This window comes from Paenibacillus farraposensis, from assembly GCF_020736845.1.
GTDB classification, from domain to species: Bacteria; Bacillota; Bacilli; order Paenibacillales; family Paenibacillaceae; genus Paenibacillus; species Paenibacillus farraposensis.
Map to the genome: position 1 here is coordinate 115,343 of NZ_JAFFQR010000112.1, position 57,671 is coordinate 173,013.

The window sequence follows — 57,671 nt, forward strand, 5'->3', positions numbered from 1 at the left end:
TGCTCAGAATCAAACGGCTGAAGGTCTTCCATTTTTTCACCTAGGCCTACCAGTTTAACCGGCAAATTCAGTTCTTGACGGATTGCCACAACAATCCCGCCCTTTGCCGTACCATCCAACTTCGTCAATACCAGCCCGGTTACCCCGCTTTTCTCTCCAAACAGCTTGGCCTGGTTCAGTGCATTTTGTCCGGTCGTGGCATCAAGTACCAGCAGTACTTCATGAGGAGCGTCCGGAATTTCACGCTTGATAACACGGAAAATTTTGTTCAGTTCCTCCATCAGATTGCTTTTATTCTGAAGACGTCCTGCAGTATCACACAGCAAAACATCTACTTGACGCTGCTTGGCTGCCTGTACCGCATCATACATGACCGCAGCCGGATCGGAGCCGGATTGCTGCTTAATGACCTCTACACCTGCACGTTGGCCCCATACCTCCAGCTGTTCAATCGCCCCTGCACGGAATGTATCTCCGGCAGCAAGCATCACTTTTTTACCCTCTTGTTTAAAACGGTGAGCCAACTTGCCGATCGTTGTTGTTTTGCCGACACCATTAACCCCGACAAATAGAATGACTGTAATCCCGTTAGAGCTCATTTGGAGCTGATTGTTGTCATTCCCCCGCAGCAGTTCGGACAGCTTTTCCGACAATACAGGCTGAAGCTCGGATGCGTCCTCGATCTTGCGTTTTTTCACTTCTGCCCGCAGATCATCAATCAGGTTCATCACCGTATTGACACCTACATCCGCTCCGATCAGAATTTCTTCCAGCTCCTCATAAAACTCCTCGTCGATCTTTTTGCGGCGAATCATCAAATCCGTTACTTTTTCAACAAAGCCTTTTCTTGTTTTTTCCAACCCGTCCCTGAACTGTTTTGTAACGGATTCCGTTTTGCTCGCAATACTTTCCTTTAATTTTCTAAAGAAGCTCATAGATTCCCTCCGTTGATCTGAAAGTATGTTCTTTTTATATCAGGCAATTTCATATATCAAGCAATTTCAGCTTCATCATCATCCAGCTTGACAGAGACGAGTTTGGAAACCCCGCCTTCCTCCATCGTAACCCCATACAGCACGTCAGCTTCTTCCATTGTTCCCTTACGGTGTGTAACTACTATGAACTGTGTCTGCTCCGAAAACTCCCGCAAATACTGGGCAAAACGCACTACGTTGGCTTCATCTAATGCAGCCTCGACTTCATCCAGCACACAGAATGGAACAGGCTTCACATGTAAAATGGCAAACAGCAGCGCCATCGCCGTTAACGCCCGCTCACCACCTGACAGCAACTGCAAGTTCTGCAGTTTTTTGCCTGGCGGCTGAGCTACGATGTCAATTCCCGTCTCCAGCAAGCGTTCCGGGTCAAGCAGCACCAGATCAGCACGTCCGCCTCCGAACAGCTTGGAGAACACCGTACCGAATTCACGACGAATGGCATCGAACGTGAATTTGAAGCGTTTGGACATTTCATCATCCATCTCACGAATAACCTGATAGAGCGTGGTTTTAGCCTCCACCAAATCAGACTTTTGCTCATCGAGAAACGTATAACGTTCATGTACACGCTGGTATTCTTCAATAGCACCCAGGTTCACCTCACCCAGTTCGGAAATACCGCGTTTGAGCTTTTGCACCTCGGCCTGTGTGCCTTCAATATCTTCCGGTACCGGATAGCGCTGCTTGGCCAGCTCATAGCTGAGTTCGTAATCATCACTTAACTTTTTGAGAATGTTTCCCAGCTCTACATCAAGCCGGTTTACTCCAATTTCCGTTTGGCGCAGCTGCTCTTCTACCGATTTAAGCTGAATTCGCTGCTCTTTGGTCTCATTCTCGGCCATTTCCAGCTTTTTGGACAAGCTGCTGCGTGCAGCCCGCTTGAATTCCAGCTGCTGCGAGGCTTCTTCCTTTTTCAATCGGTATTGATTGAGATTTTCAATCTGCTTTACGCTTTCCTGCTCATTGGTCAGCAGATCAGCTTCGATGGAAGCAAGCAAGGTCTTGTTTTGTCTCGAATCCTTGCCGAGGGTATCATAGTCTCCACGCAATCTGCGCAGCTGCTCTTCCAATGAAAAGCGCTCCTGCTCCAGCTTGCCTTCCCTAACCTTAAGATTGGTAAGCTCTCCCTGCAGCTGTTCTTTGGCAGATTCGTTGGCTTTACGAGCAAATTGGGCAGCCTGGATAGCTTGATGGGTCTTTTTCTCTTCCTCTTCCAGTGCAGCCAGCTTTGCCAACGCTTCTTCACGTGCAGCTTCCAGCTCTTTTATCTCTTGGTCGAAGCCCTTTTTCTCCTGACCCGACGCAGCCACCTGCTCCTGCACATGACGCAGCTCATGCTCCAGCTGTTTGAGCTCCATGGCCATCTGCTGCTCTTCGCCACGCTTCACATCTCCAGCCTGGCGGAGCTCATCCAAACGAACCTGAGTCTCCTCCAATTGGCGTTTGGTATCCACCGCGCTCTGACGCAGCCTCGCAATTTGCTGTTCCGTATCCAAAATGTCTTGGTCCAGCTGATCCAACTGGCGTTTACGTCCCAGCAGATTGGCATTTTTCTTAAACTGGCTTCCACCAGTCATGGAGCCGCCTGCATTGACGACGTCGCCTTCCAGCGTCACGACACGATATCGGTATTGGCAGCGGGCCGCAATACGATTCGCATCCTCCAGTGTGCGGGCAATCACCACATTTCCCAGGAGACTCCCTACAATTCCGGCATAGCGATCATCATACTGAACGAGGTCCGCACCGATTCCGACAAAGCCCTCGGCACTTTCCGCAATTTGACGCTCTCCGGTACCAAGCTGACGGGGACGAATGACATCCATAGGCAAAAATGTAGCTCTACCCAATTGGCGCTGCTTCAAAAAGCTGATCGCCTGTCTGGATACCGCTTCATTTTCCATGACGATATGCTGTACCGAAGCACCCAAAGCAGTTTCCATTGCCTGCTCCAAATGCTCAGGCACCCGAATCAGCTCCGCCACCGCTCCGTGCACACCGTGCAGGGTCTGTTTCCGTGCAGCCTTTAAAACTTCCTTGACCCCGAGCATAAAGCCGTCAAAGTCATCCTGCATCTCCTTCATCGTATCTCGCCGTGAAATTTGAGCCTCGCGCTTTTGCTCCCATTTACGAATGGTGCCTTGGCTTTCTTCCGCCAGCTTTTGCAGTGCATGATACTTTTCACTTCCCTGTATATATCCATTGCGTAGGCTGCTAATTTCCTGTCCCAGCTTTTGAATGGCGACTTCCAGTCCCTTTTTGCGCTGTTCCAGCTCAGCTTTTTGTGCTTCCCATTTCCCGGATTCATCACTTACACGTGTCACGCGCCGCTCCAGCGCTTCCTTCTGCTGGTCAGTATAACGGATTTCGTTGCGCGCCTGTGCCATCTGATTCATGAGCTCCAGCAGGTTGCCTTTAAGACTTTCCTCCTGCTCCTGACTGATCCCGTCTGTAACACCGATCAGCTTGGCCTCTTCATCAGATAGCCGCGCACGCAGCTCTTCAAGCTCTACGATTAACACAGACAGCTTTTCATTCAGCTGATCCAGTTCATCTTTGCGCTCAGAATGCCTTGTTTCACTCGTGCTGAGTGATAATATCAGTTGTTCCCGGTTAGCCTCCAGATTGCGTGTGCGCTCTTTCAGCAATTCAACGTAGCCTTCGCTCTTTTCTGTATTTTCACTGTACTGCAGCAAATCATTCTGCAAGTGCTCGACTTGCTCCTCTAGCTGGCGGAGCTCATTGCGATCGCTTTCCAGCATCGCATCATGACGAGATACCACTGTAGAGAGCTGAAGCTGCTCTTGCTGCAGTAGAGCCAGCTTGGAGGTTGCATCGGTCCACGAAGTGTGAATCTGTTCGATTTGATGGACGTACATCGATATCTCTTTTGCTTTCAGTTCTCCACGCAGCTCTTTGTAATGAATCGCTTTCTCGGATTGCTCCTTAAGCGGTCCGATTTGATCCTCCAGCTCACTCACCAAATCATGAATACGCAGCAAATTCTGTTCCGTTTCGTCGAGCTTTCGAACCGCCTCTTTTTTGCGCGATTTATATTTTACGATACCTGATGCTTCCTCAAAAATACCTCGGCGATCCTCGGAGCGGGTACTCAAAATCTCTTCAATACGCCCCTGTCCGATAATCGAATAAGCTTCTTTACCAATACCTGTATCCATAAACAGCTCGGTAATATCCCGGAGTCTGCATGATTGTCGGTTAATGAAATATTCACTATCACCACTTCGGTGGACACGGCGAGTTACCGTGACCTCACCAAAATCCAGAGGCAGCGCCTGATCTTCATTATCCAGCGTAAGCGATACTTCACCATAATTGACGGCCTTGCGAGCGTCGCTGCCAGCAAAAATAATATCCTCCATTTTGCCGCCACGCAGTGATTTGGCGCTCTGTTCGCCCAGCACCCAGCGAATACCGTCGGAAATATTGCTTTTTCCGCTTCCGTTGGGGCCAACGACAGCTGTAATGCCGCGGACAAATTCCATTTCCGTTTTATCTGCAAACGATTTGAAGCCCGCCAGCTCAATGCGCTTTAAAAACATGCTCAATCTCACCTCTAACATTTCAAATATGCTTGTACAACACCGTTTATCTGATAGACATGAATTATCCCTATTGTAGCATAAGAATCCCTTGGATAAAGCGCGGCACCTACGTTCAACGCCACAGTAACCAAACCACGAAAAAAGAGCAAAACGCAGTCCATTCGCCCTTGCGGACCGGGACTCCCCCGCGGACTGCCCTTTGCTCTTACTTTGTGTCCCCTGCTCGCGCAAGCCCGTCCGGGCCGCTCAGGTACCGATTACGATTCCTCCAGCTTCAAACGGTTTAAAGCTACCGCCGCCGCTTGCTGCTCAGCTTCTTTTTTGGAGCGTCCTGTCCCTGCCCCCAGCCGTTCGCTGTCCATATATACCTCGGCTACAAACTCGCGCTCATGGGCAGGTCCGCGCTCCTCCACAATCCTGTACTCAAGCATCCCCATGTTGTGATGCTGCGTTAATTCCTGAAGCTCTGTTTTGAAATCGCTCATCTGGAGCTTACCGTTTAACACAATTTGAGGAAAAATATAACGTTCCAGAAACGACCGGACGGCCTCCAGGCCCTGATCCAAATAAAGCGCGCCTACGAACGCTTCGAATACGTCAGCGAGCAAAGCTGGACGAGTGCGCCCACCCGTCAGCTCTTCACCTTTTCCAAGCAGTACATATTGCCCGAACTCAAGCCCGACAGCAAACTTCACCAGAGAAGGCTCGCAGACAATAGCTGCACGCAGCTTGGTCAGTTCGCCTTCGGGCCGGTTAGGGTACTGATTGTACAAATGCTCGGATACAGTCAGCTCCAGAACAGCGTCACCTAAAAATTCAAGCCGCTCATTGTCTGCATGCTGGCTAAACCGATGTTCGTTTACGTAGGAAGCGTGCGTAAAGGCCTGCTTCAGAAGCTGCCGGTTGTTGAATTGAATATGAAGTTTCTGCTGTAATTGCTTCAAATCTCCACTCAACGGACTGACCCCTTACGCTTCATATTTTTTTAGAATAATCGTAGCATTGTGACCGCCAAAACCAAAGGAATTGGACATGACCACATTCAGTTCCGCTTTTCTTGGCTGGTTAGGCACATAATCAAGATCGCATTCCGGATCCTGGTTGTCCAGATTGATCGTCGGCGGAATCGTCTGATGCTGAAGAGCAAGACTACAGATTACGGCTTCAACGCCGCCTGCTGCACCCAACAGGTGCCCTGTCATCGATTTGGTTGAGCTGATTGCTACCTTATAAGCATGCTCTCCAAGCGTTTTCTTGACTGCTTCTGTCTCCGATTTATCACCGACTGGAGTTGATGTACCGTGTGCATTGATATAATCAATTTCTTCAGGATTCAATCCGGCATCGCGGATTGCCATTCTGATACAGCGCGCCGCACCCTCCGGATCAGGCTCTGTCATATGATGGGCATCGCCTGACAAACCGTAGCCAATCACTTCGCCGTAAATGCGGGCACCACGCTTCAGAGCATGATCCAGCGATTCCAGGATCAGAACACCAGAGCCTTCACCCATCACGAATCCGTCTCTATCCGTATCAAAAGGACGACTTGCCTTCTCTGGCTCATCGTTACGTGTGGACATCGCCCGCATAGAGCAGAATCCAGCCATGCCGATCGGACGAATCGTTGCCTCAGCTCCGCCGCAGATCATGACGTCAGCATCACCACGCTGAATTATACGAAAGGAATCACCAATGGCATGGCTGCCTGTAGCACAAGCCGTTACTGGCGATGCATTAGGTCCTTTGGCACCGAGTGTAATGGACACTTGACCAGAGCCCATATTGGCAATCATCATCGGGATAAAGAAAGGGCTTACGCGTTTAGGTCCCTTTTCAATTAATGTATGATGCTGATCCTCCCAAGTACCCAATCCGCCAATACCGGAGCCTACAGATACGCCAACACGATCAGCTTCCGCATTTTCTCCGATAACAATTCCGCTGTCTTTAAGCGCCATTTTACTGGCTGCAACCGCAAACTGTACAAAACGGTCCATTTTGCGTGCATCCTTACGGTCAATATAATCCTCTGGATTAAAATCCTTAACAGAAGCGGCTATTTTCGTAGGGTATTCAGTGGTATCAAAAGATTCGATTGCACTGACGCCAGACTTCCCAGCCATCAGATTATCCCACAGTGTGTTCAAATCCTGTCCTAGCGAAGTGATTACACCCATTCCTGTTATAACAACCCGTTGTTTCAAGATAATCACCTCAATGTCTACTGCAATTGTATTTTTAAGCCGCACGCTCTTGTGCGAAAAAATAATATAGAATCAACTAAAGTTAGTAATGCCACATAATCTTTAGCCTTTGAACAAGTGACGCTGAGTCAAGCTCAAAAGAACGCGACAATTCCGTCTTTAGTTCAATCTGTATAATTAGGAGAAAGTCCCGCCTGTGACAGAACGGGACTTTTGCTGACATGAATTAGGTATGAGATTGTATGTAATTTACAACTTCACCTACAGTTGTAATTTTCTCTGCATCTTCATCAGAGATTTCCATATCAAACTCATCTTCCAATTCCATAACCAATTCAACTACATCGAGAGAATCAGCGCCTAAATCATCTTTAAAAGATGCTTCAAGTGTAACTTCGGCTTCGTCGGCTCCCAAACGGTCAACGACAATGCGTTTTACGCGCTCCAATACATCGGACATCCGGCTCACCTCCTCCTTTGGTATTATACGAAAATTACAATTAAAATGCCATAGAAGAGAGTGATCATTCATTTACTCTTCATCACGGCATGCGGATTGGCCACACGTCGCTACATGTACATGCCGCCATCCACATGCAAAGTCTGGCCCGTCATGTATGAGGAAGCGTCCGAGGCCAAGAAAAGCACCACGTTCGCAATTTCCTCAGGCCGTCCGAGACGGGCCAGCGGAATACCGCCAAGCATGCTATCACGCAAATCGTCAGACAGGACCTGCGTCATGTCCGTATCGATGAATCCGGGTGCTACACAGTTGACTGTAATGCCTCTTGAAGCAAGCTCTTTTGCAGAGGATTTGGTCAGACCTATCACTCCGGCTTTAGCAGCTACATAGTTTGCTTGACCTGCATTGCCAAGGACACCGACAACGGAAGAGATATTGATGATCCGACCGAAACGCTGCTTCATCATAGGACGTGTTACGGCCTTGAGGCAATTAAACACGCCTTTCAGATTCGTTTCGATCACCTGATCGAATTCTTCTTCCTTCATACGCATGATTAAATTATCTCTTGTTATTCCAGCATTATTCACCAGGATATCAATCTTTCCCCAAGCGTCAGCAACATCCTTGATTAACCGATCCGCCTCATCAGCACGACCGACATTAGCCTGAACCGTAATAGCCTCCACGCCCTTGGCCCGAATCTGCTCTGCTACCTCAGCCGCAGCCGCTTCGTTGCCAGCATAATTTACCGCCACATTAGCGCCTGCTTCGGCCAGCGCCAACGCGATACTACGGCCAATTCCGCGCGATGCTCCAGTAACCAGCGCCGTTTTTCCACTTAATGGCTTAGACATCATAGTACCTCCTTGCAAGTATGATAGGCAACTACTGTTGCTTTTAGCGGGCCTCCAGGGCCTCTGTTACGGAAGCAAACGATTCCAGGCTGTTTATATTATACAGCTTAACCGTTTTGTCGATTTTTTTAACCAATCCGGTTAAAACACTTCCAGGTCCGAACTCAATAAAGGTGTCAACTCCCTGTTCCAGCAGCCATGCCACACTGTCTTCCCATAGCACCGGGGAATAGACCTGATCCACCAGCAGCTGGCGAATTTCGCTACCCTCATGCACAGGTTTTGCCGTTACATTCGCCACAACCGGAACTTGAGCTTCCAAGAAGGTCACAGCCTCCAGCTTGCCGGAGAGCTTGGTTGCCGCTTCTTTCATCAATGAGGAGTGAAACGGACCGCTGACCTCCAAAGTAATAGCCCGCTTGCCGCCTGCTTCCTTCACGCGTTCAGCCACCGCAGCTACGCCTTCCTTCGTGCCGGATACAACGATTTGTCCGGGGCAGTTGATATTGGCCAGTTCAACCAGATGACCAGCCTCCGTAATATCACGGCATAATGCTGCCAGCGCTTCACGGTCAGCTCCCAGCACAGCAGCCATTCCGCCTTGTCCATCAGGTATGTCCTGCTCCATGAACTCGCCACGTGCACGTACAATCTCAACCGCGTCCCCGAATGCGAGAACACCGGAAGCCACCAGCGCACTGTATTCCCCAAGGCTGTGCCCAGCCACATAATCAGGGCGGATTCCTGTCTCCTTGAACGCTTCATGCAGCGCAATGCTCGCCGTTAGCAGCGCAGGCTGCGTATTTGAAGTCTGCTTCAAGGCCGTGTCCGGTCCTTCAAAAATCAATGTACTTAGCGCGAAACCCAACCGCTCATCCGCTTGACGGAATATCTCTTTTGCAGCTGGAATCGCTTCATAAGCGTCTTTAGCCATACCTACAGCTTGTGAGCCTTGCCCGGGAAAGATAAATACCGTTTTACCCATCTTGTATACACCTCTTTTGTATCCAATGCTTATTCTGTAAAATACCAGAAATTCGGTATTCTATCAAATCCGCCGATTTTTTTACCAGACAAGAACCGACGCGCCCCAGGTCAATCCGCCGCCAAAGCCCACCATCAGTACCCGGTCGCCTTCCTTCATACGACCTTCTTCTGCCGCTTCCACCAGAGCAAGAGGGATTGACGCTGCAGACGTATTTGCATATTTATTAACATTAATGACTACCTTTTCTTCCGGCAAATCCAGACGCTGCATCGCCGATTGGATAATGCGAATATTGGCTTGATGCGGAACGAACAGATCAATGTCATCCTTGGTCAATCCTGCTTTTTCCAGCACATCCACCGTTGCTGTTCCCATCACACGGACCGCAAACTTGAACACTTCGCGTCCGTTCATGTAAATATAATGCTGTCTATTTTCCACTGTTTCCGCACTCGCAGGCAAGCGCGAACCGCCAGCTTCCAGTTTGAGCAAGCTGCCTCCCGCACCTTCGGCACCAAGATCAAAGGATTGAAATCCTCTTCCTTCAGGTACTTCACCAATCACAACAGCTCCTGCACCATCTCCGAAAAGAACACAGGTATTGCGGTCGGTATAATCTGTAATTCGGGAAAGACAGTCAACTCCAATGATTAACGCATTATTATACATCCCTGTTTTAATGAAGCTCGTTGCCGTCGCCAGCCCGTATACAAAACCTGAGCATGCTGCAGACAAATCAAAAGCCGCCGCACCTTTTGCTCCCAACTTGTCCTGAAGAATACAGGCCGTTGACGGAAATGCCATATCCGGTGTAATTGTAGCTACAATAATCAGATCCAAATCCTCTGCCGTCATACCAGCAGACTTCAACGCCTTAATCGCCGCTTCGTAAGCCAAATCTGATGTAGCCTGCTCTGGGGCTGCAATATGGCGTTCCTGTATCCCTGTACGGCTGACGATCCATTCATCACTTGTCTCTACGATTGCTTCCAGATCTTTATTGGTCAGAATTTTCTCAGGAACATATTTCCCCGTTCCGATAACCCCAACCGGCCGTAATTTATTCATATCGTCACTCACTTCCTGCTAATTTCCTTAGATATACTTTCCACCAGCTGGTTTTGCAAAGCCGTACGCGCCTGTCTTACAGCATTTTTGATGGCAATGCCGTCAGACGAACCGTGGCTTTTCAAGACGAGCCCGCTCAGCCCCAGCAAGGGAGCTCCGCCATGCTCTTTGTAATCCAGCTTATCTTTCAGACCGCGAAGCTCCGGCATAATCAACGCCGCTGCCAGCTTGGTCTTAAGAGATTTGGTGAACTGTTCTTTCAGGAGGGAAAATATCGTTCCGGCCGTACCCTCCAGTGATTTTAGCATGATGTTTCCGGCAAATCCGTCGCACACCAGCACATCGCAATTTCCTGTTAATACATCTCTAGATTCAACATTCCCGACAAAATGAACAGGCAACTGCTCAATAAGCGGAAACGCCATTTTTGTCAATTCATTGCCTTTCCCGGCCTCGGTCCCGACATTCAGCAGACCTACCCTCGGAGAAGCCAGACCGTGAACTTTCTGACGATACAAGCTCCCCATCAATGCATACTGGGCAAGATGCTCGGGCTTGGCATCCATATTGGCTCCCAGATCCAGCGCCAGAATACCCTGATTATCAATCGTCGGTATCATCGGCGCAAGAGCCGGACGTTCAATACCTTCCATTCTCCCAACCACCAGCAACCCTGTGGTCATTAGAGCGCCTGTATTCCCTGCAGATATCATCGCATCCGCTTCGCCTTCTCTGACCATTCGACCGGCTACGACCATCGAGGCATCCTTTTTGCGCCGCACTGCCTTTACCGGCTCATCCTGCGCATCAATCATTTCGGATGCATGACGAATACCGAGATTCGCAGGCAGCGTTCTGCCGTTCAGAACCGATTCAATTCGTTCACGGTCACCAACCAGCGTAATGTCTGTATCCTTCCATTCCGCCGCCGCAGATAGCGCACCCTCTACCGTCGCCTCAGGAGCATGATCTCCCCCCATGGCATCAATGGCGATCCGCATGCTGACTTCCTCCTTCGCTATACTCTTCCTCCGTGGAGCGATAAATGACAAAGTTTCCTTGGAACACCATTTCCTCTCCTACGTAGGCAAACACCTCGACTTTGGCCTTCCCTTTTTGATTGGGATTTGAGCGTACATATGCCTTGGCAATACACTTTTCGCCCAAATGAACCGGACGGACAAAGCGAATATCCGCTGAGGCGGTCAATGCTATCTCATCATTAATCACGGCTACGGCCAATGAGTTGGCCTGAGCAAAGACGTAATGTCCCCGGGCAATGCCAGTTCGTGAAAAAACGTGTTCCTCTTTGATTTCGAAAATGGAAATCCCGCTTCGATCCAGTTGGAGATCAACTATATCCCCGATCACCTCATGCAAAGGCAAGGAACGAACCTGATCATAGGAGCGCTCAGCCATCAGTTTCAAACGCTCCCGCAACTCAGGGATTCCCAGCTCCATCCGGTCCAGCCGAATCGTCTGAATGCTTACCTTCAGCTGTCTCGTCAATTCCTGATCCGTCACGAACGGATTCTCATCAATTAATTGAGTCAGCCGCTGCTGTCTCTGTCTCTTCGGCAAACGTTCGATGTCGGTGACGCCTCCTTCCCTACAATAAACTTTCCTGCAAAAAACTGCCGTTCAGCCTACTCCTGGCTGCTTCACGTTCTAACGATGAAAGCTTTGAGCCGATTTGTCAACTTGTATGTATAAAGGAACCCCTTTAGCCCTTCTTTCTTAGAACCTGGTACTAAAACAGTATATAGCATGCTGACATAAAAAGAAAGCATGCAAATAAAAAAAGTGGTGCCTCACTGGAGTGAAGCACCACTTTCCCTGCGAGGATTCCAAAGAATCCGCTTATCGGAAATTATTGAGAGATGATCTCTCTAGCTTTGTACGTTCCGCAAACTTTGCACACATGGTGAGCAAGTTTCAATTCGCCGCATTCGGAGCATTTCACCATACCTGGTACTGCCAGTTTAAAGTGAGTACGACGTTTGTCGCGACGAGTTTTGGATGTTCTCCGTTGAGGTACTGCCATTATTCCCACCTCCTTAACCAGATCAACCCCGTATAACGGGTGTGACTTCTTATCTCATTCAAGACTGAGGATAACTTGCCGGAAGCAGTTACCTCACAGCCGGTGAATCAAGACCTGCAATATCCACACATGAGACTGTAGCTCTCCCATACCAACGGATGATGATTTTTTCAGAATTGAACCCAATTCTCATTTAAAAAAATCCTTAAGTCCTGCCAGACGCGGATCAATCTTATCTGTATCGCCATTATCACTGTCGTCAGAGCCGATGCTCCAGTTTTGCCCGGCTGCTGGTGTGATCCCCTGGCAGTCCTCGCTGCACACAGGCGCAAACGGCACATTCAATACAAACAGTTCTTTGCAATACGGTGCAATGTCAAAGGAATCCTCTGTCACTGCGATAAATTCGCCATCTTCATCTTCCTCTTCATTGCTTGAAAAGGTCTGCTTGAACCGTTCACGGAATTCGATCTTCAAATCCTCATGCATCGGATTCAGACAGCGGGAGCACAGCATGTCCAGCCCTGCGGCCAGCGTGCCTTCCACGCTCATCGAGCCTTGACCCAGACTAACGGCGACCAAATCAGTCTCCAGCGGGGAAACAGCCGTAACATCAGCACGGTCATCCACCAATTCACTCACATCAAGAGATTCACGGATAGACAACGGACCGTCACTTGCTGCTACTTTGCGAAAAAATAGTTGCATCACTATCACTCCAAACAAACAAAAATTATTATACCGACTGATCGAGTCGTTTGTCAACACCTTTCACTTTACACCCCAGCCAAATCCATTGGCCTTCCAATGGTACAGCAAGTTTTAGGCAGAAGCAAAATACACTGTATGAACCATGTAGTTGTAAGTATTCGTACCCGCTCCACTCTTCGTGTACAATAATGCGAGTATAAAGCTTTTGAGCTCAGGTCTCAACGCCCTTGTTCAATCCAATAATAAAAAGCAACGTAGCTCCCTGAAAAAAGTATTCGCTGCCGATCATGGCCCTTATTTTCAGAGCAGCTACTGGATCAGCTATAAAAAGGAGCGACATCCCGTCTTGAAAACACTTGGAGTTATTGTAGAGTATAATCCGCTGCATAACGGACATGTTCATCACTGGAAGGAGTCTCTGCGCATCACTGGAGCAGATCGTACGGTAGCCGTGATGAGCGGTCCTTTCCTCCAGCGGGGTGAACCCGCGATTACGGACAAATGGTCCCGCGCCGAAATGTCACTCGCCATGGGCGTGGACCTGGTTTTGGAGCTGCCTGTGGCCTATGCCGTCCAGCCGGCAGAATGGTTTGCCCACGGGGCGGTCGCCCTGCTCCGCGCCACGGGCGTCGTCGACGCGCTCTGCTTCGGCAGCGAGAGCGGAGACATCGCTCCGCTGCGCGCGCTAGCCCGCGTGCTGGCGGCAGAGCCGGCCGAGTTAAAGGCCGGCATCGCACAGCGCCTGCGCAGTGGCGCAAGCTATCCCTCCGCCTATGCGGGCGCCGCAGCCGCGCTTGTGGCCGAAGGAGCGGACGTCGCAGCGCTCGCCGCCCTTATGCAGCAGCCCAACAATACGCTCGGGCTGCATTACCTGATTGCGCTGGAACGGCTGGGCAGCTCCATTCAGCCCTTTACGGTAGTCCGCACCGGATCGGGCTACCATGAAGCTGCAGCCCCCGCGGACGGGGGCATCGCCAGCGCCACAGCCATCCGCCGTCTGCTGCAAGACGGCGGGCCGGAGGCCGCGTCGCCGTATGTACCTGCGGCGACGCTGGAAATTTTGCGGCGCGAGTGGCAAGCCGGGCGCGCGCCGCTGCAATGGGAAGCGTTCAGCCAGCCGCTGCTGAACGCCCTGATCGCGCGCAGCCCGCAGCAGCTGGCGGAGCTGCATGAGGTCACCGAAGGGCTGGAGCATCGGCTGCGGCAATCCCTGTACACGCTGCCCCAGCCCTCGGTCGAGGCATTGCTTGCCGCCGTCAAGACAAGGCGATATACCCGCACGAAGCTTCAGCGTATGTTCGCACATATTTTGCTGAATCATGCCAAAGCCGATATGACCCCGGCTGAGCTGGCAAAAGGGCCCGGTTATATCCGTGTGCTCGGCTTCAACGCGTTCGGACGCGAATTACTGGCGCGGATGAAGCAGACAGCAGCCCTTCCGGTCTGGGTTAAGCCAACCGCCGGATCACACCCCCATCTAGACTGGGATACGGCCGCTGCCGCCATACACGCAACCGGGATGCCGCGTCCTGCCATCCGCGAAATGTATGCCGATTACTTGCGGCCGCCTGTTATGGTTTGATGGGCAGCTTTTCCAGATAGCCCAGTGCATCGCCAAGTTTGCGAACCGGAACAACCTTCATCCGGGTTCCGATTTGATCTGCTTTGGCCTTGGCTTCTTTATAATTATCCACCGGGACGAAAAACAATTCTGCCCCCTGACGGTCAGCGGCGACAATTTTATACTTTGCACCACCGATCGCCCCCACCTGACCGTCCTTATCAATAGTACCCGTACCGGCGATCCGGTATCCCTTACTCAAGTCGCCTGGTGTCAACTGGTTATAAATTTCCAGCGTGAACATTAAGCCGGCCGAAGGTCCGCCAACATCTGTGGATGAAAAATGAATGGTTTGACGTCCATCCTTTGGCTCTACTTTTTGCACAGTGGCAATGCTGACGCCAAAGCCGGGGCGTTGTTTGCCCGTCTCGCTGTCCGTAATGGTCGTTAACGGAGCTTGCACCGTCAGCAGCTTGCCATTGCGCTTGAGCTTTACTTTGACTTTTGTCCCCGCCTGCTCATGCTCCAAAGCACGCCGAATCGAGTTATTATTGGCCAGCCTCGTACCGTTCAACTCCAAAATTTCATCTCCGGGCTCAAACACGCTATTTGTTCGGGGGACCTTAAACACATATACATAATCCGGTACAATCCGATACGGTACATGTGCGCGGGTGTAGGCAGCCTCCATGGCAGACGACTGGGAATCCCCCATATACCAGACCTGTTCTGCCGCATATTCGTCCTCACTTCTTCCGTGCAGACGATCCTCCTTGCGCTGAATCTCCGAATTGCTATCCAGCTTGGACAAGGCCAGCATGATGACATTGGCATAACGTGCCGCAACTGTCGTCATCATAAAGGTCCCCCGTTCATCGCGATCACCTTCACGGACCGTGACCATCGGCTTGATCTCGTTTGCCCCGCCTGGTCCATAGATTAGATAAGGGGTTGGCATGTAGACCAGCACATAAACCACGGCGGTCAGCATCAAGACATAACCGATTAAAAAAAGAGCACTTTTCCGGCTGATTCGCTTCATCATTTCTCCCCCTTGCACCCTGATTTTACTATTTTCCGCACATCAACTCTGCTTGCCTGTCTGTTCTCAAGCCTGTTGGAAAAGCATACATTGTTACGACAACGTATTGATAAGAGGTGAACCCTTTGATGCAAAAGGAAGCCCATACCACTCCCTATTGGACAACCCTGCTGCTTGGCCTTGGAGCCATCCTGCTCGTATTGGCTGTTGTCACCTCACCAGAAGAGGTGTTTCAAGCCTCTGTCCAAGGGCTTAAGCTATGGTGGACTATTATTTTCCCGGCTATGCTCCCTTTTTTAATGTTATCTGAAATGCTCGTCGCCTTTGGTCTCGTCCATGGGCTGGGTGTCCTGCTGGAGCCATTCATGCGCTACTGGTTCCGGCTGCCTGGACGAAGCGGCTGGGTGCTGGCTCTGGGCCTGACCGCCGGATTCCCGGCAGCTGCGGAGGCGGTTCGCCAATGGGCGCAGCGGGAGGACATGACCAGGCTTCAGCTTCGACGACTGACAGCCATCGCCCACTTCTGCAATCCAATCACCATCCTGCTCGTCATCGGAATAGGATTGCTGCACAATGCTGCGGCAGGCGGAATATTGCTTGCTGTTCACTGGATCTCCGGGCTGCTGGCAGGCTGGATCATTGCCAGACTGCCGGCAGCGTCAGAGGAACCGCAAAAACGGGAAACGCCGGCAGCCTTTCGGCGCACTTCTGTTTCCCGTACTTCCGCCACCCTGATTCAATCCCCATGGGATGCTACACGCTCTGCCAGAGAACGGGACGGCCGCAGTATCGGAAAACTGCTGGGCGAAACCGTGTCTCACGCTGTGCAGACGCTTATGGTAACAGGTGGCTTTATAATTTTCTTTTCCGTTCTGATTCGGCTAATATCCATTTATTCAGGCCAAGGAGCATATTCGTTTATATGGCCCGCCTGGATGGAAATCCATCTGGGCTCCTATGAAATCAGCCGTTTGCCGTACGATCTGCGCACACAAGTGGCGCTGATCAGCGCTGTGTTGGGCTGGGGCGGCTTATGCGGCTGGTTCCAAATTACCGCCGTCACCAGACCATCCGACAAAGGCATCACCTTCACCCTGGCGCGCGTGCTTCACGGGGTCATCGCCTTTGCGCTTACTTTGGCGGCGTGGACACCTCTTCATCGTATAGCCAGCAATACGATTCCGGCTTACATCAACGACAGTTCAGCTTCCTTTTTTGCAGAAAACGGATATGACTCAACCACACACTCTGTCATGACAGAAGGCACTACTCTTTTAACACAATTGGAGGGTGTGTCTATATATCCCTGGCAGCTGACCATCATGTCTGCCTCCCTGCTGGCTGCCATTGTGCTTGTACTGCTGGTTATTTCCTTTATGACTTCATGGTGGAGCCGCCGCGCTTCGCATTGACCTTGGAGCGCAGTGCGGCTTCGACCTCAGGGGCAACCAAATCTACGACCTCGCCCTCAAAATGGGCAATTTCCTTCACCATACTGGAGCTCAGGTATGAATAGACCGGATTGGTCATCATAAAGATCGTTTCCGCATCCGGGTTCAGCTTATGATTTGTAGAAGCCAATTGCAGTTCATATTCAAAATCTGTCACCGACCGTATCCCTCTAACAATGACCTGAGCTCCTTTTTGACGCACATAATTGGCTGTCAGATCGCGGAAGCTGTCGACCTCAATGTTGGGAATATCGCGGGTTACGGTTCGCAATAGCTCCATTCGCTCCTCAAGAGAGAACAGCGGATTTTTACTAATATTGTTAAGGACCGCGACAATCAGCAGATCAAATTGTTTGGCCGCTCTTTGAATAATATCCTGATGCCCCATCGTCACGGGATCAAAAGTCCCTGGATATACGGCAATACGTGGTTTAAGCTTAATCATGATGGTCCTCCCCGTCTGATTCGGTGATGCCGGATTCGATCATTCCGGCTTCTGTATACACTTCGGCGCCTGACAAAGCATCCGCAGTAAATTGATAGATGGATAACGCCGTTTCGCCATAGACTGTTTTTTTGACCTGCTCGAACGGCCCGAAGCTTTCCGGATAGGTATGGCCGGATTCATATTCCAGCACGATGACAGCACCTGAACGAAGCAAGTTCAATTCAGCCATACGGCTCATCAATTCATCTCCGTGTTTGAGACGATAGGGCGGGTCGAGAAAAACAGCATCAAAAAAAACGCCACGTTTGGCGAGCGCCTTGAGCGCTCTTCCGGCATCGTTGCGGAACACTTCAGCTTGTTCTGCCAAGCCGGTTTTTCGCAAATTTTCTTTAATGACATCAATGCTTTTCGATTCCATATCAATAAAAACAGCCTTGTCCATCCCCCGGCTAAGCGCCTCTATGCCCAGGCCACCGCTGCCAGCGAACAGATCAAGTGCGACTCCCCCATCAAAATAAGGACCTATCATGCTAAATAGCGCTTCCTTGACCTTATCCGTAGTCGGCCGCGTCCCTGTGCCGGGAACTGCCTTTAACGGCCTTCCTTTGGCACTACCCGATACCACTCTCACGCTGAAACTCACCTATTTTCTATATGTGTTCATAACCATATAAAGATTATGTCGTTATCGTACCACAAGCACCGCCGTTTGAAAAACGTAGGATAGGGCAGGTATAAAAAACCGTTACCTGGGCATCATTAGGATATCGGCATTCAACCAATGTCGTAGACAACCGCGGAGAAGACTTACGTTTCCCCATAAGCTCTTCGTCCGGTTTCTCCTCTCCCATTCGGGCGCTTCTCTCATGGAGCGCCTGATTTTTTTTGGACATCATTTTTTAGACATAAAAAAGAAGCTGCCAGGCAGCAGCTTTATGTATTATTTTTTTCTATTTTAGAGTGATACTCATTTAAGCAGTTCCTCAGGGGGATCACCCTGATAAAGAATGTAAAAGCCACAGAGGTCACCAGCTTATCCGATGCAGTCTCAAGTTATGGCTTAAGCCATACTTTCCTTGACGGAATCTCCCTGAGGACGCACAGGCTTCATACGGGAAACAAGTTTTTTCCCCAAAAGGATACCAGGCTGCTCAATCCACAAGTAGGTAAGCCAGGATAGCCCAGCCGTTAATAGCAGCGTCATCATGAACATCATGATGAGGTTGACGATTGGGGCAAAGGGGAAATTCATTTGAGTGATCAGACCAAGAACCAGCATATGCGTCAAATACATGCTGTAGCTGAGACGGCCGATCCATGACCATACCCGATTAAGCATCCATCCCGGCTGCCAGTAATACAAAGCATACGCTCCCAGCAGCAGCCCTCCCCCTATGAGGTAATCCGTCATACCTCCCCAAAGCGCAAATAGTACTGAAACAAGCAGTACTCCTCCACTGATCCGATCTATACTTTTCCAATGCTGCTCGTTCCTCCAGAGAAAAAACAATATTATACCGAGCGCAAAAACAGGCAATTGATTCGGGAACCATAAATAAAGATAATGCCCCCACAAGAAATGATCGCTAATCCATGAATATGTAGCAAACCCTTTGTTCAGCGCAAAGCTCAGCACAACTATAATCAAAACAAACCAGGCAGCATGCCGAACCGATCGAATCAGCTTACATAATACAGGAACCAACAGATAAAACATGCACTCCACAGCTATGGACCACTCCACACCGATAATACTGTTCATCCAGTACGGGTTGAGACCATTCAAAAACAGAATATGAGCTGCGATATTAGCAATCGTGACTGTATCCTGATCCCCCAACCAAAATCGGGGTCCTGTCCCGTTTACCATTAAATAAATCCCGAGCATAATGTAATACAAAGGAGCAATCCGAAAAAAACGGCGCAGCAGATAAGCCGAAGTTGTTTCTCTCCTGTCCTGCGAACGCCTGCTCAGAGACAGAAACAGCGTAAAAGCGCTGGCCAGATAAAATAAAGCAACTCCTTTAGCCCCCATATTTAAGCCCTTTTGTATCCATCCGCTTATTCCGTCCACGTGCTGGCTGACATGCACAAGCAAAACCCCGATAATGGCCAGTGCCCTTAGCGTATCAACAAATTGCAGCTTTTCATGTTCCATTTCCCCCAAAGCTTTGGGCATTGTATCCCTCCATAATTATTCTTTTCGATACATTTTGTATCTATAATACACAAAACGTATCATTAAAGTAAATATATCCGTATATAAAAAAACATCCTTCAGCCGCATGACATACGGCCAAAAGATGTTCATTTTGTTAAGCTATATCGGATGTAATGGAGCGTAGACCAATGACAGCCCACTTTATTTGTTTAAATGAAATGGAACCGTCGTGACGATAATGTCTTTGTAATTGATCAGATAAGCTCTCATCAGCAGACTGGTCTGGTTATGCAAAATATTTTCCCACCAGTGCTTGGTAATGAATTGCGGAATGAGGACGGTAATGTGATCCTCGTCTGCTTTTTTCCATTCCACCGTGTCGATAAACTTGCGAAGCGGATTAATGATGCTGCGGTAACGGGATTTGAGCACCACCAGACGTATACCTACATCCCACTCTTCCCATTTCTGCTCCATTTTGCGAATCGCTTCATCATCCATTCCAACATATACAGCAACGACATTATCTGATAACGTTTTGGCATAACTGATGGTGTTCATGACGACCCGTGTAATGCCTGCCACCGGGATAATAATCGTATTGCCTTTGATCATCGGCTTATCCTTGGTAATGTCAATACGCAGTTGTTCAGCCGTATTTTTATAATGCCTACTGATCTTCATGAAGAAATACATCACTACAGGCAAGAAGATGAATATGAACCACACCTGGCTAAACTTGGTAAAAATAAAGATAAGCGTAATCGACAGCGTGGTCAGCATCCCGATTGTGTTAATGACAAGTTTGACAACCCAGCCAGACGGTTTGAGCCGAATCCAGCGAATCATCATCCCAAGCTGTGAGAGCGTAAACGGGATAAATACCCCTACAGCATAGAGCGGAATCAGATTTTGTGTTTTCCCGCCAAATATAATGACCAGCAAGGCAGAGAAGATACTTAAAAACAGAATACCGTTGGAATATCCAAGTCGATCTCCGCGAACCATGAACATATGCGGCATGTATTTGTCCTTAGCCAGCATAAAAGCAAGTAATGGAAAGGCTGAATAGGCTGTATTCGCCGCCAAAAACAAGATGAGTGCCGTCACTCCCTGAATAATGTAATAGATTATTCCACGTCCGAAGGTGGCATTCGCAATTTGCGAGACGACCGTTTCATTCGGATTCGGACGAATGCCGTACCAATAAGCCAGCAAACTGATTCCGATAAACATACACCCGAGAATCAAGCCCATCATCATCAATGTGGTTGCCGCATTTTTGGCAGCAGGCTGGCGAAAATTCGGAATGGCATTCGAGACCGCTTCTACCCCGGTTAGCGCTGAACAACCCGAACTGAATGCCTTCAGCAAAAGGAACAGGCTGACGTTGGACACCGTAGCTCCAAATTGGGGGGCTGCAGCATGGGCCCCCCCTGTAATGTAATGAATAACACCGCTAATAATCAGAACAAAAATGGCAACAACAAATAAATAAATCGGTAAAGCCAGCACCGAGGCAGATTCCGTCACCCCGCGCAGGTTCATAATGGTCAAGAAGATAATCATGATCAGTGCAATTGAGATTCGATGATCGTGCAACGATGGGAACGCCGATGTAATGGCATCTGTACCCGCAGACGAGCTGACCGCAACGGTCAGAATGTAGTCGACCAACAGCGAGCCGCCTGCAATCAAACTCGGGGCTCTGCCCAAATTATCCTGAGCGACGATATAGGCGCCACCACCACCTGGATAGGAAAAAATAGTCTGGCGGTAAGACAGGATCAGAATAACCAGCAATCCCAATACCGCGATGGATATAGGTATGGAATACCATAAGGCAGCAAATCCCGCTGTGATCAAAACGAGCAAAATCTGCTCGGTCCCGTAAGCTACAGAGGACAATGCATCTGATGACAAAATAGCTAACGCCTTGAGCTTGTTTAGCTTCTCCTCTTCAAGAGCCGTCGACTTTCGCGGGCGGCCGATCAGTATTCTTTTGACTTTACTTAGCATTTCGTTTACTCCTTCTTAGATGGGGGTTTTGCACAAGAACTTTGGATCGCATGTTTATTATGTCACCTGCACATCAGATTAATGAAACAAATGAACTATTATTTTATACTCCCTCATCCTAAAAAAAACAATAAGGAATGTACCCTAAAGTGAGCATTCCCAAGTAAGAAAGAGCTTTTCAATAAAATACCCTTATGTATACAGTATTTTGAACTTTTCCGGGGTAATTCCTTCAGAACGGCGAAAAGTTGCCACAAAATGACTGGCATCCCGGAAGCCAACCCGTTCCGAAACTTCCTTGACCGTTAAATTAGGGTACTCTGTCATCATTTCCTTTGCCTTGCGGAGCCGAATCACAATCAGGTAAGCATAAGAGGTCACACCAAACGCCTGCTTGAACAGTGTATTTAAATGGCGAGCACTTACATTCATCATGACCGCCATATCTCCAAGCCCTATATCCGGACTGGCGTAATTTTGCTCCATAAACGCCAGAACAGGTGCCAAGCGCTCCACATTATGCGAAAGGGAAGGCATCGAGCTATATTGTCCATGTTTGCGCAATAGCGTCAAAAAGCGGTACAGATTGGCTGAAGCATCCAAGCCGGATAAATCCCGTTCACTAACGATGGAATGCAGCATATGCTCCCCAAAGGTGTGCAGCTCGCTATCCCGGTCCCAATGATACCCGCGCGTATGCTTCAATCCGAGAGCGGTCAATGCTCCAGCGGCGATGGGTCCGTCAAATGTGATGTATAACGTGCGCCATACTCTTGTCGCCCGTCTGTACATATGGGATTCGCCCGGCAGCAGCAGAACCCCGGACTGCTCGCCCAGAAGGAATGTTCCCTCTTTAAATGTAAATATTCCTTCACCGGACACCGTCTGAATCCAGTGAAAGCAGGGATATCCTTTCGGGCGGGACACATCCTCCTGCCTGCTGTTAAGTCCGATGCTTTCAATAAAAAGGGGTAAAGAATGCTCACGCGTAGTCAGGAAAAATCGCCAATGATGGGGAGTCAAAATCATAAAAAAACCTCCGGTGCATGCGTGTATGTACTTCCTCTATAGTTCCATATTGTTATATCCAAATTCATTTTATTATATATAAAAGAAGCTCTCTGTATTATAAGATAGGATTATTCTTATATATAGAGGTGATTCGCATGATAAGCGACAAACTTCCTAAAGTATTTTATGGTGGAGATTACAATCCCGAACAATGGGACAAGGCCACACATCAGGAGGATTTACGGATGTTCAGGCTGGCAGGGATTGATATCGCCACAATCAACGTATTTTCATGGGCCAAAATTCAGCCGGACGAAATCACATATCATTTTGAATGGCTGGATGAACTGATTAACAGCCTTTATGAAAACGGTATCTTCGTTTGCCTTGCTACCAGCACTGCGGCCCATCCCGCCTGGATGGCTAAGCGTTATCCGGACATTCTTCGGGTCGATGCAGACGGACGCAAGCGGAAATTCGGCGGGCGCCACAATTCCTGCCCGAACAGCCCCACCTATCGCAAATATGCCGAGCATATAGCTGACCGGCTGGCGGAACGATACAAGGATCATCCGGCGGTTCTCGTATGGCACGTGTCCAATGAATATGGCGGAGATTGCTATTGCGACAACTGCGCCTCCGCATTCCGGGTGTGGCTCAAGCAAAAATACGGTACGCTGGATGAACTAAACCGGGTGTGGAATACCTCCTTCTGGGGACACACCTTCTATGACTGGGATGAAATTGTGCCTCCAAACAATCTGAGCGAGCATTGGGGCGAAAATCACTCCACTTTTCAGGGGATATCCCTCGATTATGCGCGTTTCAATTCAGACGGTATGCTCGATTGCTATTTGCTGGAATATAACGCAATCAAAAAGCACATCCCCCATGCTGTGGTAACGACCAATCTGATGGGCTTTTTCAAGCAGCTGGACTACTTCAAATGGGCCAGGCACATGGATATTGTGTCTTGGGACAGCTATCCGCAGACCCATACTCCTGTAAGCTACACCGCAATGGCACACGATTTAATGCGCGGTCTAAAGGATGGGCAGCCCTTCATGCTGATGGAGCAAACACCGAGCCAGCAAAACTGGCAGGCGTATAATTCACTCAAACGGCCTGGCATCATGCGGTTATGGAGCTACCAAGCCGTAGCGCATGGCGCGGACACAGTCATGTTCTTCCAGCTTCGCCGCTCGATTGGTGCTTGTGAGAAATTTCACGGGGCCGTGATTGAGCATGTCGGACACGAAAACACCCGTGTATTTCGCGAGGTGGCACAGCTTGGCAAAGAGCTTGGCGCATTAGGCGACAGATTCCTTGACACAACCGTCGATGCCAAAGTAGCCATTTTATTTGATTGGGATAATTGGTGGGCACTGGAAAAATCAAGCGGCCCGTCTGTTGCATTGAATTATGTCGATCAGGTGCATAAGTATTATGCTACCCTTTTTCGGCGTAATGTACAGGTAGATCTGGTTTCCACAGCAACGAATTTCCAGAAATATGATCTCATTATCGCGCCTGTACTCTACATGGTCAAGCCGGGTGTTGCAAAAAAGCTGGAACAATTCACAGAGCGAGGCGGCACCTTTGTTACCACCTTTTTCAGCGGCATCGTCAATGAAAACGATCTGGTCACAACTGGAGGATATCCAGGTCATTTGCGTAATCTGCTCGGCATTTGGGTAGAAGAAATTGACGCACTTCTGCCAGAATCACATAATCGTATTATGATGAAAGAAAAAGTAGGCGCATTGGATGGGCAATATAAATGCGGCATGCTCTGCGATCTGCTGCACAGCGAAGATGCAGAGGTGCTGGCTGAATACGGGGATGATTTCTACCAGGGTATGCCTGTGCTGACGCGCAATCGTTGGGGTCAAGGTGAGGCGTGGTATGTCGCCTCAGACCCTGAGGAAGCCTTCATTGACGGCCTGCTCGGCTACATTTGTGAGGAAAAAGGGATTTCGTCTCTACTGCACGCTCCTGCGGGGGTGGAAGCAACTGTCCGGTCCAAAGACGGAAGATCGTATCTATTCATCCTGAATCATAACGCCCAGACACAGCCTATTCATCTGAATCACCATAAAGGAAATGAGCTGCTCAGCGGCCAATTCCTGGAGGGAGATATCTCCATCGAAGGCTACGGCATTCTTGTGCTGGAGCTATCATAGCAGCACATTACTGACTTATACAGTTCGACTGACTGTATGAGCGCAATCAAGTCGCTAGACAAATGTAATTTGTACAACAGCCTATTTTTACACAAAGATAGACTGCTGCCCAGGAATTGCAGGACAAATATCCATGCCTCCCCTAGATGAATGGAGTAGTATACAATAAACCATATGGAGGTGTTTGTATTGGGTCGTCCTCAACTGAAACAAAAAAAAGGCCGTAAAAAAAATGTTTTCATCCGTGCTGTGTTCGAGGATCATTTTCCGAAAAAAAAGGGCCGTCCGAAACGAAAATCCCTTAGGAAGGACATTATCGTCAAAAAGCAGCTGGTCCGTGTAAATATTACTCCTGACACATTGGAAAGGGCAGAGGACACGGTCAAACCTGGCTTCATACAACAATTCGGTTATATTTACAGCCTGAGACCTCAAACCGTTCCGATTGAAGCGGATGTCATGTTGGATACGAACGGTATACTTACGTCTGGAATTACTCATGTCCCCGGGACTGCACAGATTACTGTCGCCGACGCAGGGATCTATGAAGTTCACTTTTCTGTGTCAGGTATAGAACCTAACCAATTCGCCATCTACATTAATGGCGCTCTGGCAGAAGGAACTATATACGGCTCAGGAGCTGACACGCAGCAGAATACAGGGCAAGCCATCGTTTCTCTGGCCTGCGGTGATATGCTTACCCTGCGAAATCATAGTTCATCCACTATGGTTATCTTGCAAACATCAGCCGGAGGGGTTCAGGTCAACGTAAACGCTTCTGTCCTCATTAGAAAATTGATATAGTCTGGGGCCTTTGAAAGCCATAGCCTACAAATAAAATGGGTTTATCCCACTCCCGTTTGAGCAGGATAAACCCTGGATTGCGTAGACCGCCATCATCATGGCAATGAATGATTGTATATCGTCTTACGTTTTATAGCACTGATTTTACAGTGTCTTCAACTTGTTTCGGCATCCCTTTATAGGCACTTTCGTCAAGATGTCCGATACCTCCCAAGAGTAAATGACCAACGGATTCAATTCCAACAAAATCAAAAATTCCCGTATCGGAAGTGATTTTCAGCGTACAGATCGCGTACAACGACTTCATCGCCTTTTTCCTTCAAAACATTTACAACTGTTTTCAGTATGGGATGATTAAAGCTTTCAGCATTAGAGTGAGCGTAGACGATAAGGTGTTTCATTTCTTCCCTCCAAAGCTGCGCAAAGGCGACCTGCTGTTCTTCAGCGCACGCGGACTGGAGATCGGCCATGTCTATCTATGCAGGGAACAATAAATTGCTGCATACATTTCCCAAAGAACGCGGCGTTCATTTTGACACGTTTGACGATAAATGGCAGAAACGTTTCGTAACCGCGCAGGCTGTTTTAGGACGAACCGGATAGCCAATAACAGCAGGCTATTCCATGGCCCGTAATAGTCAGGCAGATCCCCCCATGGTGTTCCTTATCGTGCTACCCCGCCCCCCCTTACTGGCTGTCCAATCTCATTCATGGTACAAGAAAAGCCAAACGACACAGGAGATTGGTATCCCATTCCCTTCAAATATCATCATGCTAATGACCCTTGAATTGACCCTATGCTATAATGTGGAAAGTATGGAATGGTTACATGTACAGGAGGATTGGGAGCAGTATGATTGGGAAATTTTTGATTTTCTCTTTATTGTGGAGCTTGCTCGGCAACCCGTTACTGGCGCTGATCGTGCTGCTGATTGTGATCTATATATTGGATCACAGCTTTGTGGGTGTACTGCCCAGCGTTAGCAAGCCATGGAAAAGACGACGCAGCGCCGCACGACTGAGACAGCAAATTGCGCTAAATACCAATGATGTGACGGCCAAGTTTGATTTGGCTCGTATTTGGATCGAAGGCAAGAAATATCATCAGGCGCTGGAGGTTTTATTGGAAATTCAATCCCGTTATGAAGATTCCGCCGATTATTGGAATGCACGGGGAACGGCTGAAGTACACACAGGCCATCTGGAGGACGGAGAGCAGCATTTGCTGAAAGCACTGGACATTAACCCGCGGGTGCAATATGGCGAACCCTATTTGCATTTAGCCGCAGCCTTCAAGGAACGCGACGCAAACAAGGCACTGCACTATCTGCAGCAGTTTCAGGACATTCAGTCTTCTTCCAGTGAAGGCTATTATCTCGCAGGCTTGATGTACCGGACGCTGGGGCGCAAGGATGAGGCCATGGCAGCCTTTAACCAGTCGATTGCCGTCTATCGTTCGCTGCCCAAATACCGCAAACGAAGTGAGCGCAAGTGGGCTGTGCGCAGCTTTTTCCGTAAACGAATCAGCTAACCGGCTTATATTGAAATACGAATTACCGATTTTTTTACGACCTTTCTCTTCTTTTGAGAAAGGTCGTTTTTACGTTTGTTCATTATACACCTTCATAGGTCTGAATCAGTTCCTTTCCATAACTGAATTTGGGTATTTTCGGATAAAAAGCTGTTGACATGCTAAATCGGGTCATACCAATTCCCTCCGGGCTACACTTGGGAAATCGGCGGAGAGCTTTTCAGAACAATATGACATCTTGGCAGAATTGGGATCACTATATGTTGCCGTCATATTTTTAATCTTTATCTGAGAGAGGCTGTAATTGCGGCAACCAAAGCGCGTTTTCGTCCTATATTGCTTACATCGGTAACGGCCATCTTCAGCCTGCTTCCGATCACGATCCTGACCATGTTTGTTGTACCATCCTTGTATATGGTTATCGCACGCTGGAAATTAAAAGGGAAAAGTAGGAAATCGGGGGTACAATGAAAAAAATAACGAGTTAGGATATCATTTATGCTGCCCTTTCCCTATTTTCGGAAAAGGGATACGATGCCACCTCGCCATCGATCGTCTTGAACATCATCTTTCTAACCTGATCGTTGAATTCTTAATTGAGGCTTATGGGCCATCTATACGCGGCTATGCGTACGATATCGTTTTTGTCGTTAAAAGTATCATTATTAATGCCTTCCGAATGAGCAACTCAGAGCTGTCCCAAACGGAGCACCAAGCACTGGCTGAATTTATCGTCAGTATCGAGGATCATTAAATGAAGCTACCCGGCATGAATATGTGCAAATCCTAAGCAGACTACAGGGGGAGTTATCGGAACAAAACGTGGGCATAGCCCACGTGAAAGCCCTGCTTCTATTTTTGGAGCAGATACCCGAGCTACAGAAAGACTGCACCAAGCTGAAGGCTATTTTGGAAGTTTAGCATGCCGAAATGTATGAAAAAGGTTCATGATGGTCAGTTCTTCTACTGCCCTCATGAACTTTTTTCATAGATCAGCCTATAGCCAATCAAAAAACGCTCACGCTCATCGTAATGGCGCATACCCAAGCTGATTCAATTCTTCTGCAATCACGCGATAGCCATGACTGTTGGGATGCACCCGATCCAGCGAAAGCAGAGCCCGTTCATTCCCCTCAAAAGCGGGATAAATATTCGCTACCCGGTAATTCGGTCCGCCTAACGAATCAAGAAACGAGTTATACTGGCGCACATATAGCCCCCCTTCCCTGACTCCTGGAAAAGGATTATATAAGCCCACCATTCGTATGATAAATGGCTCACGCTGACCATGCTTTATCCGATACAGGGCATGTACAATTTGCCGCACATGCTCTTTGGTATGCTTCAGCGCTTGTGAAACGGAAGAGCCTGACGACCCGGAGCCTCTAGCAAGAGCGCTGACATATGGCCGCAGATCATTCCCGCCGATCGTTACTGTTATGAGTTCAGCTCGGCCAATTGCCGACCGAAAAAGCGAGTTGCTGTGAATCAACGACAGCAGCTCCTGCGATGTCAATCCGTTGATCCCCAAATTCTCGTAACTGACTGGCTTACGAAGATATCTTTCCGCCATCCGCCGATAAATGGGGGCGAAACCGTCGCCGAGCAGCGCCCCTGCGCCTGTCGTTAAAGAATCCCCGATCGCTGTGTAGTGGTATGCCAATGAAACCCACCTCCCTCCGACATAATATATCTTATGTGGAAAAAGAGAGACAGGACCCGGAGATTCGCTTATTCTTCATCTATTTCATATATACAATGAAATTGCCCGTCACCTGGCAAATCCTCCGATCCGTACACGGCGAATCCCACGTTGCGAAAGAAATCCGCTCCTTCTGCATCTGTTGCGGTCGTAAGCCGTTTCGGGTTGCGCTCCTTAATAAGCGTAAGCAGCATGCCTCTGCCGTACCCGCGATGGCGATTTTCGGGCAGCACGGCCAAGTGGTGCAGCACAATCGTTCCATCCTCCTGCTCCTCAAATCCGACAATGCCGACGATAAGTCCTTCATCCTCCACACCGAACAGCTTCCAATCATCCGAGGTTTGATAGATTCGCAATGCTTCCTCTCCCCGTTCAGGACGATCCAGCATGGCGTAGGTCAGCAGTTCCAGTACCTCTTCCCGCTCCAGACTTGTTTTTACATTTTTAAACATTGTATGTTGCCTCCTTATATCCTGAAATCCTCGCCGCATTTGGGCTAATCCTTGTATCAGGCAGCGATCCTGCCGGTATTAGTCATTAATTCTCCACTATGAGCAACGGCCAGTTATCCAGCCACTGCTTCTCAAATATACGATGGCGAAAAGCCGTCGTGTGACGAAACAACGGGCTTTGCCGTACCCGCATATCCAGCAGGTCATTCAATCCATGCGGACAAATGACCTCCATTTGATCCTCATCATTCAATCTAATAGCTACTGCTGTAGCTGTCTCTGGCCAGCGGCTCATGGCATCCTCTATGGAGGAGTACGGTGCTTCCCCGTTGCGGATATGCATCCGCGCCTGGTTTTTGACCGACCAGTTGCGCCCGGCCTGCTTACGGTTCAAGAATAGCTCCAGATGCTCATCCCGTTCCTCCAGCGTATTTTTGGGATCGAAATAGATGACATCTATATCATTGAGAGGGGTAGCGATGGTATAGCCGTGCAGCTTATCCCACACCCGATTTCGTACATAGCCTGCGGCAATGCAGCTTTGAGGCAGCCCCAAGGCCCGTACGATGCGCAAGTCTTCAAATACCTGTGGATCATTCATCATTTGAATAACCCGCAGCTTATCTTCTTCCGGCTTCATCCTGCATTCAGCTCCTTATTTTATGATGACAATGGCTGTACAGGCTCTTGCGCCTGAGCTGCAAAGCTGCCTGTACGCTGCGCAAGACGGCGGCGGGCTATCAGCAGGAACGGCAACCCAATCACGACCGACAGCGCAACCGGAACAAACACAGCAAGCGGTGCTGTCTGGCCATAAGTATCCAGCAGCCAGCCACCAAACAAAGGAGCCAATACACTTCCCAAATTATTAAAGCCAATCGTACCGAAGTAGGTTCCTTTATATTGAGCATCTGCAATCTGATCTATTAGCACGTCCAGCATCGTGAACAATAACACTTCACCTATCGTAAACAGCACCATATCCAGTATAAATAACCAGCCCGAGTCTAGCACACTGCACAGCGGCAGGCTGACTGCAATACACAGATTTCCTGCGATCAAGGAATTCAACGGCGAAAAACGGCTCGCCAGCCGTACCAGCGGATACTGAAAAGCCAATACGCTAATCGCGTTGACTGTTAGCAAATATGTAAACCACCGGGTTCCTTCCTTAAAGGACAACGCTAAAAATTGAGGCATGGTCGAATCGAAATGAGCGTAACCCATCACGCAAAATACCGTTCCCAGCAGAATTGGCATAAATACAGGATCACGGCTGGCCGTGCGAAATGCATCTCCCATCCGTAGCGGAGCTTCTCCCACCGCTGTACCTGTGTGCAAATCCGATGCATACCGGGCAAATTGAATCAACAGCAACACCCTTCAATTGTTCCTCCTCGGGGCAATGTGACGATTAGACAATTATACCTGATTTGCGTATCTGTATTAACCCTGCTCCCCTAAAATACGACCCTAAAAAAATAAAATACCGGAAATCCGGTATTTTATCCAAAAGCATATTGCAGTTGAACCTTGCAGCTTATTTGTCGTTACTCTTTCCTTCAGCCGTTAACCCAAGCTTTTTTAGCAAATGAATGGCCTGCTGCTTCTCTTCCGAAGATAAACCACTCACCGTCTCCATAATAACCCGATGATGCTGCGGAAATATTTGTTCAAAGAAATAACGCCCTTCGTCGGTCAATTCTGCATAAATCACGCGCCGGTCATCTTGGGATGCACGTCGGGTAAGCAAGTTTTTTTTCTGAAGCTTGTCTACGACATACGTTATATTTCCACTGGAGATAAGCACCTTTTCTCCAATTTTTTGCAAAGGCTGCGGTCCTCGATAATACAACAGATCAAGTACACCAAATTCTGTTGTATTCAACCCATGACTATGTATATCACGATTCGTGCGGGACGTGACCGAATTGTAAGCACGAGCAAGCACGACGAACAAATTAAGCGCCAATTCTTGATCATCTGATTTTACCAACATATTAACAGCCTCCGTTAGTCATATCTTCATTCAAAGATATCTTAATTGCATGCTTCTGTCAAGTTTACGTATTTTTCCACCCTATTCTTTTGAGATCTATTAATGAAGAAATTACAAGTTAAGATGTAATCGTCATCATTTATTATGTAAAAAAGCCCGCTCTACACCAGACACCAGTTTACGTGGCACCAGGATGAAGAGCAGGACTTGTTATGATTCAATCCCTAACCTTTTTCGTAAACATATATAGCTAGCTCGGCCACATAATACGCCTGCGATATTCAGTATGATATCATCCACATCCATCGTACCTGCGCCGAGCAGCATTTGGGATACTTCCAGAATAACCAGCGCGGCTGCCACCGTTAACAGCAGTTTCCCCAACCTGCGCATGGACACCCAAATGATCGGCAAAAGAAGGCCAAAAGGAATAAATATGCCAATATTCCCGAGCAAATTAACCCCCCATACCCGGAAAGGGGACGATTGCATTGCCCGCCAATATTGCCTGATTGTATCCAGCGGAACGATATTATACGAATACGGAGGCCCCGGTCTTAAGGTTCGCCCAAACCCGAGAAACATCCAGTATAGTAGTAGCGCTGTATATAAAATCAATAACACAAATGCCACTTGACGAAGCAGTCGGGTATCCCGCATTACTTGTTGCGGATATCGATCTGTCCATTGGCTCGTGCGATTATGACTTGATCCGCCATATTAATGAACAATCCGTTATCGACCACCCCCGGAATTTGATTCAACCGAATTTCCAGCTCTTGCGGGTGTTCAATCGTTCCATAGCGGCAATCGGCAATATAATTACCGTTGTCTGTCAGGAAACGCTCGCCGTCTTTTATGCGCCATTCCGCCTCGCAGCCTGTCTTCCGCAATGCTTCCAGCGTCCATTCACTGGCAAAAGGTACGACTTCGACAGGTAGAGGAAATGCGCCCAGTTTTTTTACATCCTTGGACTCATCCACAATAATGATTAATCGGTCGCTGTTGCTCTCCACAATTTTCTCTCTTAGCAGAGCTCCGCCCCCGCCCTTCACCAGAACCAGTTCCTCATTTACCTCATCGGCCCCGTCGATGGTAATGTCAAGCCTTCCAATCTGATCGAACGGAATGATAGGAATGCCCAGCTCTCTGGCCAGATCCTCCGAGGCTTGGGATGTAGCTACAGCCTGTATATATAAACCTTGCGCTACACGCTCACCGATTTTTTGAATAGCCCAATACGCTGTCGAGCCTGTGCCAAGTCCTACTTTCATGCCATCCTGAATAGCCTCCACTGCTTTTTCGGCCGCTTTTTGCTTCAAATTCATTATCATCTCTCCCGCTATATAAGCTAGTATTGACTCATCATTCATTTTATATGAAAACGTTTTATAATGACAGATGCAGCTTTTTGCCATAACAAAGGCTGTTCTCATCGTGTTCATATTCGCCAAATCGTTCAATTGGCTCATAACCCTGCTTGGTATAGAGAGCAATGGCTTCCGGCTGAGCCGCACCAGTCTCCAGCTTCTTATGATTCCGCGTTTTCGCGCTGCATCCACATACACAACAGCAAAAATCATTTTTTTCACTTTCAACCTTTACAATCGTAAACCCGGGCATCCTCCCATTCCTCTTCTTGGCATATGGATATATTGACTCATTTCGCAAATAATTCACCTAAACCGCGACAAACAAAGCATTTGCAGTTCCAAATATGAAAAATGTCCCAAATTGAGTAGTGCAATTGACTCTATTATAAAGTATGATGATTACTGTTGAAAGCCGCTTATGCACTAAAATCACTTGAATTTCAAATCAAATCATAAATTGGAATATATTGAAATACACACAGCGTTTACCTATTAAAATTAATTTTTTATGGTCTAAAGTATTCATTTCAAGCGCTTTTTGTACGAAATATATATAGGGATATATTCCTTGACCCTTAAAGGACCAAATATCTAATGCATAAAATTCAAGGGTCTATATCTCTATTTTGTTTGTAAGGGGGACTTGATTTATCTCATGTGATAAGAAGTTCAACACCATATACAAAATATAATAATACAACTAGGGAGTGGAACATTTGAAAAAGTGGAGTGGCTTATCATTCTTCACCAAGAACCTATTATTATCCTTTTTCAACATCGTATTAATCGGGCTAGTCCTCATTGTGTCCAGCTATCTAATCCAACGTACGATTTTGATCGACCAATTACACGGGCAAGTCGAGAAAATCACATTGAAGTGGGCTCAAGGCATTAACGCAAATGACGTATCCCAAGCAGTTCAGGAAAAAAATTATGATGGTCCCGTTCAAACCAAATTGCGTGCCTACTTAGATAATATTACCGCAACAAATCCGAACATTCCTCATGCCTATATTTTCGGTACAGAGCTTGAAGGCGGTGATCAGACATCCATCATTGCGATGCCAACCGATCTAAGAGAATCGTTTGAGAAAGAAAAAAAGGGTGTTGGCGCGATGTACCAGCAGCCCAATGTCGTGGCAGTAGGTCTGGCAGATATGCTGGACAGCGGCAAACCAACATTCACCAGCTTCTATGATGACTCTTTTGGTACATGGACCACTTTGATGTCACCCATTAAAGATTCAAGTGGCAAAATCTTTGCATATTTTGCTGTCGATGCAGATGCAAGAGCCGTACCTTCCGGATTGACCAAGCTGATCATTAGCGGCGCTACGATTCTGTTCATTTTCCTGTTAATCTGTCTGGGGCTTCAATATTGGGTAGTAAGACGCACGCTGACGCCTATTAAGCAACTGATGTACGGTATCAGTGAAGTAAGCAGAGGAAACCTGGATGTACAAATTCATGCAGGCCAGGATGATTTGGGACTGGTGAATCAAAACTTCAATGACATGGTAAGCCATATTAACAGCATCATGACCAAAGTGAAGCAAACAACAGATGAAGTGAATGAATCAGCGAAGGAACTGCTCGCAATCTGCGAACAAAACGGAGTTAATTCCAACATCATTAATCAGAATATCAGCGAAATCACGGATAACATCCGCGCGCAAGAAAAGGCAACGGGAGATAGCGCAAGATCCATGTCGGAAATGGCTTCAGTCATCCAAAATATCGCAGCCAGCTCTGCAACTGTTGCCGAAGAAGCAAATTCGGTAAAAAAGCGTTCTTACGAAGGTAATGAGATTGTAGGCAAGGTTTCTGCACAGATGCATTTAATTACAGAGTCTGTCGCGAATACATCCCGTATCATCAAGCTGCTGGATAGCCGTTCGCAAGAAATTGGCAACATTATCAATACGATTTCAGGCATTTCCAGCCAGACGAACCTGCTGGCCTTGAATGCTTCAATAGAAGCAGCGCGTGTCGGTGAGGAAGGCAAAGGCTTTGCCGTCGTTGCCAGTGAAGTTCGCAAGCTGGCCGAGCAATCAGCGGAATCAACCAAACAAATCACATCCCTGATTGAAGAAATCCAAAACGAGATTGGTCAAGCCGTGACTTCCATGGACAAAGGTACTGTTGAAGTCGAGAATGGGATCGCCGTGGCTGGACAAGCTGGTGAGCTGTTCAACGATATTTTGCAGGCAACAAAAAATGTTGCACTGAAAATTCAGGAAGTATCCAGTGCTACAGAGGAGATTTCCGCAGGGACACAAGAGATGACCGCAACCGCAGACGACCTCTCCTCCACCGTGAGCAAAACAGCTAACAACAGCATTCATATTGCGCAAACGGTTAACGAACAAAAGGTTTCTCTGGAATCCATCATTGATTCGTCCCATAAATTGACATCCATGTCTGAAGAGCTTCAGGAAATTACTTCTTTCTTCAAAATTAAGAACGCCAACCGAACTAGATTATAACAACCATTATCGGCGCCAAAGGCTATTTTTAGTAATTCGTCAGTATGCCTCCCTCCTGTTCATGCATTTGAAGGGATGGGAGGCATTGCTGACTTTACAATATAATAAGTCAAACATTCAGGAGGTAAGCGTAATGACTTCTTTGCTACAAAACAGCACACAAACAGCGCCATCCCCGTTCCTGGTGCCCTTGGATTTTGCACGTGTACAACGCAAACATGTATTCTCTACTTATCAAGTAGAGCTGGAAGCGTCCATCTCGGAGCAGCTGAACCAGCACAAAGCTGCGGAAGACACGCAGGTGTTGCTATTGTCGGCGTATGCTGCCTGGTTGTATCGTCTGTCCGCAGAAGAGGAAGTATCTTTTTCTACTTTTGTACCTCACTCCGGCATGTTGACAGTTTCACTAACGCTTGAAAAAGAAACGACTTTCCATGAACTGGAAGTCCTGTTTCAGGAAATGCTTCGCAAGCCTGACGCTTATCTGGCAGAGCCACAAGCGGATACATCATTCTCGGCAAACCTGCCTGCAGACCGTGGTGCAGAATCCCGTATTATGGACTGGGCTGTCAGCCAATACAATGGAGCTTATCAAATGCAGATACGGTATGATGATTCACTCCTTTCGGAAACAACGATTGTCCGGTACGCAGAATATTTTGAAACCCTTCTGCGCGGAGCACTAACCAGCAACCATGCTACTGTTAATTCCATTGATATTTTGTCTGATGCGGACCGGGCTGCTCATGAAGCCTTAAATAACACAGCCGTACAATACCCTGAGCATCAAACCATTCACGGAATGTTTGAGGAGGCTGCTTCACAATATCCTGATCGTCCGGCTATCGCTTCGCACGCCGGAGAATATACATACCGTGAGCTGAACGAACGTGCTAACCAGGTCGCACGTGTGTTGCTGTCCAAGGGCCTTGCAAAAGGCGAATTCGTGACCATCTTCATGGAGCGAAGCCTGGAAACCGTCATTTCCCTGCTCGGCATTCTGAAGGCGGGGGGTGTATATGTCCCTGTCGACCCGGCCCACCCTGCTGAACGGAGCAGCTACATTGTTGAGGATACACGCTCTCCCTTTGTCCTGACGACTTCCGTACTCGCCGAACAGGCGGCTGAACTGTGCGGTTCCATTGATACCGTAAAAGAAATCTTGGCCATTAACGGACCGCTCGCAGGCTATGCTGCAAGCAATCCGAACGTTAATGTGGGGCCGGATGATCTCGCTTATGTTATTTATACCTCCGGCTCGACAGGCAAGCCCAAAGGCGCCCTCATCGCTCACCGTGGTGTCGTGAATCTGGGAGCTGTTGTACAACGTGATTGTGATATTACACCTCAGGATGTGCTGACCCAATTCGCGACCTACAGCTTCGATGCATCCGTTTGGGATACAATTGGAGCCTTGTTCTACGGTGCAAAGCTGTACCTGCTGTCTCCCGAAGAACGTGTGTCGGTTGAAGAATTCGCTGAAGCCATTGCACGTACCGGAACGACGATCATTACGATTTTGCCGACGGTCTTCTTCAATCAGCTCTCTACGTACTTGTCTGACGAAGGCTACCGCAAACTTGCCAAAGTACGGATTGTCACCGTAGCAGGTGAAGCACTGTACGGCTCGCAAGTTCGAGCGTTCCAGAGAAAATTCGGTACAGATACAGACATTGTGAATGTATATGGACCGACGGAGTGCACGGTTGCGACGACGACCCACCGTGTTCGCGGTGCTGTGCCTGAGCATGTCGTCAACATTCCAATCGGCAAACCGATTTATAATTACAAAGTCTACATCGTCAACGATGATAACAAGCTGTGCCCTGTCAATATACCTGGTGAAGTGTGCATCGCTACCCCTGCGCTGGCTCATGGCTATCTGCATCAGCCGGAGCGTACAGCACAATCATTTGTGGACAACCCTTTTATTCCGGGTGAAAAAATGTACCGCTCGGGTGATATTGCCAAGCTGCTGCCGGACGGCACGATTGAATATGTAAGCCGGAAGGACTCCCAGCTCAAAATTCGGGGAAACCGGATCGAAATTGGAGAAATTGAAGACCATTTTGCCAAATATCCGGGCGTTCAGGATGTGGCTGTCGTGGCCGTCAAGGACCACACGGAGCAAAATATGCTAGTAGGCTATTTCACCACTTCGGACGGGCAATCCATCCCGCAGGACATCATTCAATCTTATATCGGAAACAAGCTGCCTTCTTATTTTGTACCAAGCCATGTCGTGCATCTGGAAACCATGCCGATTTCGCCGACTGGCAAGATTGACCGGAAAAAGCTGGCCTTACGTCCGCTTCCTGAGGTATCTGACCTTTCATTTCGCGGGGAGCCTGTCCGGGAAGGAACCGAAACACTCATTGCAGAAGCATGGACACAAGTGCTTGGTAAAAACAACATCGGCGCAACCGATGATTTCTTCCTGGTCGGAGGCGATTCGCTTCGTGTCATTCATGTGCTGGCTATTTTGAAGCCGCGTTATGGGGCGCTGCGTATCGGGGACTTTTTCCGTTACAAAACGATTCGTGAGCTTGCGCAATACGTGGAGCAATTAGGTACGGAACAAGCACTACAACGCAAACCGCTCGCCATTCCTCAAGAAAAAACAGACTTGAACGAGCATCCGATTGAACTATCCGGCCATTCGGTCATGGCTGAAGTGCGCGACATGCGTGTGATTCTGTTGACCGGATCTACCGGCTATCTTGGCTCACACATTCTGTATGATCTGCTTCATCGGACAGAAGCAAAAGTATACGCGATCGTGCGCCCTTCTAAGAATGGCCCGTCTGGGATCGAGCGTATTCAGTCTGTCATGGCAGGATATTTCGGACCAGGTATCTCCGGCTTGATCGAGGAACGAGTCAAAGCTGTGTACGGAGATCTGGAGCAGCCGGATCTTGGCCTCTCTTCCGCAGACCGTCATATGCTGGAGCGCCAAATCGATGGTATCATTCACAGCGCCGCCGATGTTCGCCATTTTGGTGATTCTGCAGCCTTTAATCGTACCAATGTGACGGGAACGCTGGAGCTGCTGAAAATTGCCCAGGCGAAGCCAGGAGTATCCTTCCACCATGTATCAACGATGGGCATACCGGAGGATCTTGCCAACGAGGGGAAATGGGAATCCGTACTGGATATGTCTTCCTTCCCGGATGAGCTGAGCGTGGACAACCTGTACACGAACAGTAAGCTGGCGGCAGAAAAGCTGTTGTTCCAGGCAGCCCAGCTAGGTACACCTGTCTCCATCTATCGTGCGGGTAATTTGACAGCCCACTCGGCGAACGGACGCTTCCAGCGCAATATCGACAGCAATGCCTACTATCGAATGATGAAAGCGATGCTGCTGCTCGGGAAGGCACCACAGGCCGATTGGCATACAGACTTTACACCGATTGACTATGCCAGCCGCGCGATTGTAGAGCTGTCCGTTCATCAAAAAAGCACAAACCGTATTTTCCATATCTGCAACCCGCATCCACTGCCGTATGATGAACTGATTGCTATGGTCAACCAGCTTGACTATGCCGTGGAAACCCTGCCTTTTGACGATTACAGCACTTGGCTGCTGAACCCGTCATCCGGTATTCAGGAGGATGCGCTTCATCTTGCTATGGGACAGCTCGAAGGCGACGGAGCCAAAGATTCTGCTTATCGGTACGGATGCACTGTAACCGCGTCAATACTGGAGCAGACGGGCGTTCAATGCCCGGCAACCGACCTGAAGTTTATTCGGAACCTGATCCAGCACGCCGTTGAGATCGGTTATTTCCCGGCTTCATCCAAAATATCGGCAAAAGCAACACAGAGGTAACAAAGTTGTGATATTTCCCCCGCGTGGGTTAGATATGATAGACTATATTTTGCTAGTTTTAAATTTAGTATTAGCCTCTATTCTCAGAATTTTTTGCATGCGGGGGATGTCATTCACATGAAACACATTTTTTTTAAAAGAGCGCTACTGATCATAGGCTTGATGGCTGTTTTAGGAATTTTGGTGTATGAAGCACGTACCATATATCACACGCCTGTAGCCAAAGGAACTCACCGTACACGCACGGCGCATGCAGACCGGCTGGTACGCCATCTGTTCTCACTTACACCTACGCCGGATAAAGTATATTATCAGAACAAAGTCATTGTCCTCATGTATCATGAGGTGACCAAGGCCCCGCCTGATCCTGGTGCTCTCAAGCTAACTAATTTTACAAAGCAACTGGACGAAATGAAAGCGAACGGCTTCCGCTGGATCACAATGAAAGAATATACGGACTTTATTTTGCATAAAGCCAAGGTCCCCGATAATGCGGTGCTTATGACATTTGACGACGGTTATGAATCCTTTTATACGGATACCTTCCCGGTGCTGAAAAAGTACCGTGTACCGGCGACCAATTTTCTCATCACGTCCACCATCAGCAATCCCAAGCATATTGGGATTCGAAAGCTGACATGGGACCAAATTAAACAAATGCATGCCGAGGGAATTGATTTTTACAGTCATACCAATGACCAACATGCATACGGGTACACCAACACAGCACACACCAAGCAAAAGCCGTTGCTGATGGGTCCGGTGTACTCGAAAAAGCTGGGGCGGATGGAAACCGAGCAAGAGTTTAAGCAGCGGGTATACACCGATCTGGACACGTCTGACAAGAAGCTGTTCAAGCATCTGCATAATGACCGGAACGTTCTTGCCTTCCCTTACGGCGGATATACCGAGGAAACGCTGAAGATTTGCCGTTCCCTGGGCATTAACGTCACGTTCACGGTGAAGCGTGGCATTAATTCACCTGGACAATTGAACGGCTATCGCGTCAATGCAGGCGGAATTCACAATATTCCGGAAGTTCTGGTGCAATATATGAAGGAGGGTGCTCCCCTTCGGCCATTGCCTTTTGCTCAAGGGCCTAACCAAGCATTATAGACGTAATCGGCTCATATGAAAAAAAGAACCTTTAAACCATGCAAGCTGCGGTTTAAAGGTTCTTTGTCGTTTATAAGACAAGGCTCAAAGCCAAATGCGAATCACCGCGATAACAGCCAAATGTACCGGGTAAAAGCTGCGCCACAACCAGCGCGGAACCCGGCTATTAAATCCACTCTCTCCTGCAAAGCATACGATCAGAATGCTGGACAGCAGGCTGAAATGCTGAAGATTGGCATGGTGCGCCAGATCATACACCACGTTCAAAGCAAAATGGGCCGCAATGATCATATATGAACGTGTGTAGCGATAAATAAGGACAAGCAGCAGGCCATAGGCTCCGTAATCCATCTGGCTAAGCTCCATCATCAGGGCTGTGAGGACATATAAGCCTGTAATTGCCGCTACACGCTTCATACGGGACGCAGCGGCCAGTGCCAGCAACGATGTCAGCAGTGTCCAGATCACATTCAGTCTATGTACATCCAACGCCAGCATATAAGGCAGTTGGGAAACCAGGGCTAGTCCCAGCAGACGAAGCATATAGCCCCGCATATTACGAGTACGGGTATACCCTAGATACAGCGCGTACATATAGATGGGAAAAGCTAGCCTGCCGGCAATTCTCCAGGCTGGATCGGTCGGAAAAAACACCAGTCCGACATGGTCAATCAGCATTGTCAGCATGGCCAACCAGTACATATAAGGCCCCCTTATGTTAGTTTTAAGGTACATAGCAAATCCTTGCGGATAAGCAATTCCTATGAGCTCCTGTCTCTACCCTGTGACCATCAGCGTATGTATTTTGTTGAAACAGTATCAGGACCGCATCATAGACGTAATATGGGGTAATATATATTATAGATAAGCATGGATCAGCGCACTTCAGCAGTAACCGACAATTCATCAAATTTTAATCATAGATTAGCTTGTTTTCAAATTTAAAATGTGTCACAATTAACAATGTGATACATACTAATTATATGTTTAACGTGTGCAATAAGCTACATTTAAATGCGCCTATGTACATTGTGCTTGATATGTATTATGTACAAAAACCCTGAGGAGGAGATCAAATGAAATTTTTCTTGGATACTGGTAACATTGAAGAAATCAAACGTATTGAACGTTTGGGTCTGGTTGACGGTGTAACAACAAACCCTTCGCTGATCGCCAAGGAAGGCCGAGTGTTCAAGGAAGTCATTCAGGAGATTTGCAGCATCGTCAAAGGCCCTGTAAGCGCTGAGGTTATTGGCCTGAAGGCTGAAGATATGCTCAAGGAAGCTTATGACATTGCGAAGTGGGCACCTAACGTTGTTATCAAGCTGCCTATGACCGAGGATGGCTTGTACGCTTGCAACGAGCTGACCAAGAACGGAATCAAAACGAATGTCACACTGATTTTCTCCGCGGCACAAGGTTTGATGGCTGCCAAAGCTGGCGCTACCTTTATCAGCCCATTCGTAGGCCGTCTGGATGATATCGCTGTTGACGGCATGAAGCTGATTCGTGAGCTGAGACAAATTTTGGACATTCATGGTCTGAAATCCGAAATTATTGCAGCCTCCATCCGCAACATCAAGCATGTGGAAGATGCTGCTCTGGCTGGCGCGCACATCTCTACTATTCCAGGTTCCCTGCTTCCTTCCCTGTGGAAACATCCACTTACAGATATCGGTATTGAACGCTTCCTGAAGGACTGGGAAACTGTACCCAAGGCTTAATACGCCCCTGATGACACAAACATATTCAACATATTTCCAAACAGTCCGTAATTCACGGGCTGTTTTTTGCTTTCCCCTCTTCCGCATATTTCCTCTCTTTCGCAAAAGTCGAAAGCGCATGTGTCCCTTAAGGGATAACAAAAAAGCATCCGTTCCCATCGTTTCATGGATTCGGGTGCTTTTACTTTGGACATATATCCGCTTTTATTTCACAGGCGTTTTGCGTCTTGGCTTGGGAAAAAGCGGCTTTTGCCGCCTTCTTTCTGCCAGCACCTCATCGCTTGCAAATGATGAACGGGTGGGTCATATTGCCGTTTCATCCTGCTCCGGTTTAACCGCAAACAGCATCAACAGAGCGGCGACTCCTCCCACTCCGGCCATCATGCCAAAAAGCAGGGCATGTCCGCTGCTCCCCAGCAACAGAGATACAACCGGAGGACCTAGCGACACTCCAACAAAACGCATGCTGCTGTACAAAGCGGTAATCGTTCCACGCTCTGCTTTTTCAATTCCTTTTGTAATCAAAGCATCCAGACAAGGCAGTGCCAGTCCGATTCCCCCGCCCCCTAATGCAAACAAGCCGATCACCACATAAATATGCTCAACCAATCCAAGAATACCAACGCTGATCGTCAATATGGCCAAACCGCCAAAACCAATCCATTTCATGCGCTTTTTATGCTTGCCTATAAACTTGCCCCCCAAATACGAGCATAGACAAAGAGAAATCAGCGGGATGGCCAGCACAAAGCCTTTCCAGACTCCATGAAGGTTGTAGCGGCTTTCCAATATCTCGGACAAGTAGAACTGAATGCCAAAAATGACGAACATACAAATACCGCCCATGGCGAAAATGGCATATAGCCAGCGTCCATTATCGGCAAGCACCTGCTTTACATTTTCAGCAAACTCTCGAAACGTAATCGGCTGGTTTTTGCGCTTGGGCACATGGATCAGCCAAAGCACCAACACAAGCGAAATCAGACAGAATCCCGGAATAACCACCAGTGGTAAAAACCACAGAACTGCTCCGAGCGCAGCACCAAGTATCGGGCTTAACACTTTTCCGAATGTATTATAGGTCTCGACCACACCCAGATTTTTACTGGCCTCATTCTCGTCCTCATACAAATCACCCACAAGCGGGATGACGATTGGAAAAGCGCCTGCCGCTCCGGCGCCTTGAAGCAGGCGACCGCCAATAATCGTCCAATACGCTGCCAAATCTTGAAGCAGCCATGCTCCCGCTGCAGAAATCCCCCCTCCGATGACCGTCAAAATGAGACAGGGAACAATCACCGCTTTACGACCATACCGGTCAGAGAGATAGCCTGCAATCGGTATCAATAGAATAGCGATCACCGCATACACGGTAATCAGCAAGCTAATTCGAAAAGAGCTAACATGCAGCTTGCGTCCAATATCCGGCAAAACAGGAATCAACATGGAATTACCGAGCGTCATCATAAGCGGGATGGAACCTAATGCAAGCAGATTCCCTTTATGTTGTCGCATCCCGTTACCACCTTTACAAAAGTAATAATACCTGTGCACATGCTTTGAACAGGTATTATTGTGTGTACATAAGTATGAATTTATGCGGTTACACCTTAAACCCTCCGACCCTTGCATTCAGAAGCTGCGACATATCCGCCAGCGTATGAATAGATGAGGAAATATCCTCCATTGAAGACAGCTGCTCCTCAGCTGCTGCGCTGATACTTTGCGTCCCTCCTGCCGTCTGCTCCGCAACCTCACGAATGCGCTCTACGGCCTCCACCATTCGCTCGGATCCGTCGGACATCTGTTCCACAGACCGATTTACACTATGAATCTGCCCGCTGACCTGTTGAATCGAGCTTCCAATCTGGCGAAATGCTGTTTCAGCGGACTGCATCACCTTTACACCGGACTGCACTTCAACCGTTCCGCTCTGCATTGTGGCTGCCACATTTCCTACATGATCCTGAATATTTTGTACAAATTGTGTAATTTCCGCTGCCGAGGCCGTTACCTGCTCAGCCAATGTTCTGACCTCTGAGGCTACCACAGCAAATCCTTTGCCCTGCTCTCCCGCCCTTGCTGCTTCAATGGATGCGTTAAGTGCGAGCATTCCTGTCTGTTTGGCAATTCCGGTAATGACCGAACCAATCATTCCAATCTGCTCGGCCTGTTCACTCAGCAAACGTACAGCACGTGCAGAGCTGTCTACGCTCTCACTGACTTTTTCCATCTGGCGCATGGCCTGACCTATTGATTGTTCTCCCGCTGCCGCCTCTTTAGTAACCGTATCAGACAACTCATACACCTGCTGGCTTGTCAGTGCAATATGCTCCAGTTCATGGGCAAGCTCCTTCACGGTATCTGTGGTTCGTGTAATATCATCGACCTGGTGCTCCATCCCAGACGCAAGCTCTTCCATGATCCCGGTAGTATGGCGACTGGCCTGGCTCATTTCCGCCGTACTTACGCTAACGCGTTCAGCAGTTATGGATAATGTACGCGCCGTATCCTGAGCATCGACGATAATATTGCGAAATCCTTCAATCAACTGATTGTAAGAGCCGGCAATCATGCCGATCTCGTCTTTGGATGCAATATCGAGCCGGCTGCGCAAATCCCCTCCGCCTTTCGACATTTCCAACAACTGCTCATGCATGTGGTGCAATGGACGAATGGAACGAATCAAAATGATGGATTGAGCGATACTGTAAATAATGACCAAAAAACCCACGATGCTCGTAATCAAGGTGGTGTTTTTCATTGTTTGATGTGCCTGTTGTATTTTGGACACCACCATCTCCTCTTGCTCTTTGACAAATGCCAGCATCTTGACATCAAGCTGCTTGCGCAACACCCGTTCGTTTTCAAAATCACCCAGCAAATCAGAGAACGGCGGGAAGTTGTCCTTCGTACTCCGGTATCCGGCTGTACTCATCAAACGATGCACCTGATTCAAATAGCTGTTGATCCCTGTTTTGAGATCAGCCATCTTTTTCTTCACGTCCCCACTGTTCGTATTAAGCAAAGCCTCCGTCTCTTGCAACAGCTTTATAGTTTCACTTTGCTTACTTTCAATTTCATGCCCGAAATATTCGTCCCGGGTCAGCAAATATCCCCGTTCATCATTGGAAATTCCGTTCAAAAGAAATTGAAGCGACTTGGAATTATAGGATATCGTTTCCTCACGGTTCATAATATCCTTGTATTCGTTCTCACTATGAACGCTTAAAATGTAATTGGTCAGCAGCATGGCCGCAATCACACCTGGAATCAGAAGCGCGCTAATAATCATCTTGGTCTTGATCGTTAAATTCATGAATCGGTCCTCCAATTATGTCTGATTAAAATGTCCAACTTATAATATATCGTTTAATTCCGCAGTTTTCTGAAGCCTTTAAGAAGGATCCGCATGAAAAGTTTGGAAACATACCGCTTATTCATGAACTGAACAATTGTCTGAGGATTGCAATCCTCGAAAGCGTGATATTACGATTAAGCATCTGCTAACGATGTCGGGCCGGTTTTAGCTGGACAGAATTTGGCGGACAAAATTCTTTTCCGGCCATGAGCAAAACGTCGGACTGGGTGCAATTTGTATGCCTCTGGACAAACGGTGGCTCAATTTGCAGAGCAGCAATTATTCCAGCCGCTTGGTATTACAAGCTAGCTCAAATTCGGGCGGCTGTATCTAAATGAAGGCGGGTGGAAAGAACGGCAGTTGATCCAAAAGGAGACGATCCGCTCTTTCATCCATCCATTCCTTCCGGCCGCCAAGCCGCAAAAAGCATTTTACGGCTGGCACTGGTGGAGCTCTTCCTTTTTATACGAAACAGGAAATAACACGGAAACGGATTATTATTACGCACTTGGCTTTGGCGGTCAATATATTGTGGTCATTCCGTCGTTTGACATGGTCGTCGTTGTTACGGCTGATCGATTCAAAAAGAAACAGCCACCTGTCGATATTTTTCCGCCAGTATGTAATACCGCTGCTGCTTCAGCCGTAAACCTGCATCAAAAAGGACCTGCCTCTGTAATCAGGCAAGCCCTTTTCCGCAATACAACGCGATATCAAAACCAATTTCCAGCTATGTGCATGTGCAACCGCCTTACCTAGCCCAAGTGAATGACAAGCTGCTGCTGTCCGGTGGAGGCTGGTGTAATAATTACACCCTGTTCCCCTGACTGGCTGGTGCCGCCTTGCACTTGAACAGCCTCGTGGATGCCGCGCAACACTAACGACCAAGGCTGAACGGTACCCTCTGCCTTCACCGTAATGACCGACTCCTTGCGGCTGGCGGTGACCGTCAGTTCTTCCTGGCCTGACGTATTTACGATAGCGGTTCGAGCCTGCTGTCCCTCACCGAGCTCAAATAAATGCAGTGCCACTTGGTCCGCATAATCATAATCCGGACGGCTGTCCTCATGACCGATCGCAAGCAGCGTATTCGGCTTCACAAGCACAGGCAGGGTCATAAAATCATGATGCTCGCTGGTCCAGCGTCCTCCCGTTACACGTTCATTCGTTAACAGGTTCGTCCATTGGCCGTCTGGTACGTAATACCGCACATCTCCTTGTTTATTGAAGATTGGTGCCACCAGAATTGAATCTCCGAGCATATACTGCAGATCCAGTGTTGCACAGGTTGGGTCCTGCGGGAATTCCAACACCATGGCGCGCATCATCGGCAATCCCTTGACCGAGGACTCCACAGCCGACGAGTACAGGTATGGCATCAATGAGCATTTAAGCTTCGTGAAGCTGCGCACCACATCAACCGATTCTTCATCGAACAGCCAAGGCACGCGATACGATTCATTTCCGTGCAGACGACTGTGGGACGATAAAAGTCCGAATTGTACCCACCGTTTGTACACATCCGGCGCGGCCGTTGATTCAAACCCGCTAATATCATGGCTCCAGAAGCCAAAGCCGCTCAAGCCGAGCGATAAGCCACCCCGCAGTGATTCTGCCATTGACTCATACGTCGATGAGCAGTCGCCACCCCAGTGGACCGGAAACTGCTGTCCTCCGGCTGTAGCAGAGCGGGCAAATAACGCCGCTTCGTTTTTACCCAACTTTTCCTCCAGCACCTCAAATACAGCCTTGTTGTACAAATAGGTGTAATAGTTATGCATTTTCACCGGGTCCGAGCCGTCATAATAGACGACATCCGTAGGAATACGTTCGCCAAAATCGGTTTTGAAGCAATCCACGCCCTGATCCACCAGCACCTTCAGCTTGTCCTGATACCAGGCCACAGCCGCCGGATTCGTAAAATCAACCAGTCCCATCCCTGCTTGCCACATATCCAACTGCCACACACTGCCGTCGCCGGTTTTGACCAGATATCCGTTCTTCATGCCTTCATCGAACAGGATGGATTTTTCCGCAATATACGGATTGATCCATGCACATATTTTGAGGCCTTTTGCTTTTAATCTTTTCAGCATGGCTTCCGGGTCCGGGAACATATCCCGATCCCACTGGAAATCACACCATTGGTATTCCTTCATCCAGAAGCAGTCAAAATGGAACACCGAGAGCGGCAAATCGCGCTCAGCCATTCCGTCCACAAAATGGTTCACCGTCGCCTCATCATAATCGGTCGTAAACGAGGTGGTCAGCCACAAACCGAAGGTCCAGGCTGGCGGCAAAGCAGGTTTGCCTGTCAGCTTGGTATAATTATCCAGGACCTCTTTAGGATCCGCTCCGCCGATCATAAAATACTCCAATGACTCGCCGGAGACGCTAAACTGCACCTTTGATACATTTTCCGATGCAATCTCATACGATACCTTTTCCGAGTGGTTTACAAATACGCCGTACCCTTTGTTGGACAAATAAAATGGAATATTTTTGTACGCCTGCTCACTGCTGGTGCCGCCGTCTTCATTCCAGATATCGACCACTTGCCCATTTTTCACGAACGGAGTAAAGCGCTCCCCAAGGCCATAGATATACTCCCCGATTCCAAGTTCCAGCTGTTCCCGAAAAAAAGGCTCATCTTGCGGGTCTGTAATGTATCCGGCACCTCGATATCCGCTGCCTGTGATTTTACGATCCTTCACATAAAAGCCTACGTCCCAACCCTTTCCACGTGCTACCCGCACGCTCAAATCTCCGCTTGTCAGCACTGCTGCTTCCTCACCCACAGTTATGTCTACTTCTGTCGGCAGCGTATGAATGTCAAAATCCGGTCCATGATGCACCCGCCCCTTATGATGGTACAGACGCACCTGAATGACATTCGGCATAGGCGAGCTGTAGGTCGCTTTGAGCAGCGCTCCATTAAGTGTATCTCCTTTATGCTCGATCCGGTGGGTGGCCGCATATACCGTCATGGAAGCATCGTCCGTCACAATATCACGGATTTCAACCGGATTTTGTATTTGATAGCCCTTTCGAACCAGCCAATAGCCATCTGTGAATTTCATCTGTTTTTTCCTCCGTCTCCATCTTTATATTCGTGGCTCCAAATCGCTTGTTGGATTTTTTCGAAATCCTTACTATAATAATATTGATTTATGTAAGGGTTTACTTCTTTTATTTTGACGTATTGTATCAATATTTTGATATTTTCATGATAAATCCATGAACAGAACAGGAGGGCTGGAATTGAAAAGGGAAATGCTGCGGGAAAACCGCATACACGGCAATCCGATGTATCCGGTCAGTGTATATCCGAGCGTAGAACAGTTAAACGGAAACAGTGTGCTGGAGTCCCATTGGCATGAGGAGATGGAGTTTATTGTCGTGGAGCAGGGCAGCGCTGTATTTCAAACAGATATGGTATATACGGAGGTTCATGAAGACGAGGCCCTTTTTGTCAATAGCGGTGAGCTTCACGCCGGATATTTGAAAAACAGTCCGCGCTGCGTATTTTCTGCTGTGGTATTTCACCCTGACTTGTTGCACAGCCGTACACAGGATACAGTGCAGACACAGTTCATTGACCCCTTTATCAGTAAAAAGCTCGTCCCTCCCCCCCACATTCGCGGGGTAAAGCCCTGGGAACAGGAGGTGCTGACTGCGTTGCGGCGCATCATCTCCAGCCATGAGCAAAATACACCTGCCCGTGAGCTGACGACCAAAGCACAGCTTTACAGCATGATCGCCAGCTTATATCCGCATATGAGGCCAGCTAACGGAGAGGATGTCATCATGGCAGGTCAACGCAATAAGGTTGAACGGATCAAAAAAGCGCTGGCGTACATCAACACTCATGCCCATGAACCTATTCGCTTGCGGGAGATCGCCGATGAAATCGGGATGAGTGAAGGGTATTTTTGCCGTTTCTTCAAGCAGATGGTGCAGAAAAGTCCGGTTGAATACATCAATTATCAACGGGTTCAAAAGGCTTGCAGACTGCTTGAGCAAAGCGACCGCAAGGTGGTCGATATTGCACTGGACGTTGGCTTTGACAATTTGAGCTATTTTATCGCGACCTTTAAAAAATGGAATGGTCTGACCCCTTCGCAATACCGCAAGCAGCACGAAACGGATCAGGCATTTACAGTAGCCCCCTATGTAACGGACATGAATGAAGTCAGCGCAAAAAGGTAAAAGGTGAATTTAAAAGTTACCTATCGTGCCACTCCGCAGACAGATGGTGCTTCCCATCGCCCCCGGATTTCTTGAATTAAACATATAATCAGGGGAGAAATCCGGGGTATTTGAGAAGAAAAGCATGATAACGCTCCTTAGCAGAAAGATACAATAATTCGCGTTCCCGTTCCTCTTTTCGAATATAAAGTCTTTCTACACTTTTGCGCACGAATCTTTCCCACATATGGCTTGTATTCATAAGCTCCCCCAATACGATTTAGGGAATTTCAATGACAACCGAATCTTCCATAGCTTCGATCGTAAAGGTTGAGGCTTCACCTGTCCAAATCTTCCTCGGTAATCGAGGCTTGATAAGGAATCAAAGATAACCTTTTATAAAGAAAACAGGGGCTATCCCTCAGATCTTAACAGACCATGTTGGGACAACCCCCGCAAAGCGTATTCGATCAGGCTTCCGCAGCATCCTCTTCCACGAAAAGAGACACTTTGCGGATGCCGTCCGCTCCAATTACGGCCAGCCCCTGGTCGGACAAGCGGATTTCGGGGATGACGACGAGCGCGAGCAGCGACAGTGTCATCAGCGCGTTGTTCAGCATGCAGCCGGATTGCTGAAGAGCCCGACTGATGCTCTCGGACTGCGCAGCCACCTCAGCAAACGGGGCTGGCGACATCAGCCCCGCGATCGGCAGCGGGAAGCGCGTCTCGCCCGAGGCGGATACGACGACCACGCCGCCACGCAAGTCGACAGCCTGCTTCGCCGCCCGGGTCATAAGCTCGTCATCATTGCCAATGACAAGCAGGTTGTGGCTGTCATGCGCCACGGTCATGGCTATCGCGGCCGGCTCGGTGAAGCCAACGCCGGTCACAAGTGCCACCGCGTGGTCGCCGCTGGCGTGATGCCGCTCGAAAACGGCTATTTTGCACAAATCCTGTGCAGGATCTGCCTGGACTTCCCCTCCTTGAACGGGAACGGTCATCCGTACTTCCTTCGTATCCACGTGGTTTTCCGTAACACGAATCACCCGTACAGGTACATTTCCCTCCAAGACTGGAGCTGTAATGCGGAAATCCGCAGTACTCAGCTCGCGCCCCAGACGGACCGTATCCATCACTTCCGCAGGGTACACAAAGCTCTCCCAATCAGCAACCATCTGGCGGTGCTCGGCTACGAGCTGACCCGCTGCGATGGTGGCCGTAACGTTCACTTCGGCCAGTCGGCCATCCAGCAAAATAATATCAGCAATCGCCCCCGGGACGATCGAGCCGACGTCCCGGGCTACGCCGAAGCGCTCTGCCGTATTCAGCGTAGCCATCTGAAACGCAGTCACCGGCCTAACGCCCTGCGCGATGGCGTGACGTACAACAAAATCCATCTGCCCCTCATGGAGCAGGGATTCCGCGCTGCGATCATCCGTCACCAGCATCATGCGGCGCGTATCAAGCCCCATTTCCGTGCTGGCGCGAATCGTCTCGGCTACATCATGCCATGCGGAGCCCTGCCGCATTTTGGCATACATGCCGAGCCGGATACGCTCGGCCACATCCTCGGGCGTGACACATTCGTGATCGCCCGTAATTCCCGCGGCTGCATAGACCGGCAGCCGCCAATCATCTGAGGCCCATGTAAAATGGCCGTCCGCCACCTTGCCCGCGCGCAGCGTGGCCTGAATTTCCCCGATCATCACATCGTCTCCATAGACGACGCCCGGGAAATTCATGACCTCGCCCAGCCCGATCATATCCGGGCCCCAGCTTAAGGCCTCAGCGACTTCCGCCGGGCCGAAGGAGGCACCTGTCGTTTCCAGCTCCGGTCCGGTGGACGGCACGCATGAAGCCACCTGCATGTAGGCAGCCAGCGGTGTCGTGCGGGCTTCGTCCAGCATCAGACGAAGCCCTTTTAGACCGAGCACATTGGAAATTTCATGCGGGTCAAAAAAGCCGCCCGTCACGCCAAGTGGCAGTACAGCCTTTGCGAACTCGGTTACGGTAAGCTGCGTGCTTTCGATGTGGCAGTGTCCGTCCAGCAATCCGGGAGCCATATAACGGCCTTCTGCTTCAATGATTACGGTGCCCTCACCGATCGTATGACTGACGTCCCGGCCCACATATGCGATACGAGAACCTTGCACAGCAATAGACATGTCCGGTAACAGCTCGCCCGATACTACATTGACCAGCGTTCCTCCGCGGATAACCAGCGTTGCCTTGCGCTCCCCTCTAGCTGTAGCTACCAGCTCAGGTACACAGTCCGCCAGCAGCGGGCGTTGAAATACACTCTTCATGTCCATTACGTTTGCAACCTCCGTTTTTGCTTCTTGCCAGTTTTGCTTATTTGCTTATGTTACTGGAATACGCCCAATAATTCCAGTCAGTGCTGGATGAGGCCAGGCTTCGCGTCGTATTTTACAGGATTTATCCTGACAAATGACCAACAACCTTCCTTACAGAACGGGCTCACTTGCCTTTTTCCAACGTATAGATATACGTGCTCGATTCCTGTGAGCTTACAAAAGGCGTAATCTCGCCCAGTGTATAGACATGCAGCAAATGCATCGCCCGTGTACAGGCGGTATAGAACAGCTTGCGTTCACTCTCACGCCGATATTGCTCTGCCGAGCCGTCATAGATCAGAACGGCATCAAACTCCACGCCTTTCGCCAGATAGGCCGGGATGATATGAATCCCCTTTTCAAAGGCAGGGGTTGTTTTCTTGATCCATTTTGGCTTCGCTGGCAGCATTCCTTCCAGCGCTTCGTAGGCTGCTGCACTTTCATCCGCATTTTTGCAGATTACCGCGATGGATTCGTAGCCCTCCGCCAACAATTCAGCGATATTCCCGGCAATCCGTTGATGCAATTTTTCACGTGTTGGCACCTCGGTTACACGAGGTTTTTCCCCCTTTCGGTTGAACGGGATGATATGCTCGCCCCCAACCACCATCCCCCGTGTGAACTCCACAATTTCCTGTGTGGAGCGATAGCTGCGTGTCAGGGAAATCAGCTCGGTTTGTTCTGTTCCATACAGATCATACAATGGCTCTGCATCCTGCAGCACCGAGGCGTGGGCATAAATCGCCTGATTAAAATCGCCCAATGCCGTCATTTTGGCCTGTGGAAACAAATGTTTGAAAAAAGTCAGCTGGAAAGCTGAATAGTCCTGCGCCTCATCGATAAACACGTGACGGATGTTGCTGTTGGAACGGAAGCCCAGCATCAGCTCACGCAGGTATAAAAAAGGCGTCACATCCTCATACGCCAGCTCCCCGGCCTGGATTCGCCCCAGCGTTTGCCGGCTAATCTCGTGCCATTCGCGCGGCAGCTCTGTATGCTCTGCCAGTTGGCTTAACAGCGTCTCATTCAGGAACAGCTCACTGTATAGACGGGTGGTATCCACAAAGCGAAGCGCCTTGATCCATTTGCGTAAAGGCTTCAAGCGGTCACTGACCACCATGCGCGCCAATATTTCCCGCTCGCGTGTAAAGTCGTCGAACGTATCGCCCTTGTTCTTCGATTTGCGGCGCATGCGATGATATGCCCGCTGATAATCCTCCGGCTCCATCAAATCCATCTGCTGATCCACCCAAGGGGCGGAGCATTCTTCCTTGCCGAAGCGGGCCAGCTCCTTGAGCATCCAGTCCCTCAACAGCTCCAGCCGATTTGCCAGTCGTACCGCAGGGTCAAATTCATAAAACCTGCGGATCATTTGCTCTGCCGTAATCACCTCGCGCCCCTGAAAGCGAACGGGCTTAAAACGCATGCCCTCCTGTTCCAAATATGCCTTGTAGCCTGTAATTACATGCAAAAACGTCTTGGAAGACTTAAAGCGGATACCTTCCAATCTGGCTTCATATCCGGGCTGTGACGATGCCGAAAGCACATATTCGAGCTGCTCAAAGGGATCTTCCAGCTGAAACTCCCGGCCCAATCGCCGCTCTAAGTATTCCTGAAAAGTAGCCTGCTGCATATTTTCCTCACCCAGTTCAGGCAATACCGTCGAAACATAGCTGTTAAACATCGGATTGGGCGAAAACAGCACAACCTGATCCGCACTCAAGCGATCACGGTACTTATACAGCAGGTACGCCACTCGCTGAAGCGCAGCGGATGTTTTACCGCTCCCGGCCGCTCCCTGCACAATCAGCATTCGGCTTCGATCATCACGGATGATGCGATTCTGCTCCTTTTGAATGGTGGCGACGATACTCTTCATTTGGGCATCCGAGCTGCGGCTGAGTACCGCCTGAAGAAGCTCGTCTCCAATCGTTACCCCTGTATCGAACATAAAACGAATCTGTCCATGGCGAATCGAGAATTGACGCTTGAGCGTCAGCTCTCCTTCTATTTCCCCTCCCGGGGTCTTGTAAGCAGCGGGGCCCGGCATATGATCATAGTAAAGATTGGAAATAGTCGCGCGCCAGTCGTAGATCAAAAACTCCTCGTCCTGCTGATCCAGCAGGGAAGCAATCCCCAGATAAATACGTTCCGCGTCCTGACCTTGCTCAGCAAAATCAATACGTGCAAAATACGGGGATTCAAGCAGCTTTCTCAATCGGCCTAACGCCTCAGTAGAATGCTTGTGTCTGCGCTCCCGTTCAGACAAAATCTCAGACTGCTGGCGCAAGCTGGTGGACGTCTCGCCCACATCATCCGCTTCACTGAAATTGATCGTTACCTCATCCCAGAAACCTTTACGCATATCTACGACATCTCCGCGCACAGAGCCAACCTCGCTCTCCAGCCTCCGAATACGTCCGCTGATTACTGCGGTCACATCTTCTACTCTTTGTTGCTCCTCATTCCATTGCTGCTCGGTAGTCACTGATACCACTCCTGTTCGTTTCCTCCTGCTGCTCCGCGCAGGGCTCCCTTGCGTCAAACTATGCATGATTATGGACCCGGGCGCCTGCGATCCGCCTGATCCAATAAAAATTGACTTTTCCTTTGAAGTATGTTATCCTTTAAAAAGGAATGTAGTAGGCAATCTAAAAATCATGTTTTTATCCTTAAACATAGCATTCTCTATTGTAGCAAGTTCAGTCCCTGTTCGCAACCAGCGGGCTTTTTTTGTACATTCTCTTTGCTGTATGTTGTTCTTGTACGCATTAATACGCACTGATACGCACGATATAGTCTTTTCTTCGATACCTGGATTCATTACATAATAAAGCGACCGTCATCTAATGGATGCCTACGGTCGCTTTTCATTTTGGGTTTATTCTATTTGCTCTCTTCTACAGGATGAATATGATCGGCCAGCCTGCTCAGCCGCTCCAGCTGATGACCATAGTCGTACATGGCCGCAGCGACAATGGAGAGACGCAGCATTCCCTCCTGGCAATGGTCAAAACGTGTAATCGCATGCTTCATAAATTCATCGTTCGCCTGCTGGAACAGTTCACACTCGTCCTCGTTCGGTTTGAGCTTATTTTCGAATTTCAGTAATGCATGCTCGTGGAACCGGATCAGCAGTTCCAGATGATCATCAAAAAACCTATCGGTTCCATCTGGTCGTACAGACTGAAAGTAGTGCTTTTCCACCGCATCCAGTACCTCGCCGCCTTTGTGCAAGCTTTCGAGCATTTGCTTGTATACCACCATCTGTCTTGTCTGACTGAACCGGGAGCGCTTAAGCTTCTTCTGCTCTTCCTCGAACAAATGGTACTTATCTGACAGCGACTTAATCGCACCCTCCAGCTTCCCTTTTTCCTCTCTAAAGACAGATTCTTTAATTTCATCGGAAATAGCAGTACGCAGCAATAAGGACATGCTGTTAAAAACAATTTGAATCTGACTGATAAACTGCTGTTTTGGTTTCGGGGGAAACACCGTAATATTAATAACAAAAGCAGAAATGATCCCGATTAAGGTAAGCACAAAACGGGTCACCGCAAATTTCCAGTCCCCTGACGCCTCCATTACCGAAACAACGGTAACCAGTGTTAATCCAACCGTATCTGCCATATTTAGTTTCAAACATATCATAAGGACCAGTACACATACCAATCCGACCGCAATCGGTTCATTTGAAAATACCATTCCGCCCAGCAACGCCATAATTGCCCCTAGTGTGCTTGTTTGGAGTTGATCCAGAAAATAACGCCACGACCTGTATATCGACGGCTGCATGGCAAAAATAGCGGCTATCGCTGCTCCCGCAGGCGAATGGGTGTTCAAAAGCATACTCAGAAAAAGGGCGAGCGTCACCGCGATTCCCGTTTTTAACACCCGTGCTCCAAAAGCCAAAGCCATCCCTCCTCCTTACCCTTCAAATTTATTCATACCGAATTACTATAATGAAAATACAAGACAAAGTCCATGCCTTATTATTACCCAGAACCATCGGAGATAAGGAATATTTACAAAATCTGTACGGCTGTGGCTGATCCCAGCCATTCGCAGGTCAGCTTTTACAAAAACCGGCAAGCGCGCAAACAAAATCATGGCACCATGAAAGCCGGAGCCTCCAAGCGGACTCCCCTGAAATGGCAAGCGGTACAGCCGTGGTCGGTGCCAATGAAGGCGGGGTCAAAGATAATCTAATTCACAGGACAACGGGTCAATTGTGCCCTGCTGGAGACGCTGCCGCTTCGCAGAAGCTGTACAGATTTTGTACGAGGATGCCCCGCTGCGCCGCTCCATGATCATACGGGCAGAGCCTACAGTCTGGAGCAGACATGGGATCGTATTTTTGAGCGGCTGCTGGACGGCTATATGGATACAGCTACCCTCAGCTCAACATCCGCCCCATGACACGGATGTAACCCTTAAAAGCTGCGGTTTACTAATGCTTAAGCTGCTTAAGCAGCTTGTTATGTACCCCGCTCAACCATATCACGGCTGTCAGGGCACCGAGCAACGCGAGCAGCATATCCCATTGGGTATCCCACACATCACCCTGTGTCCCCAAAAAAGCTTCTGCTGCCGTTCCCGTTGCCTTGGCTACCGCGAACTCAATCAGTTCGTATGCAGCACTGATCGCAAGACACACACTAACCGTGAGGAACGTAAGCCAGCCGCCGCTTCCCAAGGTCGTTTTACGCAGCAGCACTTCCCTGACAATGAGCGCAGGCACAAAGCCTTGGGCAAAATGCCCGAGCCGATCATAATAATTGCGCTCCAGTTCGAATGTATCACGAATCCAGTTGAACAGCGGCATTTCAGCATAAGTATAGTGTCCGCCGATAATCAAAATCAGTGCATGCAGCCAGATCAGGGTGTACACCAGGTTGGTAAACCGGAACCGCCGGTAAATAGCGACCAGCAGCCCGGCTCCCAATACAGCCGGGAGAACCTCCAGTATCCAGGTAAAATAATCCGCCGGACGAATCCAGGACCAAATGAGTGCAAGCACCAGCAATACAAGTAAAACAAGCGGATAGCGATCATTTTTGCAGCTTATCTTTGCCTGACTGATACGTCATCCCTCCTTACAGCCGAAGGTCTACCCTTCTTCCGTTACGATATGTTTGACTCGACCAACCTGTCCGTCTGTCAAACGCACTTTGATCCCGTGCGGATGGCGCGGAGAATTGGTCAAAATATCCTTGACTATTCCTCGCGTCAGCTTGCCGGTAGGCTGATCCTTTTTAAGTACAATGTCGACTTGAAGACCAGCGCGGATTTCAGATCGATTTTGTCCGTTCATGGGAGCTGTTCCTCCTTTGCTTTACATTTTAAAATATCCATAGCAACAGCTAGCCGTATTAACATTACCGGCTGCGCCAGTCGTTCCGGCAGATGTTGCCCATCCAGATGATGCTCATCGCGGACATATAGCTGACCAGCAATATGACGAAAATCAGTCCGCTAAACTCTACAAAGTGAGCCCGCTGCAAGGAGTCCACCCAGATGGAAGACACCTGTGCATACAATTGAGAAGGCGCGGACACAATATCCCATGTATTTCCTCGAAAAAAGCGGCCGATGTATATACCCAGACTGCTCAACAAAAGAACCACCACTACAAACAGCCAGCTAACAAGCCCGCCGCGTGCGCGCTGTACTAGCTGCCGTATGGACTCGAGCGATACAAAGCCCATCGTCAACCCAAGGAAAGCGACCAGCAGCATCCCTAATACATGTTCCCAGAAATAGGGATTTCCCCAGAAGTGTGGCTCCTCAAGGTATGGATATTGGGCGAATACATGCAGCAAATCTGTAATTAAATAGGGGGTGTTGGGATAAAACAAGAGCCAAGCCACCCCCGTCACCCAAAGCAACAGCGTCCTCGTTCCTCTTCTCCAGGAACAAAGAATGACATCCAGCAGCAGGGTCAGAATCATGGGAATCCAGGCCAGCATCATAT

General features: G+C 48.8%; 46 protein-coding genes and 6 pseudogenes (2 of these 52 running past the window's edge). 13 read left to right on the forward strand and 39 right to left on the reverse strand.

Annotation, left to right across the window (positions count from 1 at the left end):
- From ftsY to JO375_RS19085, 12 genes are all read right to left on the reverse strand, one after another.
- Nucleotides 1–935 carry the 5' portion of a signal recognition particle-docking protein FtsY gene (ftsY, locus tag JO375_RS19030; protein ID WP_229525944.1) on the reverse strand. It extends 82 nt beyond the left edge of the window, so 935 of the gene's 1,017 nt are visible here — the first part of the coding sequence; its start codon is at nt 933–935; its stop codon lies beyond the left edge, outside the window.
- 56 nt (nt 936–991) lie between these two features.
- On the reverse strand, nt 992–4,561 hold the full coding sequence (smc, locus tag JO375_RS19035; RefSeq protein ID WP_229525945.1) for a chromosome segregation protein SMC: 3,570 nt from the start codon (nt 4,559–4,561) through the stop codon (nt 992–994).
- A 260-nt stretch (nt 4,562–4,821) separates the two neighbouring features.
- Nucleotides 4,822–5,520 carry a ribonuclease III gene (gene rnc / locus JO375_RS19040; protein WP_229525946.1) on the reverse strand — a complete coding sequence of 233 codons (699 nt, stop codon included), beginning with the start codon at nt 5,518–5,520 and terminating at the stop codon, nt 4,822–4,824.
- Nucleotides 5,521–5,532: 12 nt separating this feature from the next.
- Entirely contained in the window at nt 5,533–6,771 is a 1,239-nt protein-coding gene (fabF, locus tag JO375_RS19045; RefSeq protein WP_229525947.1) for a beta-ketoacyl-ACP synthase II, read from the reverse strand.
- Nucleotides 6,772–6,997: 226 nt separating this feature from the next.
- On the reverse strand, nt 6,998–7,231 hold the full coding sequence (gene acpP, locus JO375_RS19050; RefSeq protein ID WP_025334828.1) for an acyl carrier protein: 234 nt from the start codon (nt 7,229–7,231) through the stop codon (nt 6,998–7,000).
- Between the two features lie 110 nt (nt 7,232–7,341).
- Entirely contained in the window at nt 7,342–8,091 is a 750-nt protein-coding gene (gene fabG / locus JO375_RS19055; protein ID WP_229525948.1) for a 3-oxoacyl-[acyl-carrier-protein] reductase, read from the reverse strand.
- Nucleotides 8,092–8,134: 43 nt separating this feature from the next.
- Nucleotides 8,135–9,076 (reverse strand): ACP S-malonyltransferase, encoded by a 942-nt coding sequence (gene fabD / locus JO375_RS19060; protein ID WP_229525949.1) that lies wholly within the window; start codon nt 9,074–9,076, stop codon nt 8,135–8,137.
- Between the two features lie 81 nt (nt 9,077–9,157).
- Nucleotides 9,158–10,147 carry a beta-ketoacyl-ACP synthase III gene (locus tag JO375_RS19065; protein ID WP_229525950.1) on the reverse strand — a complete coding sequence of 330 codons (990 nt, stop codon included), beginning with the start codon at nt 10,145–10,147 and terminating at the stop codon, nt 9,158–9,160.
- 8 nt (nt 10,148–10,155) lie between these two features.
- A complete protein-coding gene (gene plsX / locus JO375_RS19070) occupies nt 10,156–11,148 on the reverse strand; it encodes a phosphate acyltransferase PlsX (RefSeq protein WP_229525951.1) in 993 nt (330 codons plus the stop codon).
- Nucleotides 11,132–11,728 (reverse strand): transcription factor FapR, encoded by a 597-nt coding sequence (gene fapR, locus JO375_RS19075; protein WP_229525952.1) that lies wholly within the window; start codon nt 11,726–11,728, stop codon nt 11,132–11,134. Before fapR ends, plsX begins: the two co-directional genes overlap by 17 nt.
- A gap of 289 nt (nt 11,729–12,017) precedes the next feature.
- The gene (rpmF, locus tag JO375_RS19080) at nt 12,018–12,191 is read right to left on the reverse strand and encodes a 50S ribosomal protein L32 (protein ID WP_007429979.1); all 174 of its coding nucleotides are present in this window, start codon (nt 12,189–12,191) and stop codon (nt 12,018–12,020) included.
- Nucleotides 12,192–12,380: 189 nt separating this feature from the next.
- Nucleotides 12,381–12,899: a YceD family protein gene (locus JO375_RS19085; protein ID WP_229525953.1), complete on the reverse strand. Its 519-nt coding sequence runs from the start codon at nt 12,897–12,899 to the stop codon at nt 12,381–12,383.
- 349 nt (nt 12,900–13,248) lie between these two features.
- Between JO375_RS19085 and JO375_RS19090 the strand changes: the two genes are divergently transcribed.
- Entirely contained in the window at nt 13,249–14,484 is a 1,236-nt protein-coding gene (locus JO375_RS19090; RefSeq protein WP_229526878.1) for a nucleotidyltransferase, read from the forward strand.
- Here JO375_RS19090 and JO375_RS19095 read toward each other — a convergent pair.
- Nucleotides 14,474–15,505: a SepM family pheromone-processing serine protease gene (locus JO375_RS19095; RefSeq protein ID WP_229525954.1), complete on the reverse strand. Its 1,032-nt coding sequence runs from the start codon at nt 15,503–15,505 to the stop codon at nt 14,474–14,476. The genes JO375_RS19090 and JO375_RS19095 overlap by 11 nt on opposite strands.
- A 128-nt stretch (nt 15,506–15,633) precedes the next feature.
- Here JO375_RS19095 and JO375_RS19100 point away from each other — a divergent pair, with 128 nt between their 5' ends.
- Nucleotides 15,634–16,917 carry a nucleoside recognition domain-containing protein gene (locus tag JO375_RS19100; RefSeq protein ID WP_229525955.1) on the forward strand — a complete coding sequence of 428 codons (1,284 nt, stop codon included), beginning with the start codon at nt 15,634–15,636 and terminating at the stop codon, nt 16,915–16,917.
- On the opposite strand, the gene coaD is transcribed toward JO375_RS19100, so the two are convergent.
- The 6 genes from coaD to JO375_RS19130 all read right to left on the reverse strand — a co-directional run bounded on the left by coaD (nt 16,880) and on the right by JO375_RS19130 (nt 22,613).
- Complete coding sequence (coaD, locus tag JO375_RS19105) at nt 16,880–17,401, reverse strand: pantetheine-phosphate adenylyltransferase (protein ID WP_229525956.1); 522 nt, start codon at nt 17,399–17,401, stop codon at nt 16,880–16,882. The genes JO375_RS19100 and coaD overlap by 38 nt on opposite strands.
- On the reverse strand, nt 17,394–18,035 hold the full coding sequence (rsmD, locus tag JO375_RS19110) for a 16S rRNA (guanine(966)-N(2))-methyltransferase RsmD (protein ID WP_229525957.1): 642 nt from the start codon (nt 18,033–18,035) through the stop codon (nt 17,394–17,396). The genes coaD and rsmD overlap by 8 nt, the downstream gene beginning before the upstream one ends.
- A 46-nt stretch (nt 18,036–18,081) precedes the next feature.
- Nucleotides 18,082–18,300: a hypothetical protein gene (locus tag JO375_RS19115; protein WP_229525958.1), complete on the reverse strand. Its 219-nt coding sequence runs from the start codon at nt 18,298–18,300 to the stop codon at nt 18,082–18,084.
- A gap of 164 nt (nt 18,301–18,464) precedes the next feature.
- On the reverse strand, nt 18,465–19,583 hold the full coding sequence (locus JO375_RS19120) for an acyltransferase family protein (protein ID WP_229525959.1): 1,119 nt from the start codon (nt 19,581–19,583) through the stop codon (nt 18,465–18,467).
- 183 nt (nt 19,584–19,766) lie between these two features.
- Entirely contained in the window at nt 19,767–21,584 is a 1,818-nt protein-coding gene (locus JO375_RS19125) for an APC family permease (protein ID WP_229525960.1), read from the reverse strand.
- Between the two features lie 192 nt (nt 21,585–21,776).
- Entirely contained in the window at nt 21,777–22,613 is an 837-nt protein-coding gene (locus tag JO375_RS19130; RefSeq protein WP_229525961.1) for a helix-turn-helix domain-containing protein, read from the reverse strand.
- A 137-nt stretch (nt 22,614–22,750) separates the two neighbouring features.
- On the opposite strand from JO375_RS19130, the gene JO375_RS19135 reads away from it, so the two are divergent.
- A complete protein-coding gene (locus tag JO375_RS19135) occupies nt 22,751–24,778 on the forward strand; it encodes a beta-galactosidase (RefSeq protein WP_229525962.1) in 2,028 nt (675 codons plus the stop codon).
- Nucleotides 24,779–24,967: 189 nt separating this feature from the next.
- Nucleotides 24,968–25,582, forward strand: coding sequence for a BclA C-terminal domain-containing protein (locus JO375_RS19140; RefSeq protein ID WP_229525963.1), 615 nt, complete (start codon nt 24,968–24,970; stop codon nt 25,580–25,582).
- Nucleotides 25,583–25,712: 130 nt separating this feature from the next.
- Here JO375_RS19140 and JO375_RS25140 read toward each other — a convergent pair.
- Nucleotides 25,713–25,983 (reverse strand): annotated as a pseudogene (locus tag JO375_RS25140) (NAD(P)H-dependent oxidoreductase).
- 12 nt (nt 25,984–25,995) lie between these two features.
- Here JO375_RS25140 and JO375_RS24630 point away from each other — a divergent pair.
- The 3 genes and pseudogenes from JO375_RS24630 to JO375_RS19155 form a co-directional block, all read left to right on the forward strand.
- A pseudogene (locus JO375_RS24630) lies at nt 25,996–26,185 on the forward strand (NlpC/P60 family protein); the annotation flags it as partial.
- Nucleotides 26,186–26,435: 250 nt separating this feature from the next.
- Nucleotides 26,436–27,113 (forward strand): tetratricopeptide repeat protein, encoded by a 678-nt coding sequence (locus JO375_RS19150; protein ID WP_229525964.1) that lies wholly within the window; start codon nt 26,436–26,438, stop codon nt 27,111–27,113.
- Between the two features lie 288 nt (nt 27,114–27,401).
- Nucleotides 27,402–27,584: pseudogene (locus JO375_RS19155) on the forward strand (hypothetical protein); the annotation flags it as partial.
- A gap of 553 nt (nt 27,585–28,137) precedes the next feature.
- Here the strand turns inward: JO375_RS19155 and JO375_RS19160 are convergent.
- From JO375_RS19160 to JO375_RS19195, 8 genes and pseudogenes are all read right to left on the reverse strand, one after another.
- On the reverse strand, nt 28,138–28,776 hold the full coding sequence (locus JO375_RS19160) for a GDSL-type esterase/lipase family protein (protein WP_229525965.1): 639 nt from the start codon (nt 28,774–28,776) through the stop codon (nt 28,138–28,140).
- 68 nt (nt 28,777–28,844) lie between these two features.
- Nucleotides 28,845–29,267 carry a GNAT family N-acetyltransferase gene (locus JO375_RS19165; protein ID WP_229525966.1) on the reverse strand — a complete coding sequence of 141 codons (423 nt, stop codon included), beginning with the start codon at nt 29,265–29,267 and terminating at the stop codon, nt 28,845–28,847.
- An 85-nt stretch (nt 29,268–29,352) separates the two neighbouring features.
- A complete protein-coding gene (locus JO375_RS19170; RefSeq protein ID WP_229525967.1) occupies nt 29,353–29,907 on the reverse strand; it encodes a nucleotidyltransferase family protein in 555 nt (184 codons plus the stop codon).
- 20 nt (nt 29,908–29,927) lie between these two features.
- A complete protein-coding gene (locus tag JO375_RS19175; RefSeq protein ID WP_229525968.1) occupies nt 29,928–30,647 on the reverse strand; it encodes an MFS transporter in 720 nt (239 codons plus the stop codon).
- A gap of 160 nt (nt 30,648–30,807) precedes the next feature.
- Nucleotides 30,808–31,266, reverse strand: a complete 459-nt coding sequence (locus JO375_RS19180; protein ID WP_229525969.1) for a MarR family winged helix-turn-helix transcriptional regulator — start codon at nt 31,264–31,266, stop codon at nt 30,808–30,810.
- Between the two features lie 210 nt (nt 31,267–31,476).
- Entirely contained in the window at nt 31,477–31,926 is a 450-nt protein-coding gene (locus JO375_RS19185; RefSeq protein WP_322098758.1) for a VanZ family protein, read from the reverse strand.
- The gene (gene rpiA / locus JO375_RS19190; protein ID WP_229525971.1) at nt 31,926–32,594 is read right to left on the reverse strand and encodes a ribose-5-phosphate isomerase RpiA; all 669 of its coding nucleotides are present in this window, start codon (nt 32,592–32,594) and stop codon (nt 31,926–31,928) included. The genes JO375_RS19185 and rpiA overlap by 1 nt, the downstream gene beginning before the upstream one ends.
- A 61-nt stretch (nt 32,595–32,655) precedes the next feature.
- Nucleotides 32,656–32,796 (reverse strand): annotated as a pseudogene (locus tag JO375_RS19195) (GNAT family N-acetyltransferase); the annotation flags it as partial.
- A 559-nt stretch (nt 32,797–33,355) separates the two neighbouring features.
- Between JO375_RS19195 and JO375_RS19200 the strand changes: the two are divergent.
- From JO375_RS19200 to JO375_RS19210, 3 genes are all read left to right on the forward strand, one after another.
- Complete coding sequence (locus JO375_RS19200; RefSeq protein WP_229525972.1) at nt 33,356–35,125, forward strand: methyl-accepting chemotaxis protein; 1,770 nt, start codon at nt 33,356–33,358, stop codon at nt 35,123–35,125.
- A gap of 133 nt (nt 35,126–35,258) precedes the next feature.
- Nucleotides 35,259–38,954: a non-ribosomal peptide synthetase family protein gene (locus tag JO375_RS19205; RefSeq protein WP_229525973.1), complete on the forward strand. Its 3,696-nt coding sequence runs from the start codon at nt 35,259–35,261 to the stop codon at nt 38,952–38,954.
- 117 nt (nt 38,955–39,071) lie between these two features.
- Entirely contained in the window at nt 39,072–40,070 is a 999-nt protein-coding gene (locus tag JO375_RS19210) for a polysaccharide deacetylase family protein (protein WP_229525974.1), read from the forward strand.
- An 84-nt stretch (nt 40,071–40,154) separates the two neighbouring features.
- Here the strand turns inward: JO375_RS19210 and JO375_RS19215 are convergent, their stop codons facing one another.
- Nucleotides 40,155–40,772: a TraX family protein gene (locus JO375_RS19215; RefSeq protein ID WP_229525975.1), complete on the reverse strand. Its 618-nt coding sequence runs from the start codon at nt 40,770–40,772 to the stop codon at nt 40,155–40,157.
- Between the two features lie 374 nt (nt 40,773–41,146).
- On the opposite strand from JO375_RS19215, the gene fsa reads away from it, so the two are divergent.
- A complete protein-coding gene (fsa, locus tag JO375_RS19220) occupies nt 41,147–41,794 on the forward strand; it encodes a fructose-6-phosphate aldolase (protein ID WP_229525976.1) in 648 nt (215 codons plus the stop codon).
- A 303-nt stretch (nt 41,795–42,097) separates the two neighbouring features.
- On the opposite strand, the gene JO375_RS19225 is transcribed toward fsa, so the two are convergent.
- Nucleotides 42,098–43,309, reverse strand: coding sequence for an MFS transporter (locus tag JO375_RS19225; protein WP_229525977.1), 1,212 nt, complete (start codon nt 43,307–43,309; stop codon nt 42,098–42,100).
- 88 nt (nt 43,310–43,397) lie between these two features.
- Nucleotides 43,398–45,113, reverse strand: coding sequence for a methyl-accepting chemotaxis protein (locus tag JO375_RS19230; protein ID WP_229525978.1), 1,716 nt, complete (start codon nt 45,111–45,113; stop codon nt 43,398–43,400).
- Nucleotides 45,114–45,246: 133 nt separating this feature from the next.
- On the opposite strand from JO375_RS19230, the pseudogene JO375_RS19235 reads away from it, so the two are divergent.
- Nucleotides 45,247–45,804: pseudogene (locus JO375_RS19235) on the forward strand (serine hydrolase domain-containing protein); the annotation flags it as partial.
- Nucleotides 45,805–45,910: 106 nt separating this feature from the next.
- On the opposite strand, the gene yicI reads toward JO375_RS19235, so the two are convergent.
- The gene (gene yicI, locus JO375_RS19240) at nt 45,911–48,235 is read right to left on the reverse strand and encodes an alpha-xylosidase (protein ID WP_229525979.1); all 2,325 of its coding nucleotides are present in this window, start codon (nt 48,233–48,235) and stop codon (nt 45,911–45,913) included.
- Between the two features lie 181 nt (nt 48,236–48,416).
- On the opposite strand from yicI, the gene JO375_RS19245 reads away from it, so the two are divergent.
- A complete protein-coding gene (locus JO375_RS19245) occupies nt 48,417–49,364 on the forward strand; it encodes an AraC family transcriptional regulator (protein WP_229525980.1) in 948 nt (315 codons plus the stop codon).
- Nucleotides 49,365–49,464: 100 nt separating this feature from the next.
- Here the strand turns inward: JO375_RS19245 and JO375_RS19250 are convergent.
- The 7 genes and pseudogenes from JO375_RS19250 to JO375_RS19280 form a co-directional block, all read right to left on the reverse strand.
- A pseudogene (locus JO375_RS19250) lies at nt 49,465–49,683 on the reverse strand (Crp/Fnr family transcriptional regulator); the annotation flags it as partial.
- A gap of 130 nt (nt 49,684–49,813) precedes the next feature.
- Nucleotides 49,814–51,655 (reverse strand): adenine deaminase, encoded by a 1,842-nt coding sequence (locus JO375_RS19255; protein ID WP_229525981.1) that lies wholly within the window; start codon nt 51,653–51,655, stop codon nt 49,814–49,816.
- Between the two features lie 166 nt (nt 51,656–51,821).
- The gene (gene helD / locus JO375_RS19260) at nt 51,822–54,185 is read right to left on the reverse strand and encodes an RNA polymerase recycling motor HelD (RefSeq protein WP_229525982.1); all 2,364 of its coding nucleotides are present in this window, start codon (nt 54,183–54,185) and stop codon (nt 51,822–51,824) included.
- Between the two features lie 398 nt (nt 54,186–54,583).
- Nucleotides 54,584–55,609: an FUSC family protein gene (locus JO375_RS19265; protein WP_377570035.1), complete on the reverse strand. Its 1,026-nt coding sequence runs from the start codon at nt 55,607–55,609 to the stop codon at nt 54,584–54,586.
- A 538-nt stretch (nt 55,610–56,147) separates the two neighbouring features.
- Nucleotides 56,148–56,780 (reverse strand): DUF2238 domain-containing protein, encoded by a 633-nt coding sequence (locus JO375_RS19270; protein ID WP_229526879.1) that lies wholly within the window; start codon nt 56,778–56,780, stop codon nt 56,148–56,150.
- A gap of 27 nt (nt 56,781–56,807) precedes the next feature.
- Complete coding sequence (locus JO375_RS19275) at nt 56,808–57,011, reverse strand: YwbE family protein (protein ID WP_229525984.1); 204 nt, start codon at nt 57,009–57,011, stop codon at nt 56,808–56,810.
- A 64-nt stretch (nt 57,012–57,075) separates the two neighbouring features.
- Nucleotides 57,076–57,671 carry the 3' portion of a DUF1361 domain-containing protein gene (locus JO375_RS19280; protein WP_229525985.1) on the reverse strand. 145 nt of this gene lie beyond the right edge of the window, so only the last 596 of its 741 coding nucleotides appear in the window; the start codon falls outside the window, past its right edge; its stop codon occupies nt 57,076–57,078.

Bases quoted from the DNA above. Each gene is read 5' to 3' on its own strand.
- smc (WP_229525945.1), bottom strand. From the start codon at position 4,561: ATGTTTTTAAAGCGCATTGAGCTGGCGGGCTTCAAATCGTTTGCAGAT.
- acpP (WP_025334828.1), bottom strand. From the start codon at position 7,231: ATGTCCGATGTATTGGAGCGCGTAAAACGCATTGTCGTTGACCGTTTG.
- fabG (WP_229525948.1), bottom strand. From the start codon at position 8,091: ATGTCTAAGCCATTAAGTGGAAAAACGGCGCTGGTTACTGGAGCATCG.
- fabD (WP_229525949.1), bottom strand. From the start codon at position 9,076: ATGGGTAAAACGGTATTTATCTTTCCCGGGCAAGGCTCACAAGCTGTA.
- JO375_RS19065 (WP_229525950.1), bottom strand. From the start codon at position 10,147: ATGAATAAATTACGGCCGGTTGGGGTTATCGGAACGGGGAAATATGTT.
- plsX (WP_229525951.1), bottom strand. From the start codon at position 11,148: ATGCGGATCGCCATTGATGCCATGGGGGGAGATCATGCTCCTGAGGCG.
- rpmF (WP_007429979.1), bottom strand. From the start codon at position 12,191: ATGGCAGTACCTCAACGGAGAACATCCAAAACTCGTCGCGACAAACGT.
- JO375_RS19085 (WP_229525953.1), bottom strand. From the start codon at position 12,899: ATGCAACTATTTTTTCGCAAAGTAGCAGCAAGTGACGGTCCGTTGTCT.
- JO375_RS19095 (WP_229525954.1), bottom strand. From the start codon at position 15,505: ATGAAGCGAATCAGCCGGAAAAGTGCTCTTTTTTTAATCGGTTATGTC.
- JO375_RS19100 (WP_229525955.1), top strand. From the start codon at position 15,634: ATGCAAAAGGAAGCCCATACCACTCCCTATTGGACAACCCTGCTGCTT.
- coaD (WP_229525956.1), bottom strand. From the start codon at position 17,401: ATGATTAAGCTTAAACCACGTATTGCCGTATATCCAGGGACTTTTGAT.
- JO375_RS19115 (WP_229525958.1), bottom strand. From the start codon at position 18,300: ATGATGTCCAAAAAAAATCAGGCGCTCCATGAGAGAAGCGCCCGAATG.
- JO375_RS19120 (WP_229525959.1), bottom strand. From the start codon at position 19,583: ATGCCCAAAGCTTTGGGGGAAATGGAACATGAAAAGCTGCAATTTGTT.
- JO375_RS19125 (WP_229525960.1), bottom strand. From the start codon at position 21,584: ATGCTAAGTAAAGTCAAAAGAATACTGATCGGCCGCCCGCGAAAGTCG.
- JO375_RS19130 (WP_229525961.1), bottom strand. From the start codon at position 22,613: ATGATTTTGACTCCCCATCATTGGCGATTTTTCCTGACTACGCGTGAG.
- JO375_RS19135 (WP_229525962.1), top strand. From the start codon at position 22,751: ATGATAAGCGACAAACTTCCTAAAGTATTTTATGGTGGAGATTACAAT.
- JO375_RS19150 (WP_229525964.1), top strand. From the start codon at position 26,436: ATGATTGGGAAATTTTTGATTTTCTCTTTATTGTGGAGCTTGCTCGGC.
- JO375_RS19165 (WP_229525966.1), bottom strand. From the start codon at position 29,267: ATGTTTAAAAATGTAAAAACAAGTCTGGAGCGGGAAGAGGTACTGGAA.
- JO375_RS19170 (WP_229525967.1), bottom strand. From the start codon at position 29,907: ATGAAGCCGGAAGAAGATAAGCTGCGGGTTATTCAAATGATGAATGAT.
- JO375_RS19180 (WP_229525969.1), bottom strand. From the start codon at position 31,266: ATGTTGGTAAAATCAGATGATCAAGAATTGGCGCTTAATTTGTTCGTC.
- JO375_RS19185 (WP_322098758.1), bottom strand. From the start codon at position 31,926: ATGCGGGATACCCGACTGCTTCGTCAAGTGGCATTTGTGTTATTGATT.
- rpiA (WP_229525971.1), bottom strand. From the start codon at position 32,594: ATGAATTTGAAGCAAAAAGCGGCCGAAAAAGCAGTGGAGGCTATTCAG.
- JO375_RS19205 (WP_229525973.1), top strand. From the start codon at position 35,259: ATGACTTCTTTGCTACAAAACAGCACACAAACAGCGCCATCCCCGTTC.
- JO375_RS19210 (WP_229525974.1), top strand. From the start codon at position 39,072: ATGAAACACATTTTTTTTAAAAGAGCGCTACTGATCATAGGCTTGATG.
- JO375_RS19215 (WP_229525975.1), bottom strand. From the start codon at position 40,772: ATGTACTGGTTGGCCATGCTGACAATGCTGATTGACCATGTCGGACTG.
- fsa (WP_229525976.1), top strand. From the start codon at position 41,147: ATGAAATTTTTCTTGGATACTGGTAACATTGAAGAAATCAAACGTATT.
- JO375_RS19225 (WP_229525977.1), bottom strand. From the start codon at position 43,309: ATGCGACAACATAAAGGGAATCTGCTTGCATTAGGTTCCATCCCGCTT.
- JO375_RS19230 (WP_229525978.1), bottom strand. From the start codon at position 45,113: ATGAATTTAACGATCAAGACCAAGATGATTATTAGCGCGCTTCTGATT.
- yicI (WP_229525979.1), bottom strand. From the start codon at position 48,235: ATGAAATTCACAGATGGCTATTGGCTGGTTCGAAAGGGCTATCAAATA.
- JO375_RS19255 (WP_229525981.1), bottom strand. From the start codon at position 51,655: ATGGACATGAAGAGTGTATTTCAACGCCCGCTGCTGGCGGACTGTGTA.
- JO375_RS19275 (WP_229525984.1), bottom strand. From the start codon at position 57,011: ATGAACGGACAAAATCGATCTGAAATCCGCGCTGGTCTTCAAGTCGAC.